This is a genomic window from Pleomorphomonas oryzae DSM 16300 (assembly GCF_000422965.1).
Taxonomy (GTDB): domain Bacteria; phylum Pseudomonadota; class Alphaproteobacteria; order Rhizobiales; family Pleomorphomonadaceae; genus Pleomorphomonas; species Pleomorphomonas oryzae.
Genome location: NZ_AUHB01000001.1, coordinates 454,482 through 511,853, shown reverse-complemented (window position 1 = coordinate 511,853; position 57,372 = coordinate 454,482). Strand labels below are relative to the sequence as shown.

50 protein-coding genes (2 of these 50 running past the window's edge) are annotated in these 57,372 nt (G+C 62.4%); 21 read left to right on the top strand and 29 right to left on the bottom strand.

Translation table 11 applies throughout. The features are described from left to right. The 8 genes from G522_RS25225 to G522_RS25210 all read right to left on the bottom strand — a co-directional run. Positions 1–322, bottom strand: the 5' portion of a protein-coding gene (locus G522_RS25225; RefSeq protein WP_036837625.1) for an N-acetylglucosamine kinase. Its footprint begins 620 nt before the window's first position; 322 of the gene's 942 nt are visible here — the first part of the coding sequence; it begins with the start codon at positions 320–322; the stop codon falls past the left edge of the window. Beyond that, on the bottom strand, positions 319–1,143 hold the full coding sequence (locus tag G522_RS25220) for a DeoR/GlpR family DNA-binding transcription regulator (RefSeq protein WP_084632678.1): 825 nt from the start codon (positions 1,141–1,143) through the stop codon (positions 319–321). Before G522_RS25220 ends, G522_RS25225 begins: the two co-directional genes overlap by 4 nt. Positions 1,144–1,467: 324 nt before the next feature. Further along, positions 1,468–2,217: a phosphodiesterase gene (locus G522_RS25215; protein WP_036837622.1), complete on the bottom strand. Its 750-nt coding sequence runs from the start codon at positions 2,215–2,217 to the stop codon at positions 1,468–1,470. A gap of 9 nt (positions 2,218–2,226) precedes the next feature. Next, on the bottom strand, positions 2,227–3,291 hold the full coding sequence (locus G522_RS0102380; RefSeq protein WP_026789679.1) for a LacI family DNA-binding transcriptional regulator: 1,065 nt from the start codon (positions 3,289–3,291) through the stop codon (positions 2,227–2,229). 9 nt (positions 3,292–3,300) lie between these two features. Further along, a complete protein-coding gene (locus tag G522_RS0102375; protein WP_051228126.1) occupies positions 3,301–4,152 on the bottom strand; it encodes an ABC transporter permease in 852 nt (283 codons plus the stop codon). Next, a complete protein-coding gene (locus tag G522_RS0102370) occupies positions 4,149–4,967 on the bottom strand; it encodes an ABC transporter permease (RefSeq protein WP_026789677.1) in 819 nt (272 codons plus the stop codon). The genes G522_RS0102375 and G522_RS0102370 overlap by 4 nt, the downstream gene beginning before the upstream one ends. A 72-nt stretch (positions 4,968–5,039) precedes the next feature. Then, positions 5,040–6,179 (bottom strand): ABC transporter substrate-binding protein, encoded by a 1,140-nt coding sequence (locus tag G522_RS0102365; protein WP_210162873.1) that lies wholly within the window; start codon positions 6,177–6,179, stop codon positions 5,040–5,042. A 64-nt stretch (positions 6,180–6,243) separates the two neighbouring features. Next, positions 6,244–7,395: an ABC transporter ATP-binding protein gene (locus tag G522_RS25210; RefSeq protein WP_051228123.1), complete on the bottom strand. Its 1,152-nt coding sequence runs from the start codon at positions 7,393–7,395 to the stop codon at positions 6,244–6,246. A gap of 241 nt (positions 7,396–7,636) precedes the next feature. On the opposite strand from G522_RS25210, the gene G522_RS0102355 reads away from it, so the two are divergent. The 4 genes from G522_RS0102355 to G522_RS25195 all read left to right on the top strand — a co-directional run bounded on the left by G522_RS0102355 (position 7,637) and on the right by G522_RS25195 (position 12,627). Next, positions 7,637–8,602, top strand: coding sequence for a glutathione S-transferase family protein (locus G522_RS0102355; protein WP_036837620.1), 966 nt, complete (start codon positions 7,637–7,639; stop codon positions 8,600–8,602). Positions 8,603–8,673: 71 nt separating this feature from the next. Further along, entirely contained in the window at positions 8,674–9,603 is a 930-nt protein-coding gene (locus G522_RS25205; RefSeq protein ID WP_051228120.1) for a DUF72 domain-containing protein, read from the top strand. 56 nt (positions 9,604–9,659) lie between these two features. Continuing rightward, entirely contained in the window at positions 9,660–10,253 is a 594-nt protein-coding gene (locus G522_RS25200) for a UdgX family uracil-DNA binding protein (RefSeq protein WP_051228117.1), read from the top strand. A 148-nt stretch (positions 10,254–10,401) separates the two neighbouring features. Beyond that, positions 10,402–12,627, top strand: coding sequence for a hypothetical protein (locus tag G522_RS25195; protein ID WP_051228114.1), 2,226 nt, complete (start codon positions 10,402–10,404; stop codon positions 12,625–12,627). 281 nt (positions 12,628–12,908) lie between these two features. Here the strand turns inward: G522_RS25195 and G522_RS25190 are convergent, their stop codons facing one another. Continuing rightward, positions 12,909–13,256, bottom strand: a complete 348-nt coding sequence (locus G522_RS25190; protein WP_036837618.1) for a hypothetical protein — start codon at positions 13,254–13,256, stop codon at positions 12,909–12,911. A 470-nt stretch (positions 13,257–13,726) separates the two neighbouring features. Here G522_RS25190 and G522_RS30725 point away from each other — a divergent pair, with 470 nt between their 5' ends. Then, positions 13,727–14,095, top strand: a complete 369-nt coding sequence (locus G522_RS30725) for a con-10 family general stress protein (protein WP_026789674.1) — start codon at positions 13,727–13,729, stop codon at positions 14,093–14,095. A gap of 117 nt (positions 14,096–14,212) precedes the next feature. Here the strand turns inward: G522_RS30725 and G522_RS0102325 are convergent, their stop codons facing one another. The 3 genes from G522_RS0102325 to glgX all read right to left on the bottom strand — a co-directional run bounded on the left by G522_RS0102325 (position 14,213) and on the right by glgX (position 18,757). Further along, positions 14,213–14,569 (bottom strand): response regulator, encoded by a 357-nt coding sequence (locus G522_RS0102325; protein WP_026789673.1) that lies wholly within the window; start codon positions 14,567–14,569, stop codon positions 14,213–14,215. Positions 14,570–14,774: 205 nt separating this feature from the next. After that, on the bottom strand, positions 14,775–16,559 hold the full coding sequence (treZ, locus tag G522_RS25185; RefSeq protein ID WP_156886793.1) for a malto-oligosyltrehalose trehalohydrolase: 1,785 nt from the start codon (positions 16,557–16,559) through the stop codon (positions 14,775–14,777). A 74-nt stretch (positions 16,560–16,633) separates the two neighbouring features. Further along, positions 16,634–18,757 carry a glycogen debranching protein GlgX gene (gene glgX, locus G522_RS25180; protein WP_051228112.1) on the bottom strand — a complete coding sequence of 708 codons (2,124 nt, stop codon included), beginning with the start codon at positions 18,755–18,757 and terminating at the stop codon, positions 16,634–16,636. A gap of 635 nt (positions 18,758–19,392) precedes the next feature. On the opposite strand from glgX, the gene G522_RS0102310 reads away from it, so the two are divergent. The 5 genes from G522_RS0102310 (at position 19,393) to G522_RS0102285 (ending at position 25,944) form a co-directional block, all read left to right on the top strand. Continuing rightward, positions 19,393–20,430 carry an NAD(P)-dependent alcohol dehydrogenase gene (locus G522_RS0102310; protein WP_026789672.1) on the top strand — a complete coding sequence of 346 codons (1,038 nt, stop codon included), beginning with the start codon at positions 19,393–19,395 and terminating at the stop codon, positions 20,428–20,430. 384 nt (positions 20,431–20,814) lie between these two features. Next, positions 20,815–22,305: a xylulokinase gene (xylB, locus tag G522_RS0102300; RefSeq protein ID WP_026789670.1), complete on the top strand. Its 1,491-nt coding sequence runs from the start codon at positions 20,815–20,817 to the stop codon at positions 22,303–22,305. A 55-nt stretch (positions 22,306–22,360) separates the two neighbouring features. Then, a complete protein-coding gene (locus G522_RS0102295; protein WP_026789669.1) occupies positions 22,361–23,863 on the top strand; it encodes a sugar ABC transporter ATP-binding protein in 1,503 nt (500 codons plus the stop codon). Between the two features lie 36 nt (positions 23,864–23,899). Then, on the top strand, positions 23,900–24,907 hold the full coding sequence (locus tag G522_RS0102290) for an ABC transporter permease (protein WP_026789668.1): 1,008 nt from the start codon (positions 23,900–23,902) through the stop codon (positions 24,905–24,907). Between the two features lie 80 nt (positions 24,908–24,987). Further along, a complete protein-coding gene (locus G522_RS0102285) occupies positions 24,988–25,944 on the top strand; it encodes a sugar ABC transporter substrate-binding protein (protein ID WP_210162872.1) in 957 nt (318 codons plus the stop codon). Between the two features lie 61 nt (positions 25,945–26,005). Here G522_RS0102285 and G522_RS25175 read toward each other — a convergent pair whose 3' ends face one another. Further along, positions 26,006–28,441, bottom strand: coding sequence for a heavy metal translocating P-type ATPase (locus G522_RS25175; RefSeq protein ID WP_084632659.1), 2,436 nt, complete (start codon positions 28,439–28,441; stop codon positions 26,006–26,008). A gap of 178 nt (positions 28,442–28,619) precedes the next feature. Here G522_RS25175 and cueR point away from each other — a divergent pair, with 178 nt between their 5' ends. Then, positions 28,620–29,057 (top strand): Cu(I)-responsive transcriptional regulator, encoded by a 438-nt coding sequence (gene cueR, locus G522_RS0102275; RefSeq protein WP_026789666.1) that lies wholly within the window; start codon positions 28,620–28,622, stop codon positions 29,055–29,057. Between the two features lie 6 nt (positions 29,058–29,063). On the opposite strand, the gene G522_RS0102270 is transcribed toward cueR, so the two are convergent. Further along, on the bottom strand, positions 29,064–29,969 hold the full coding sequence (locus G522_RS0102270) for a LysR substrate-binding domain-containing protein (protein ID WP_026789665.1): 906 nt from the start codon (positions 29,967–29,969) through the stop codon (positions 29,064–29,066). 101 nt (positions 29,970–30,070) lie between these two features. On the opposite strand from G522_RS0102270, the gene G522_RS25165 reads away from it, so the two are divergent. From G522_RS25165 to G522_RS0102250, 4 genes are all read left to right on the top strand, one after another. Next, positions 30,071–31,243: an MFS transporter gene (locus G522_RS25165; protein ID WP_051228109.1), complete on the top strand. Its 1,173-nt coding sequence runs from the start codon at positions 30,071–30,073 to the stop codon at positions 31,241–31,243. A gap of 45 nt (positions 31,244–31,288) precedes the next feature. After that, entirely contained in the window at positions 31,289–32,326 is a 1,038-nt protein-coding gene (locus tag G522_RS0102260; protein ID WP_026789664.1) for an aldo/keto reductase, read from the top strand. A gap of 110 nt (positions 32,327–32,436) precedes the next feature. Continuing rightward, positions 32,437–32,853 carry a VOC family protein gene (locus tag G522_RS0102255; RefSeq protein WP_026789663.1) on the top strand — a complete coding sequence of 139 codons (417 nt, stop codon included), beginning with the start codon at positions 32,437–32,439 and terminating at the stop codon, positions 32,851–32,853. 122 nt (positions 32,854–32,975) lie between these two features. Next, complete coding sequence (locus tag G522_RS0102250) at positions 32,976–33,971, top strand: Gfo/Idh/MocA family protein (protein WP_026789662.1); 996 nt, start codon at positions 32,976–32,978, stop codon at positions 33,969–33,971. Between the two features lie 73 nt (positions 33,972–34,044). On the opposite strand, the gene G522_RS0102245 is transcribed toward G522_RS0102250, so the two are convergent. From G522_RS0102245 to G522_RS0102235, 3 genes are all read right to left on the bottom strand, one after another. Continuing rightward, a complete protein-coding gene (locus tag G522_RS0102245; protein ID WP_026789661.1) occupies positions 34,045–35,394 on the bottom strand; it encodes a gluconate:H+ symporter in 1,350 nt (449 codons plus the stop codon). Between the two features lie 216 nt (positions 35,395–35,610). Further along, positions 35,611–37,587 (bottom strand): YjhG/YagF family D-xylonate dehydratase, encoded by a 1,977-nt coding sequence (locus G522_RS0102240; RefSeq protein WP_026789660.1) that lies wholly within the window; start codon positions 37,585–37,587, stop codon positions 35,611–35,613. Between the two features lie 28 nt (positions 37,588–37,615). Further along, entirely contained in the window at positions 37,616–38,524 is a 909-nt protein-coding gene (locus tag G522_RS0102235; RefSeq protein WP_026789659.1) for a dihydrodipicolinate synthase family protein, read from the bottom strand. 343 nt (positions 38,525–38,867) lie between these two features. On the opposite strand from G522_RS0102235, the gene G522_RS0102230 reads away from it, so the two are divergent. Beyond that, positions 38,868–39,620 carry an IclR family transcriptional regulator gene (locus G522_RS0102230; RefSeq protein WP_026789658.1) on the top strand — a complete coding sequence of 251 codons (753 nt, stop codon included), beginning with the start codon at positions 38,868–38,870 and terminating at the stop codon, positions 39,618–39,620. 19 nt (positions 39,621–39,639) lie between these two features. On the opposite strand, the gene G522_RS25160 is transcribed toward G522_RS0102230, so the two are convergent. From G522_RS25160 to G522_RS0102215, 3 genes are all read right to left on the bottom strand, one after another. Beyond that, positions 39,640–40,749 carry an ABC transporter substrate-binding protein gene (locus tag G522_RS25160; protein ID WP_051228106.1) on the bottom strand — a complete coding sequence of 370 codons (1,110 nt, stop codon included), beginning with the start codon at positions 40,747–40,749 and terminating at the stop codon, positions 39,640–39,642. A gap of 27 nt (positions 40,750–40,776) precedes the next feature. Then, entirely contained in the window at positions 40,777–41,241 is a 465-nt protein-coding gene (locus tag G522_RS25155; protein WP_051228103.1) for a nuclear transport factor 2 family protein, read from the bottom strand. 102 nt (positions 41,242–41,343) lie between these two features. Next, positions 41,344–41,937, bottom strand: a complete 594-nt coding sequence (locus G522_RS0102215) for an NADPH-dependent FMN reductase (RefSeq protein ID WP_026789657.1) — start codon at positions 41,935–41,937, stop codon at positions 41,344–41,346. A 244-nt stretch (positions 41,938–42,181) separates the two neighbouring features. On the opposite strand from G522_RS0102215, the gene G522_RS0102210 reads away from it, so the two are divergent. Continuing rightward, positions 42,182–42,508 (top strand): winged helix-turn-helix transcriptional regulator, encoded by a 327-nt coding sequence (locus tag G522_RS0102210; protein ID WP_051228219.1) that lies wholly within the window; start codon positions 42,182–42,184, stop codon positions 42,506–42,508. A gap of 2 nt (positions 42,509–42,510) precedes the next feature. On the opposite strand, the gene G522_RS0102205 is transcribed toward G522_RS0102210, so the two are convergent. The 5 genes from G522_RS0102205 to G522_RS0102185 are packed head-to-tail and all read right to left on the bottom strand — an operon-like array spanning position 42,511 to position 48,681. Further along, a complete protein-coding gene (locus tag G522_RS0102205) occupies positions 42,511–42,891 on the bottom strand; it encodes an ester cyclase (RefSeq protein ID WP_026789655.1) in 381 nt (126 codons plus the stop codon). 40 nt (positions 42,892–42,931) lie between these two features. Further along, positions 42,932–44,752, bottom strand: coding sequence for a phosphogluconate dehydratase (gene edd / locus G522_RS0102200; protein ID WP_026789654.1), 1,821 nt, complete (start codon positions 44,750–44,752; stop codon positions 42,932–42,934). Beyond that, a complete protein-coding gene (locus tag G522_RS0102195) occupies positions 44,749–45,261 on the bottom strand; it encodes a gluconokinase (protein ID WP_026789653.1) in 513 nt (170 codons plus the stop codon). Before G522_RS0102195 ends, edd begins: the two co-directional genes overlap by 4 nt. A gap of 20 nt (positions 45,262–45,281) precedes the next feature. After that, a complete protein-coding gene (locus tag G522_RS0102190; protein ID WP_036837612.1) occupies positions 45,282–47,645 on the bottom strand; it encodes a GH36-type glycosyl hydrolase domain-containing protein in 2,364 nt (787 codons plus the stop codon). A gap of 28 nt (positions 47,646–47,673) precedes the next feature. Continuing rightward, positions 47,674–48,681 carry a LacI family DNA-binding transcriptional regulator gene (locus G522_RS0102185; protein WP_026789651.1) on the bottom strand — a complete coding sequence of 336 codons (1,008 nt, stop codon included), beginning with the start codon at positions 48,679–48,681 and terminating at the stop codon, positions 47,674–47,676. Positions 48,682–48,927: 246 nt separating this feature from the next. On the opposite strand from G522_RS0102185, the gene G522_RS0102180 reads away from it, so the two are divergent. The 4 genes from G522_RS0102180 to G522_RS0102165 all read left to right on the top strand — a co-directional run bounded on the left by G522_RS0102180 (position 48,928) and on the right by G522_RS0102165 (position 53,101). After that, on the top strand, positions 48,928–50,166 hold the full coding sequence (locus G522_RS0102180) for an ABC transporter substrate-binding protein (RefSeq protein ID WP_026789650.1): 1,239 nt from the start codon (positions 48,928–48,930) through the stop codon (positions 50,164–50,166). A gap of 128 nt (positions 50,167–50,294) precedes the next feature. Then, a complete protein-coding gene (locus tag G522_RS0102175; RefSeq protein ID WP_051228217.1) occupies positions 50,295–51,128 on the top strand; it encodes a carbohydrate ABC transporter permease in 834 nt (277 codons plus the stop codon). Further along, on the top strand, positions 51,128–52,018 hold the full coding sequence (locus G522_RS0102170; protein WP_051228100.1) for a carbohydrate ABC transporter permease: 891 nt from the start codon (positions 51,128–51,130) through the stop codon (positions 52,016–52,018). The genes G522_RS0102175 and G522_RS0102170 overlap by 1 nt, the downstream gene beginning before the upstream one ends. A 3-nt stretch (positions 52,019–52,021) precedes the next feature. Continuing rightward, positions 52,022–53,101: an ABC transporter ATP-binding protein gene (locus G522_RS0102165; protein ID WP_026789647.1), complete on the top strand. Its 1,080-nt coding sequence runs from the start codon at positions 52,022–52,024 to the stop codon at positions 53,099–53,101. A gap of 39 nt (positions 53,102–53,140) precedes the next feature. Here G522_RS0102165 and G522_RS0102160 read toward each other — a convergent pair whose 3' ends face one another. The 4 genes in view from G522_RS0102160 to G522_RS0102145 are tightly spaced (at most 35 nt apart) and all read right to left on the bottom strand, a layout consistent with a single transcriptional unit that may run on beyond the window. Continuing rightward, on the bottom strand, positions 53,141–54,202 hold the full coding sequence (locus tag G522_RS0102160; protein ID WP_026789646.1) for an ABC transporter ATP-binding protein: 1,062 nt from the start codon (positions 54,200–54,202) through the stop codon (positions 53,141–53,143). A 22-nt stretch (positions 54,203–54,224) separates the two neighbouring features. Beyond that, the gene (locus tag G522_RS0102155) at positions 54,225–56,333 is read right to left on the bottom strand and encodes an ADP-ribosylglycohydrolase family protein (protein ID WP_026789645.1); all 2,109 of its coding nucleotides are present in this window, start codon (positions 56,331–56,333) and stop codon (positions 54,225–54,227) included. Between the two features lie 35 nt (positions 56,334–56,368). Further along, positions 56,369–57,202, bottom strand: a complete 834-nt coding sequence (locus tag G522_RS0102150; protein WP_026789644.1) for a carbohydrate ABC transporter permease — start codon at positions 57,200–57,202, stop codon at positions 56,369–56,371. Then, positions 57,199–57,372, bottom strand: partial view of a carbohydrate ABC transporter permease gene (locus G522_RS0102145; protein WP_026789643.1) — the final stretch only. Its footprint extends 672 nt past the window's final position; the window shows 174 of its 846 coding nt (coding positions 673–846); its start codon lies beyond the right edge, outside the window — the gene reads right to left on this strand; it ends in the stop codon at positions 57,199–57,201. The genes G522_RS0102150 and G522_RS0102145 overlap by 4 nt, the downstream gene beginning before the upstream one ends.

Here is a 57,372-nt window from a genome sequence, read left to right as displayed (position 1 = left end):
CGCAGGCAAAGGCGCCGTCGAAGGCGATGCGAACGTCATTCTCGACGATGGGCTTCTGCGGAAAATGCAGCCGGACGGCAGCGATCTGCGCCGCGCTGTATTCGTCGACCTCGCCGTGAAACGGCAGGCCGAAGGCCGAGGCCTGAAGGTCGGCGTCGCCGACGGTAGCGGCAAGCGCAGCTATCTCAGCCGCCCAGTCGCCCTCGCCGGTCGGGTCGAGGCTCGGCAGATGCCGTAACGAGGCGATGCTGGCGTCCGGCGCTACCAAGATCGCGACGGTCTTGGTGCCGCCGCTGTCGACGCCGAGGACGAGACCGCTCATGCCGCGTCTCCGTCCAGTTCCGTGGCCTCATCGGCATCGAGGCTGACCGTCCGCGTCCGGCAGCCGGCACGGGCGAGCTTGTCGAGCCACTGAGGGGTAAGGCTATCGTCGGTGATCAGGTCGAGCCGTTCGTCGAGCGGCGTCACCTTGTAGGTGGCGCGCGGACCGAACTTGCTGGCGTCGGCGAGAACGGTGGTCCGCGCCGCCCGGGTGATCATCTTTTCGTTGAGGCGTGCTTCGTCCTCATCCATCGTGTAGGTGCAGCCGTCGTCGCCCACCGTGCTGGCACCGAGAAACAGCTGATCGAACCAAAGTCGTTCCAGCATGCTCTCGGCCAGCGCGCCCAGCACCGAGGCGTTGCGCGAGCGGAGGCGACCGCCGAGCAGCGTCACCTGGACGTCGCGGATGTCGGTCAGCACCTGCGCCACGGCCAGACAGTTGGTGAATACGGAAATCGGCAGCGGATTCATGCGGATACGGCGGGCGACCTGCAGCACCGTGGTGCCGGCATCGAGAAACACCGACATGTCCGGCTGGAGCTCTTCATAGGCAGCAAGGCCGATCGCCCGCTTGGCGGCAATGCAGGTTTGCTCACGGACCTCGAAGGCCGCCTCGATGCCGGCGGAATCGGCAATGCGGGCGCCGCCATGCGTGCGGTGGATCGCGCCCTCCGTTTCGAGCGTGAGCAGATCGCGCCGCACGGTCGGCAGCGACGCGCCAACCGCCTCTGCGATCTCATGGATCGAAGCGGAGGTCTTTTCGAAGAGGTAGTGGCGGATGGCCGACAGGCGGTCGTCCTTCATGCTGTGATCCTTTGTGATCGTACGTCGGATTAGGATCCAGATATCGATCAATGTCAATCAGATTTTTGATAACATATTGATCGTTTCGAATCCGCCGGGATAGCTCAGCCTTTTCAGACCGATATCCAAAGGGAACAAGAGGTCGGAGAGGTCTACGCAGATCACCGGATCGTTCGCGCAGAACCCAAACCGCGCATAAACGCATCCGTCCGCGAAACGGCTCGGGCGTCGCGGTTAGCAGATGCTGCCTTTGAAAAGTCGCGGTCTCGACTATGGCGCGCGATAGATGCCGATGTTTGCCATCATCGCCGCGCCGTGGTCACTTACGGCCACATCGGCCGCTCAGGCGATTTCCTGGGCGTGAACAGTGATGTCTGCCCCATCCGTCAGAATCACATTGTAGGCCGGCGCATCGAAGCCAACGGCAAAGTCCTTGGCACCGAACAGAGGCGCGGTCTGGTGATTGGTGCTGCGTCCGGTGTTGAAGGCGATGCCGTTCCAAGTGCCCGAGCAAAGACGATGAACGTGACCGGCGAAGATATGGCGGACGTTGCCGTGTCGGCGAAGGAGATCGGCAAACACCCGGGGATCGGCGAGCTTCACGCCGTCGAGCGGTGGCATGCCGATATCGAACGGCGGATGGTGCATGAAGACGAGCGCCGGGCCAGTCTTCTCCGCAAGACAGCGATCGAGCCAAGCGAGACGGCGCTCGCAGAGCCGGCCAGCGACGGCGCCCTCGTCCAGCGTGTCGAGGAACACCAACCGATGATCGCCTATGTTCATGACCGATTGGATGAAATCGTCGTCAGCCGGCGCATCCTGAAAAACGCTGCGGAACGCGCTTCGGTCGTCGTGATTGCCGAGCAACAGACGGGCCGGCGGAACCAAGGGGACGATGATCTCGGCGAGCAGGCGATAGGACTGAGGCGAGCCGTCGTCCGACAGATCGCCCGTGATGATGACGAGATCGGCATCGGCATGGTGACGGTTGATGTCGGCGACCGCCGCTGTCAGGCTCTTCGCCGGGTCACGCCCGCAGACCAGTTCGCCACGCCCGCATAAATGGGGATCGGTGAGCTGAATGAGTTTCATGCCGTTTCCTCAAGGATTAGGTCGGTAGGCTTCGGAAATTTGGTCCGCCGGGCGGAAGGTGTCGCGCACCCTCAGCTTTGCAGCCAGGCGCAGGCTCACGGGAGAGGCCGTGGGAACGGACGCCCTTTCCTCGAGAAGCGCCACGGCCCGCTCCGCCATCTCCATCGGATCCTGCCGAAAGGTGGTGAGGCGGTAGCCGAGCCAGGCGGCCTCGGGCAGATCGTCGAAGCCGACCACCGCGACGTCCCAGGGGACACGCAGGCCCAGCCGCGTTTTCAAGTGATCTATCAGCGCGAAGGCTACGAGGTCGTTGACGGCGAAGACGGCGGTCGGCCGTTCGCCGGCGGCAAACAGCTGCGCAGCGGCCTGAAGTCCGCCGGAATAGTCGGTGTCGGGACCACGAGCCACGGCCACCGTGGCGCCGAGAAGGGTGGCTTCATCGACGAAGGCGTGTTCGCGCTCGACAATGGCCGGCGTGCCGCTCTCCGATCCGGCGAGGGCGAGACGGCAGTGTCCGGTCGCGATGAAGGCGGCGGCGATCGTGCGTGCCGCACCAACGTTGTCGGTCTGGACCAGGTCTATTTCCGGCGCCTCGCGGCCGATAGCGACAAGCGGCAGGCCGTTGGATTTGGCGAGTTCGATGAAGGAGGACGGCGGCGATCCAGACAACACGATCACCGCTTCGGCACGATGGCCGAACAGCGTGCGTTGCGCCGCCTCGGTCTCCTCCGCCGTTTCCCCGACATTGATCAGCACCGGCACCGAACCGCGACGGATCAGCACGGCCGCCAGCGCGGCGGTGAGATGGGCGCGGAAGCCGACTTCCGGTTTGGTGGCGACCAGGCCGACGATGCGGCTGCGATTGGCCAGCAACCCGCGGGCGAGATCGTTGACCTGATAGCCGAGACGGGCAGCGGCGGTCATGATCTTGTCGCGCGTTTCCGGTGCCACGGAGGCGCCTGGCGTAAAAGCGCGGGAAACGGCCGATCGCGACACGCCGGCGAGCTCGGCAACGTCGCGGGCGCTCACGAAGCGGGGGGCGGACTGTTGTCTGCCGGTAGCATCTTCTGTCATGGCGGAAACCTACTGTCCCACCTTGGCGAGCACATCGGCGCGCAGGAACTTTTCTACCACCAGCATGAAGGCGATCGACGGAACGAGCAGCAAGAGCGCGGTGATCGAGGCGATCTGATAATTGCCGCCAGAGCCGGCCGAGTAGAGCAAGAGCGGCAACGTCGTCACGTCGGGGGCACCGACGAAATAGCTGCCCGTGAACTCGTCGAGTGACTCCAGGAAGACGAAGATGGCACTCGCCATCAAACCCGGCGCGGCGAGTGGCAACGTCACGTCGACGAAGGCCTTGAGGCCGGAGGCACCGAGATTGCGGGCGGCCAACTCCAGGTCGCGATCGACGGCCGAGAAGGCGGCGGCGGCGATCCACACGGCATAGACGAGGCCATGCGTCACATGCACCAGCACGACGCCGAGGACGGTGCCATTGAGACGGATCTCGTAGAACAGCCGGGCGATGTTGACGTAGACGGGCAGGTTGGGAAAGGCCTGCGGTAGCAGGAAGGCGAGGAGGATCAAGCCCCTCAGCGGCAGCTTCAACCGGGCGAGCGCATAGCCGGCGGGAATGGCGAGCGCCAGCGATCCAGCCACGGTAAAGAAGGCGATGCTGATCGAGGCGACGAGCGATTGCACGGCGTTGCCGCGCGGCGCGAACACCCGGCCCCAATAGCTGAAACCGTAGTCGAGCGGCAGGGTATGCGGGAAATACCAGCGTTCGGCCACCGTCCAGATTAGCATGTTCACGAGCGGGCCGAAGATCACGAAAGCCAGGCCGCCGAGGATGGCGGCACGCGGCAGCCACCAGATGAGGTTGGAGAGTTCTAAATCGCGACGTGGGGCGAGGGAAGCTGAGGGTGCACTCATCGGCCCTGCCTCATGTTGACGCGGAGGTAGAACCAGGCAGCGACGGCGCTGATGGCGAGCGAGATCAGGCCGAGCGCGTTGGCGACGCCATAGTCGCGGTAGGTGCTGAGGCGGAAGGCGATGTCGGCGGTGATCATGGTTGGCGCCTGGGCGTTGATCATCAGCGGCACCGACAGCACGCCCATCATGGTGACGAAGGACAGGACAAGGCCGACCAGCAGCGTGGTCGTCACCTGCGGTACGACGATCTCAACGAGAATGCGCAGACGCGAGGCGCCGAGATTACGGGCTGCCTCGATGGTGCCGCGGTCGAGCGACGCCATGGCTCCTGAGACCATCAAGGCCACAAAAGGCGTCTGCTTCCAGACGAAGGCGACGACGACACCGCGCCAGTCGAGATAGCTGGTGGCGGTCAGCGGGTCGAGCAGGCCGAAGGCGACCAGTGTCGAGTTGAAGAGGCCGCTCTTGGCAAGAAAGGTGCGCAGCACCTGGCCGACGACGATGAATGGAATGAACATCGGCCAGCGATAAAGCCAACGCAGAATGGCGACAGCGGTGGCGTTCTCGCCGAGCGTCAGATAGCCGCCGATGGCGATGGCAAGCAGGCCGGTCAACGCAGTCGACAGGCCGACGATCACCGCCGTGAAGACGATATCCTGCGTATAGAAATCATAGGCCTTGGTGAAGTTGCCGAGGCCGTAAGCGCCTTCCACCTCGAAAGCGCCGATCACCGAGGCGGCGAGCGGTACCATGAAGAGAAGAAGGATGACGATCAGCGCCGGCGAGATCAGCAGTGGGCCGAGAAGACGTGTCATCGGCTTGTCCAGATTTTGCAAGGAAAATGGGACCGCCCGGCAAGGCTGGGCAGTCCCTTATGTTTGGGCCGATCAGTTGGCGACCTTGGCCTCATAGGCCTCAAGGATGGCCGTGTTGTACGGAGCGAGCGGGAACGGCTTGCCCTTCTGGGCGAGGTCGGCCGGGGTGATATCGACGAACAGCTTGTTCCAGGTGGCGTCGTCGAGTTCGGCCTTCACCTTGTCGGCGTCGATGCCCGGATACCAGTTGAACTTCTTGACGATGCCCTCGGCCTGCACCTTCGGCGAGGTGGCCAGCTCGACGAACTTCTCGGCGAGGTCCTTGTTCGGCGCCTTGGCCGGAACGACGTAGTGCATCGGCTGGCCGGGCATGCCGGGGGCGGGCAGCAGCAGCTTCAGGTCGGGCGGCAGACGGCCGTCGGCCTGCCAGGAATAGAACATGTCGACCCACACCGGGCCCAGGGCGATCTCGCCGCGCGACAGCAGGTCGAGCGTGCCGGCATTGCCCGGCGTCAGCGTCGCCGACTTGGTGAATTCCTTCAGGCTCTGAAGGGCGCCGTCCCACTTGGCTTCCTCGGCCTTGTCGAACGGGCCGTACATCAGCTTCTGGGCATCGCTGCCGGAGAAGGCGTAGACCCAGCCCATCACGAAGCTGACGCCCGAGGCACCACCCTTGATGCCATTGTAGCCGAACTGGCCGGGATGGGCCTTCGCCCACTCGGCGATTTCGGCGTAGCTCTTGGGCGGGTTCGGCACCAGCGCCGGGTTGTAGGCAATGGCTGTCTGGCTGTTGAACATCGGCATGACGTAGCCCTTGACCTCGGTGCCCAGGGCGTTGTCGGCGTTGGCACGGGTCACCAGCTTGCCGGTGGCGATCTTGTCGCGATAGGCCTCGAGGTAGCCGGCTTGCACCATCGGACCGGCGAACTTCTCGTGGACGACGGCGACGTCGGTATCCCAGGTGGCGGTGCCGGCCTTGGCCTGCGCATCGAAGCGCTCGAGGATCTTCTGCGAGCCGGCATCGCCCGGGCCGGTACCGACGGCGCGCACCGTGTTGCCCGGATTCTGCTGTTCGAACAGCGGACCGAGGTAGTTGTTGATGTAGTCGACCATGTTCTGGTCGCCGGCGGTGATCACGGTCAGCTCGGCGGCGCCGGCCGGCGAGGCGACGATGGCTAGCGCCATCGCGGAATTGAGCAACAGCTTGTTCATGACGCGTCTCCGATCTCAATGGTCAGATTTTTTGGGTCAGATTTTTTGGGTCAGCTTTTGGTTGTCAGGCGGTCAGTCTGTCCCGAACCGGCGAGCGATCGTCGGCTGCGGATGGCGAGCCGATCGGCAGAGCGGCCGACGCGGCAAACAGGAAAAGGCTGGTCGTTGGTACCCGGACGATCACGTCGGTGTCCGGCGGCAGGGCCTCAGGGCCATCGACGAGCACTGAGCTCTCACCGATGCGGACGGTGTGGCGCCACTCGCCGCCGGGATAGACGACGGCCTCGACGCGGCCGATTAGTTCGATGGCGGTGCCGGTATCGGAAGAGGGAGCCGCGAGGCGTCTCAGTTGCAGTCGCTCGGATCGGAAGCGCGCTTCCAGCTTGCCGCTCGGCGGCGCTGGCCGGTCGAGCGTGAGGCTGGCCGCCTTGTTGAGTGGCCCGGGAGCGATATCGACGCGATGACCCGAACAGGCGCCATCGAGATGCACGACGTTTTCGGCACCCATGAAGGCGGCGACGAAGGCCGACGCTGGTCGGGTGTAGATCGCCTCGGGCGTGCCGAGCTGGGCGATGCGGCCCTTGTCGAGGATGACGATGCGATCGGCCATCACCATGGCTTCCTCGCGATCGTGCGTGACGTGAATGGTGGTGATGCCAAGGCGCTGCTGCAGGGCCCGGATCTCGTGGCGCACCGTCAGGCGAATGCGGGCGTCGAGGTTGGAGAGCGGCTCGTCGAGCAGCAGGATGTCCGGATCGACGGCCAGCGCTCGGCCGAGCGCCACGCGCTGGCGCTGGCCTCCCGACAGTTCCGAGGGCTTGCGACCGCTCAGACCACCGAGGCCGAGCAGCGCTTCCATCTCGGCAACCCGGGTGGCGATCGCCTCGCGCCGCCAGCCCTTGAGGCGCAAGCCGTAGCCGATGTTGCGCGCCGCCGTCATGTGTGGCCAGAGGGCATAGGACTGGAAGACCATGGCCATGCCGCGCTTGTCCGGCGGCAGACGAGTGACGTCGCGATCGCCGACGCGGACGCTGCCGGCACTCGGGAGGGCAAAGCCGGCGATCGTCCGCAGCAACGTCGTCTTGCCGCAGCCCGAAGCGCCGAGCAAGGCGACGAACTCGCCCTTGCCAATCGCAAGGTCAATGTCTTGCAGCACCTGGGTCCGGCCATAGCCGGCACTGATCTTCTGAAGATTGAGATAGGCGTCTGCGCTCATTGTCCCCGCGATGCACAGCTGTGCAAACGCCCCTGTAACTGGTCCTGTCTTGGTCTCTTCCGATAGACGGCGATCGTTACAGGTCGATGACAGGTTAGGCCGCGGCCAAGGCCTAGTCCGTCGGGCGATGCCACGGAACCTTGATTCCAGCGGGTCGTTATCGTCATCATATCGCCGCCGGCTGTGGCGATGGCTCGGTGCGCACGGACTGCGCTCGCGCACCTGGTCAGGGGAGGGCGTCATGCTTGTCGACGGTAAATGGACTGCGGAATGGAAGCCGGTACAGAAGACCGATGAAAAGGGCGGTTTCGTTCGCCAGACGTCGAGTTTCCGCAACTGGGTGACGCCCGACGGCGCAGCCGGGCCGACCGGCGAGGCGGGCTTTGCGGCCGAGGCAGGCCGTTATCACCTTTATGTCGCGCTGATTTGCCCTTGGGCATCGCGCACGCTGATCGGGCGCAAGTTGAAAGGCCTTGAGGAAGTCATCTCGCTGTCGATCGTCGAACCGATGATTTCTGACGAAGGCTGGCGTTTCGGCGACTATCCCGGCTCCACGCCCGACACCGTCAACGGCGCTACCTATCTCCATGAGATCTATACCAAGGCTGACCCGCATTTTACCGGTCGCGCTACCGTGCCGGTGCTCTGGGATAGGCGGCTTGGCACCATCGTCAACAACGAGTCGGCCGATATCCTGAGGATGCTCAACTCCGGCTTCGGCGAGCTTGCGACCTCTGACTTCGATCTTTATCCAGCCGGTCTCGCAGCCGAGATCGACGCGCTCAATGACCGCATCTATCCGCGCCTCAACAACGGTGTCTACCGGGCGGGCTTTGCCATCACGCAGGTAGCCTATGAGGAAGCCTTCGCCGACGTGTTCGACATGCTCGATGAGCTGGAAGCACGGCTCGCCGATGGCCGTTCTTTCCTGCATGGCGAGCGTCTCACCGAGACCGACGTCCGACTGTTCGTCACGCTGATCCGCTTCGACGCCGCCTATCACGGCCTTTTCAAGTGCAACCTCCGCCGCATCGCCGATTATCCAGGGCTCAGCGGCTATTTGAAGCGGGTCCTTGCCATTCCCGACGTTCGGGAGACGGTCAGCATCGATCACATCAAGCACGGCTACTACTCGATGAAGGCCCTCAACCCGCAACGCATCGTGCCGCTTGGCCCCGATCTCAGTGATCTCGGCCTCGGCGATTGAGCCCCCTGCAGAGCCCCTGAGGAACCCGCTTCCGAACCTCGCGTTCTCCCAAGGGTAACTTGGGAGGCGGCATGCGCTCCAACGTCGGCATCATTCGCATCGGCCTGTCGGGCTGGACCTATTCGCCCTGGCGCGGTCACTTCTATCCGAAGGGGCTGCGGCAGAGTCAGGAGCTGGCCTATGCCGCATCGCGCTTTTCGTCGCTGGAAATCAACGGCACCTTCTACGGTTTGCAAAAGCCGCGCACCTTCGACCGTTGGGCTGCCGACACGCCCACCGACTTTCTGTTCGCCGTCAAGGGGCCGCGCTTTATCACGCACGTCAAACGGCTGAAGGATGTCGAAGCGCCGCTAGCCAACTTCTTCGCCTCTGGTCCGTTGCGGCTCGGCACGAAGCTCGGTCCCATCCTCTGGCAGTTTCCTCCCAGTTTTCATTTCGACTTCGAGCGCATCCGGGACTTTCTGGCTCTGCTTCCGAAGGATACAGACGCAGCGACCGATATGGCGATGAGGCACGATGATCACGTCCGCGATCCGGATGCGATACGCCCCGCCAAACAGCCCATGCGATATGCGCTGGAGATCCGCCACAACAGTTTCCGAAACCCGGCCTTCATCGACCTGTTGCGTGAGCACAATGTCGCGCTGGTCTGCGCCGATACGGTGGAATGGCCGCTGCTGATGGATGTGACATCGGACTTCGTCTATTGCCGTCTGCATGGCTCCCGCGATCTCTATAGATCCGGCTACGACGAGGCCGAACGCCAACGCTGGGCGCGGCGCGTCGCCGCCTGGTCGCACGGCGAGCCGATGGATGACGGTGACTTCGTCGGCGACAGAAGGGCGCCGAATCAGCCACGGGACGTCTTCCTGTTCTTCGACAATACCGATGGGCTTCGTGCCCCGGACGACGCGCTGGCAATCATGCGCGAGCTCGGGGTTGAGTGGCATGGTGACACGACCCACCTCGATCCTGAGGGGAACCGTCTCTTGCTACTATGAGTTCACCGAAGCGCCGGCCAGCTATTGGCAAGAGCGGCCGTTCCTGAGGCGCGACGATGACCGAACAGGACTTTGCCTCGATCGAAGAGCTCAACGAAGCCATGCGGCGGGAGTTCCCAGCTGATGCTGGCGTCGGCGCCATCGTGCCGGGCGAGGGGCCTATATCTGCCATCATAGCCTTCGTCGGGGAGCAACCAGGCGATGCCGAAGACCGCGAAGGACGGCCGTTCGTCGGGCCGGCCGGCCGCCTGCTCGATCGCGCCCTCGCCGAGGCGAAGATCGACCGGCGGAAATGCTATATGACCAATGCGGTGAAGCAGTTCCACTTCGTCGAGCGTGGCAAGCGACGGATTCACCGCAAGCCCAGCACGGGCGAGGTCGTTCATCAGCGTTGGTGGCTCTGGCGCGAGATCGATCTGGTCCAGCCTTCCGTGATCGTCGCGCTCGGCGCGACGGCCGGACTTGCCCTCGCCGAACGCTCGGTCGCCGTCATGCGGGAACGCGGGCCAATGGCCTTCGGCAACAGACGTGGCTTCCTGACCGTCCACCCCTCCTATCTCCTGCGTATTCCGGACTCCGAGGCCAAGCACGCTGCCTTCAAGGCCTTCGTGGAAGATCTCAGACAGGCGCGCGCTATCGGCTCGTCGTGATCGAGCATAGACAAAACGGGCGGAACGACGATTGCGCCCGGAGTCGCCAGGAAAAGTCGCGAGCCGGTGAAACATCTCGGAAGCCTGGAACAAGCGCGCCGGGATTCTGTTCTCTCTTTGCCAGGGTCAACGAGTAATGAGGAACAGAATGTCGACACTTGCGCTCAATCCTGATGTCGCCGGCGTGAGCCCCTATGTGCTCGGGGTTCGACAGGCAACCCATGAGGACACCGGCAAGTCCGTTGCCCGCTTTCCTCTGGGAGATCTGGATGTCGAGCTTCGGACCTCCATGGACTCCGTATGGGCTTTCGTCCGCCGCAAGGGGCAGGGCGGGCTTGCATTGCGAGCCGCTTATCTGACCGGCGAGTTTACCTGTACCGAGTTGAAAGCCAAAGCTGACGAGGCGGCAAAGCTAAAGATCCGCAGCTCGCTTGGCGAACACATCGTTACGTTCCGAACCGGCAATGATGGCTTCGAGTATTTGCGGCTGACGGTGCGGTTCACACCCGCCGTGCCAATGCTCTTCCCGTTCGTGCCGCGCGATGTCTATCCTCTCGACAACAACGACGATCCTCTGCGAGTTAAGGGTCATGTGGAGGCCGGCCAGCGCGGCCTCAACAGCGGTCTCTTGTATTTTCACGCCAACGAGCCGCGTTTCGGTTCAGTTCTGTATTTTCAGAACCTGACTGCAATGAACGATTACTTCCGCGCGACGAAAACCAAGCCAGACGGAGCCGTCGGCGGCTTGTGGCCCGAGCTCGGCTATCTCATTCCGACGCCGACCCAGAGCGGAACGCCGCCGACCGATGCATTGGAGGCCGGCGTGGAGGTTACGCTCTCCGACGCCATAGTGGTGTTCTGCCACGATGTTCCGCCGCACGAACGGGAATCCGCTCTGCGGTTCGTCAAGATGCTTGGGGTCGCTTATCGGCTGATTGAACGGCCAGATCCCGCGTACCGTGACTGGATCGAACGCGCTGAACGTACCCTGCTTGACCTTGATGAAGCGCCTGAGGCGACCATCAAGCACTATGGCCATCGATACATTCATCCCTACACGGCCGCCGAATATCCAGACATCATGGTGCAGATGTCGGTCGTCGAGGCGATCCATGAGTGGGGAAAATGGTGCGGTGAAGCGCCCCCACTCGAAGCCGAGTTCAAGGCTGGGCTGGAGAAGTTCTACGATCCCAAGCTCAAATCACTGCGCCGCTATTTGCCGAATGTCGGGGACGACAAGGATGCCGATGCGGTCGACAGCTGGTACCTTTATCACCCTATGCTCAATCTCGGCCTTCTGGCGCTGGACGGCGACGAGCAAGCTCGAGACCTGCTGATGAAGTCCATCGAGTTTGGGATCAACACGGCGCATCACTTCAAGTATAAATGGCCTGTCCAGTACAAGATCACGGACTTCAGCGTCATTACTGAAAGCGCTGGATCCGATGGTCGCGGCCAGACTGACGTTGGCGGAATCTATGCCTGGGTCATGCTGCAGGCCTTCGAGCTCACGGACGACGAGCGTTATCTCAGCGAAGCTCGAGCGGCGATCGACGCCGCAGTCGGGTTGCGTTTCAACATCAATTATCAGGCCAACCTGACCGCCTGGGGAGCGGCGGCGTGCATTAGGCTTTGGCGCCTGACCGACGAACGGGTCTATCTGGAACAGAGCTACGTTTATGTCGCCAGCTTCTTTCACAACGCAGCAATTTGGGAAAGCGAGATCGATCACGCGGCCCATTACCGCAACTTCCTTGGCGTCACCTGCCTGCAAGATGCGCCCTACATGGCGATCTACGAATGTTTCGATTCTCTGTCGGCTTTCGAGCATTATCTCGATGATGGTGGGCGCGACATTGATCCTACCGTGCGCATGCTTATGCTTGAATATTGCAAGTATGCGCTTGACCGCGCCTGGTTTTATTACCCCGATGCCTTGCCGGCCGAAGCCCTCTCTCCCAAGCAGCGCGAAGCCAACGGTCACATCGATCGCAAGCTGTCCTTCCCGCTCGAGGATCTCTACGTCGATGGTCAACCTGCCGGTCAGGTCGGTCAGGAAATCTATGGAGCGGGCGCGGCGTTCATATTCGCGACCCGTGCCAACCATCGCGTCGATGGCGCTCCCTTCCTGATTTTCTGTGATCACCTGCTGCCGACGCTGGAGCGCACTGGCCAACGTGCTGTCACCATCACGCTGCACGACGGTGAGGTCTGCTTGGCCGGTTTGAGCTTCGTGCGGTTGAAGCGCCACCGGCTTGGCAAGATCGAGCTCAAGACGATCGGTGGCGAAGTTCTTCATCCTACGGAAAGTTCGTCCGATCGTGTTACCTATAAATTGCCGGCCAACGGACGATTCTTGCTTACTTGGGAGTAATGGTATGCATGATCGAGTCAATATTGAAGGAAAGCGAATCCTAGTTAGGGGTGGCACGACCGGTATCGGTCGCGCGACCGTTGCCTTGCTCGCACAAGAAGGCGCGCGGGTCCTTACCTTTGGGCGACATCAGTCCGAATTGGAGCCGTGAAGGCTGCTGGTCGGTGGATTGATGCAGGCGAGATGTCGATCCGGGATTGGCATGCCGGGTGTCGCCTTCCTTCTCGTTGCCCAGTAGGCGCCGAATGTCCGGTATTGCCGGGGGGCAGAAGCCGGATCGTTTAGCTCGGGCTGGTTGTTTTCGGCAGAGTGGAGGGCACGCTGATTGATACCGGATCGCTTGCCGGGAAACTGTCTTCAAGCCCTTCGTCGAGCTGTTCTTCAAGCGCGTCACGATCCTGGTTTTCGCGGGCGTCGTTGGCGGTCGGGATTTCTTCGCGAGGCCCCGAGGACATCGCTTCGCACAGCGCTTTGATCGCGTCTTCGGCGCGGCTCGTCGGATCCTGCGCCGCAGGTCCGCCTTCGGCTGCCGGCAGAACAAGGGTAACGGTCACTCCGTCGACCATATTGAACTCGACGCGATGCTGGCCGTCGTCGAGCGGCGTGATCTCTTTCACCTTGATGGTCATAACCGTCTCCGTCAGTTAGTCCTGACCCAATGGATCGCCAGCGCTTGCCTTCGCGGAAGGCTCAACGAACAGGTCACTCTATCCAAACCAACCGAAATCCCCACGGTTCCACAGCTAGCCAAGGAAAAGCCGACGTAGGCGATTTGGCCGGAGCTGGGTGCCGAAAGATCCATCTGATTTAGCGTCCCGACGGGCGGCTTCATGCTATTGATAAGGGAACTGTCAGTTTAGACGGTGCGTATATAAAGAAACGAGACGAGACGGACGGTTTAAATAAAGTATATTTAGTTCCTATATTGGAAAAATTGACGCCACAAGATTCTATTTATCGTTACTGTGTGGTCCGCTTTGGTTGATTTGTTTCATTTGGAAAGATTAAAAAAATTGTCAGATACGGAACAATTGGCCGTCTGGCTGGTTGGAGTCTCGCTACCAACAAGGCAGCAAGATCCCCAATAAGGAGAAAAGCAATGCCTAACCAACAGACCAGCACTGGTGACACCTCCCGCCGCGGTTTTGCCTCGATGGATGTGGGCAAGCAGCGCGAAATCGCGTCCAAGGGTGGCCAGGAATCCGGCGGCAACTTCAAGAACGACCCTGAGCGAGCCGCCGAAGCCGGTCGCAAGGGCGGCCAGGAGTCCGGCGGTAATTTCAAGAACGATCCTGAGCGGGCTGCTGAAGCCGGCCGCAAGGGTGGTCAGGAATCCGGCGGTAACTTCCGGAACGATCCTGAGCGGGCTGCTGAAGCCGGCCGCAAGGGCGGTCAGGAGTCTGGCGGTAACTTCAGGAACGATCCCGAGCGAGCCGCGGAAGCCGGTCGCAAAGGCGGCCAGCATTGAACCACCACTTTCCCAGCCACGGCCCCCTTCCAGGGGGCCGTGGTTGCCTCGTGCCTTCCTTCCTTTATTGATATTTCTGGCGGCGCCACCGGCGCCGCCCTTTTATTATTCGCTCCGTCACGTGCCCTTCGAGCATATCTTTTTGACGGTCGCCAAAAGCGTCCTTTGAGCGACTGGCTTGGGTACGAGTTCGCAGGATGCGAGTTTGGGCGGCAGGTGCTGTCGGCTGTAGCCGCTCAGAAATGCGAAGGGAATGTTTCGCTCTTGCAGGCGTTCGGCCACAGGGAAGCTCATTTCATCCTGCAACTGAATATCCAGCAAGGCAGCGTCGACCGGTTCGGCGTCGACCGCAGCGATGCCCTCCTCTACAGAAGGATATGGCCCCACAATCCGGTATCCTGCTTGATGCAAGGTCGAAGCGTAATCCTCGGCAATCAGCCACTCGTCTTCTACGATCAATATGCTGGCTGACATCAGGTTCTCCCGCTTCCAACGCAAGGCCGCATATTCGCGCTACTTGCTTCAAGCATTCCATCGGCGGGCCACGGCCGGTCGCCGGTTTTGTAGACCTAACCTCTGTTTCTCCCGTAGAAGCTGGAATAATTCGTGTTTTCAGTTCTGAAAATTGCGCCAAATCCGCTGATCTTGATCAGTCTCGCTTGTGGTCGGCGCCTCGACGTCAGCTCAGCCAGAACAGCGCCGTGTAAGACCCCAGGGCATCCTCCGTGAACGAGCCCTCACACCACAAGGGAGCGAGATCGCGCCATTCACCCTTTTGAGGCGTCGCGCCGAGGTTCGCTGCGAGGTTGAGGGTGGAGCCGTCGCCAAGCGTCCAGCGCACCTGAAACGCCTCGGCGCCGAGAACGTCCGAAGCCCCGCTGTGTCCTTCCATACCAACGAGGCGGGGCGTCAGAACCGAAGCCCTCAGTTTCAGAAGGTCCCCATAAAGGTCCAGCATCTCCGCAGAGGCGAGGGAGGAGCGTTCATCCCAATTGAGCTTGCAAATGCGGAAAGCCTCCTCGCTCATGGGATCGATGTGCCTGGCTTTGGACGCCTCTGGAAAATCCTTGAGTTCTTCGAGCCGGCTCTTGCGGATCACCTCGCCTAATTCCTTGATGTCGGAAAAGAAGCAGAAGGGCGTCGAAGCCCCCCATTCCTCGCCCATGAACAGCATCGGGATCTGCGGTGACAGCAGGTAGAGCGCAGCCAGCATCCGCGCCGCCTCGCGTGGCATCAGTTGCCCGAGGCGTTCGCCGGCCGGCCGGTTGCCGGCGTGGTCGTGGTTCTGGATGAAGGAAACGAAGGCGGTGGGCGGCAGGAAAGCGCTCGGCTCGCCGTGCATGCGATTTTCCCGCGCCAGATACTCGCCCTGGAAGGCAAAGCCCTCCGCGAAGGCCTTGGCCACGAGATCGATACGCTTGGCGTAAGGCTGGTAATACCACTGGTCCTCGCCGGTCACCAACGCATGCAGGCTATGATGCAGGTCGTCGTTCCATTGAGCGGTATAGAGCCAGGGGGTACCGTCATCGCGCCGCCTCAGCCAGCTTGCCTGATTGTGAGAGTTCTCGGCGATGAGATGGATGTGCCGGCCGTCGCTGGCGGCGCGGGTCTGTTCGGCCAAGTCCTGGATCAGGTGCTTGGGACCGCTGTCTTCGATGGCGTGCAGCGCATCGAAGCGCAGGCCGTCGAAGCGGTACTCGTTGATCCAGAACCGGGCGTTCGTCAGTACCAGATCCCGCACGACGGCAGCGTTGTCACCGTCGACGTTGAGGCCCGGTCCCCAAGGCGTATCCTTGTCGTTGAGGATCGGCGCATAGAGGGGGATGTAGTTGCCTTTCGGCCCGAAGTGATTGTAGACGACGTCCAGCATCACCATCATGCCGAGCTCATGGGCGCGATTGACCAGCGCTTTCAGGTCCTCAGGATGGCCATAGGACGAGTCGGGTGCAAACAGCGAGACGCCGTCGTAGCCCCAGTTCCACCGGCCCGCGAAGTCGGCGAGCGGCATGATCTGCAAGGCGGTGATACCCAATTCGGCGAGATGCCCGAGCTTTTCCGCCGCCGCTCGGAAAGTGCCTTCCGGTGTGAACGTACCGATATGAACCTCATAGAAGACGCATTCCTCCCAGGGGCGGCCGCGCCAGCCCAGATCTGTCCACTCGAAGGCGAGCGGGTCGATCACCTCGCTGGGGCCGTCGACATCTTCCGGCTGATAGCGTGAGGCGGGGTCCGGCACCTTCTTGCCGTCCGGCAGGCAGAACACATAGCGGCTGCCATGGTTGACGCCGGGAACTTCGACCTCATACCAGCCGCGAACATCCTGCTTCATGGGCAGCGACCATCCGTCGACTTCCAGTTCGACGGACGGCACCAGTGGCGCCCAGAGGCGGAACCGCACTCCGTTCGGGGTCATCTGGGTGCCGAACTTCATTTCCTGTTCGCGGCGGACGGTACGAGTTGCCAAGGCTGGCCTCCATAAGAAAGTGGCGAAGCGGGTTGCGCCGAAGTTGGTCTGAGCGGGCTCAACTGCGCTAGCGCTCAACCGTGATCCACGGCGTCCGCCGGTTGAGTTCCTTCCGCAACGGAGCTGGCCGCGCTTTGTTCCCGCCACTCGGCAAGAACGACCGTTCGGGCTGGCATGGTGAAAGAGGTGTCGCCGCCCAGCCGGGCATCTTCAAAGCCATCATCTGTCGCCAGCACTACTTCCCAGTCTCCCGGCTGCCCCGGCGGGATCTGGAACTCGACGGCGACATGCGAGGCATTCAGCATGATCAGCAGGGGCGCTTCGGTTTCCAGAACTGGAGCGAGGCGCAGGGTGAGGCATCTGGAGTGGGGATTCTCCCAGTCTTCCTCTCGCATCCGCTCGCCGTGGTTGTTGAACCAGACGACGTCGGGCTGCCCCATCTCGTTGCGGGCGCCGGTCAGGAATTCCGGCCGTGACAGGGCGGAGTGGTTCTTTCGGAGGTCGGCGAGCCGCGCCACGAATCTGGGCAGGTCCGGATCGTCATTCGACCAGTTGACCCAGCCGATCTCATTGTCCTGGCAATAGGCGTTGTTATTGCCGCCTTGAGTGTTGGAACATTCATCGCCGGCCAGCACCATCGGTACGCCCTGGCTCAGGAACAGCGTGGTCAGCAGGTTACGCTTCTGCCGCCGACGCAGGGCGTTGATGGCTTCGTCGTCGGTCTCGCCCTCGGCGCCGCAATTCCAGCTCTTGTTGTCGTCGTGGCCGTCCTTGTTGTCCTCCCCGTTGGCCTCGTTGTGCTTGTGGTTGTAGCTGACGAGGTCATGCAGGGTGAAACCGTCGTGCGCGGTAATGAAGTTGACACTCGACCATGGCCGGCGCCGCCCCTCGGCAAAGATGTCCTGTGAGGCGGCGACGCGGGTGGCAAAGCTCGGCAGCAGGCCTTCCTCGCCGCACCAGAAGCCGCGAACCTTATCGCGGTAATCGCCGTTCCACTCCGAGAAGCCTGGCGGAAAGGACCCGAGCTGGTAGCCGCCCGGCCCGATGTCCCAAGGTTCGGCGATCAACTTCAGGCCGCCCAGCAGCGGATCCTGGAGGATGGCGTTGAAGAAGGCATGACCGGGATCGAAGCCGGTGAGGCGCCGGCCCAGCGTCGTGGCGAGATCGAAACGGAAGCCATCGATGCCGTAGACCGAAGCCCACAGGCGCAAGCTGTCCAGGATCATCTGCAGCACGCGCGGATGGTCGGTGTTGAGCGCGTTGCCGGTGCCGGTAAGGTTGTCATAGTAGCGGCGATCGTCCGGCAGGAGGCGATAATAAGATGCGTTGTCTATGCCCTTGAAGGATAAGGTCGGCCCCAGATGGTTGCCTTCGCAGGTATGGTTGTAGACAACGTCAAGGATGATCTCGATGCCGGCCTGATGTAGCAGGTCGACGGCCTCGCCGATGGACTCCAGGCCGCTTTCGCCGAGATAACGCGGCTCGGGGGCGAAAAAGCCGAGAGTATTGTAGCCCCAGTAGTTCGAGAGCCCGTTGTCCACGAGGTGGCGGTCCTGCAGGAAGGACTGCACCGGCAGAAGCTCGAGCGAGGTGATGCCGAGCTGAACCAGATACTCGACGAACTCCGGCTGCCCCAGCGCCGTAAAGGTTCCGCGGATCGTGTTTGGCACGAACGGGTGGAGCATGGTCAGGCCGCGTACATGGCCTTCGTAGATCACCGTCTTTGCCCAGGACACATGCGGGTGTTGGGTGGTGGCCATCGGCGTGCCGGCAACGACCCGCGCCTTCGGCATGAAGGCGGCGTTGTCGCGCTCGTTCATGACGAGGTCGGCATCGTCGCCGGCCCCGATCTCATAACCGTAGAGCGTATCGTTCCAGCGGATATCGCCAACCAGTTGGCGGGCGTAAGGGTCGAGCAGCAGTTTGTTGGGATTGAACCGGTGGCCGGCTTCCGGCGCCCACGGCCCATGAACACGCCAGCCGTAAACCTGACCTCGTCCGACGCCGGGCAGGTAGCAATGCCAGACGCCGTTGGTGCATTCTCTCAGAGGAATGCGTTCCCGTTCGGTCACGCCGGACCGATCGAACAGGCAGAGGGTGACGCCGTTCGCATTGTCGGAGAAAAGAGCAAAATTGGCGCCTTTGTCATCGACCGTCACGCCCAGGGGAAAAGCCGAGCCAGGCAATACTTTACGCATTCAGAGAATCTCCTGGGCGATGATGAAAGGAGAGCTACCCAAGCCTTCCTTGGTTAGGCCGCCAAAAGGACGGTCAAGCGCCGGTTCAGCCGGTGTCGGCGCATGGTTTGGATGCGCGGTGGGATGGCGCAACCGCCTATGGCGATCATCGCGCCCGCCCGATCGTCTTCGAAATTGAAATGCCATTTGGTGAGAAAGCTCAGCGGGATGGGCCGTAGGGACTCAGTCTGGTGTTTGTGAAACCTGCCGCGACAGGAATGGTTCCCCGCAACGTCACGCCGGGGGTCGGCAAGGTGCGACGAACGAAGCCGGTCGACCGGATTGATCGACTGACAGCTCACTTTTCGGCTGGATCGTGGGCTTCTCAGCGAAGCAAAAGGTGTGAGGTCGTGGGACGTGCGGAGGGTCTAAAACGGCGGAAAGGACTCGGCTCTTTGAGGTGGTGCTCTGGGTCATCCACAATCTTTGGGCGGGGATTGGAACTCATCCAGGCTCCAAAATGTAAAATAATGCACATAGATTTGTTGAATTGGCTTAGCGGGATTAGCTTTCGGCGCTCATACTCTCCCCCATCAAGAGCCGTGCAAGCCCATCTGAGAATGGAAGTCCGCAGCTCGGGAGGAAAAGCTATGAAAGTGAAAGCCGTCGTCCTCGAGGGCATTGGAGACATTCGTCTTCGCGATATCGAGGTTCCCGGTACGCTGACGCCCGCGGCCGACGAGGTTCGGGTCGCCATCAAGGCGGTCGGCATTTGCGGCAGCGATGTCCACTATCTGAAGCACGGCCGCATCGGCGACTTTATCGTCAACGAGCCGATGGTGCTCGGCCACGAAGCCTCGGGCGTCGTGACGGCGGTGGGCGCCAAGGTTTCCCACATCAAGGTTGGCGACCGCGTCTGCATGGAGCCGGGCATTCCCGACTTCGGTTCGCGCCAGACCCTGGAAGGCCACTACAACCTCGATCCGGCCGTGCGCTTCTGGGCGACGCCGCCGATCCACGGCTGCCTGACGCCGGAGGTGGTGCATCCTGCGGCGCTGACCTACAAGCTGCCTGACAGCGTGTCGTTTGCCGAAGGCGCCATGGTCGAGCCGCTGGCGATCGGCGTCTATGCCGCCGCCAAGGGCGCCATCCGTCCCGGTGATATTGCCGTGGTGGCCGGTGCCGGCACCATCGGCATGATGGTGGCCTTCGCCGCGCTGGCTTCGGGCTGCTCGGAGGTGATCGTCAGCGACGTCGCCAAGGCCAAGCTCGATATCATCGCCAAGGTGCCCGGCGTTATCGCCGTCGATCTCACCAAACAGAAGCTCGCCGACGTCGTGGCGGCGCGCACCGCCGGCAAGGGTGCGGACCTGTTCTTCGAGGCGAGCGGTAGCCCCAAGGCGTTCGACGACATGCTGGACGTGGTGACGCAGGGCGGCCGGGTGGTTCTGGTCGGCATGCCGCAGGATCGGGTGCCGCTCGACGTGGTGGCACTAGAGGTCAAGGAAATCAGCCTGACCGGCATCTTCCGCTACGCCAACGTCTGGGATCGCACGCTGGCGCTGCTCGGTTCGGGCAAGATCGACCTCAAGCCGCTGATCTCGGCCACCTATCCGTTCGACAAGTCCATCGAAGCCTTCGAACGGGCTGCCCAGCAGAACCCCTCGGACGTCAAGGTCCAGATCACGTTCTGATCGCAAGACCGACGCGGGACGCTACCCGGCGAGAGGCATGCATGACGAATGCAAGTCTCGGTCCGTAAGGCCAACGCCAACGAGCGTTCCGCGTCTCGGTTCAAGACCATGGTCTCGCCCGTTCGTTACGGGAGGAATCTTAATCGTTTGAAGTTGCCGCGCCTCAGGGCGCCCCCGATGGAAGAAGGGAAGGTCGACCGTTCGGGGGAGGGGCTGACCAAACGATCCGGCAAGTTGAATGGCTTTGAGTACGAGGCCCGCTAGTGGCCTTGGAGGGCCTTAGGTCCGCAAAGAGAGATGAGCCAATCGGGGTTCGGGCAGAGGAAGCCCGCCGATCGGACTGTCGCGGGCCAGCCAGACGATGGGCAAGGGGAGGACAGGATAATGTTCATTGGAGTCGACTGCGGAACGCAGGGGACCAAGGCGCTCGTCATCGATGAGAACGGACGGGTGCGCGGCCGCGGTCACGCTTCCCACACCTTGATCGAGCGCGATAGCGGCGCCCGCGAGCAGCATCCGTCAATCTGGGTAGATGCCATGATCGCCGCCGTGCGCATGGCGCTCGGCGAAGCGGCCGTGCCCGCCGATGCGATCCGTTGCCTCGGCGTCTCCGGTCAGCAGCACGGCCTCGCCGTACTCGACAAGGCCGGCGCAGTGATCCGCCCCGCCAAGCTCTGGTGCGACACCGAGACGGCACCCGACAATGAGCGGGTCGTCGCCGCTCTCGGCGGGCCGAGCGCCTGGTTCAAGAAGCTCGGCATCATCCCGCTCACCGGCTACACCATTTCCAAGCTGGCCTTCCTCGCCGACCGCGAGCCCGACAACTTCGCCCGCATCGCTCATATCCTGCTGCCGCACGACTATCTGAACCACTGGCTGACCGGCCGTTTCGTTGCCGAATATGGCGATGCTTCGGGAACGGGCTTCTTCGATGTCCGCAAGCGGGCCTGGGCACCTGAGGCCCTGTCGGTCATCGATCGCGGCGCCGGCCATCTCGCGGCCGCTCTGCCGGACCTCGTCGCGCCGGACGCCATCGTCGGAAAGCTGACGCCGGCTGCGGCCGAAGCGCTGGGCCTCACCACCAACTGCCTGGTGGCGGCCGGCGGTGGTGACAACATGATGGGCGCCATCGGCACCGGAAACGTGCGCGAGGGCGTGGTGACCATCAGCCTCGGCACGTCGGCGACCGTCTTCTCCTATTCCGATACGCCGGTACTCGATCCGAGCGGCGCCGTGGCGCCCTTCTGTTCGTCGACCGGTGGCTGGCTGCCACTCGTCTGCACTATGAACGCCACCAACGTCACCTCCGGCGGAGCCCACCTCCTCGGGCGGGATGTCGGCTTCATCTCCGAAGCGCTCGATGCGACTGCGCCGGGGGCGGGCGGCATCACCATGCTGCCCTTCCTGAATGGCGAGCGGACTCCCGATCTGCCGACGGCGCGGGGCACCATTCTCGGCCTGTCGGCCGTCAACATGACGGCGGAGAACCTGATGCGTGCCATGGTCGAGGGCGTTACCTTCGGCGTACTCGCCGGCCTCCATCGCATCCGTGGCAACAAGGCTGCCGAGCGCGTGTTCATGATCGGCGGCGGCGCCCGCAGCAAGCCTTGGCGCCAGATGGTCGCTGACATGACCGGTGCCGAGATTGTGGTGCCCACCGGCGACGAAGCCGGCTGCCTCGGCGCGGCGATCCAGGCGATCTGGGCTTACGGCCGCTCGACGGGCGCCGGCGAGAACATCGCCGCGATCGCTGATCGCTGCGTCACCCTCGATACCGACAAGACAACGAAACCGGCCGCCGATCGCAAGTCGGCCTACGACGATGCCTTCGGCCTCTACCGGGCCAAGCTCGCCGAGGTTCATGGCGTCAACTGACGAGCACGCCAAGTCGATCCCGCAATTGCTATCCGGCCGATCAAGGACCCGTTCGATGCAGAAAAATCTTCTCGAAGTCAGAAATATAAGCAAGTCGTTTCCGGGCGTGAAAGCGCTCGAGGACGTCTGCTTTTCTGTGAAGGAAGGTTCGGTTCACGTGCTGTGCGGCGAAAACGGCGCCGGCAAATCGACCCTGATGAAAATCATCAACGGGATCTATCAGCCCGATGGTGGCGAGACCCTGATCAAGGGCGAAAAAGTCGAGATCAACTCTCCGATCCGTGCCGGCGAACTCGGCATTTCGATGATCTTTCAGGAACTCAACTACACGCCTGAGATGACAATCGAGGAGAGCCTGTTCGTCGGACGCTGGCCGAAGAAGAAGTTCGGGCAGATCGATTGGAAAACCATCCGGCAAAAGACGCTCCAGCTACTGAAGCAGGAGAACCTCGCCTACGATCCGGAAACCAAGCTCAAGGATCTGTCGATCTCCAACTTGCAGATGCTGGAAATCCTCAAGGCGATTTCGCGTGACGCTGACATCATCATCATGGATGAGCCGACGTCATCGATCACCAACAAGGAAATTGAAGTTCTCTTCGAGAAGATCGCCGACCTTCGCGCCCGTGGCAAAGGCATCGTCTACATCTCGCACAAGATGGACGAAATCTTCCGCATTGCCGACGAAATCTCCATCCTGCGCGACGGCAAGGTGATTGAGACGCGGCCCAAGGATCAGTTCGACATCGACTCGGTGATCGCCCTGATGGTCGGTCGCGCGCTGGGCCAGGGATATCCCAAGGAAGAGGTTCCTGTCGGCGAGGTCGTCCTGGAGGTTGAGAATTTCAGCGGACCGACCGGATTCAGCAATGTCTCTTTCAACCTCAGGAAGGGTGAGATCCTTGGTTTTGCCGGTCTCGTTGGGGCAGGGCGGACGGAAGTGATGCGAGCGCTGTTCGGTCTCGACGAGCGTTTCGGCGGCTCGGTCAAGGTTCACGGCGCCCCCGTCAGGATCCGCAACGTCCAGGACAGCATCAAGAATGGCGTGGTGATGCTCTCCGAAGACCGCCGGCGCTACGGCATCGTTCCGATCCGAGACGTCAAGGAAAACGTGACGTTGGCCTCGATGGACCAGTTCTTCCAGAAGGGACGCCTGAACGCGGCCAAGGAGAGAAGCCGGGTCGAAGAGATCTGCAAGAAGATCAACGTGAAGATGGCATCCATCGATGTGCAGGTCAGCACTCTGAGCGGCGGTAACCAGCAGAAGGTCGTCCTGTCCAAGTGGATGCTGCAAGATCCGGACATCCTTATTCTCGATGAACCGACGCGCGGTATCGATGTCGGTGCGAAATTCGAGATCTACAGGCTGATGACCAACCTCGTGAAAGAGGGCAAGTCGATCATCATGGTGTCCTCTGAGTTGCCCGAGCTGATCGGCATGTGTGACCGCATGTACGTGATGGCCGAGGGTGGGATAACCGGCGAACTCGAAAGAGCCGAGTTCTCTCAAGAAGCAATCATGCGTTACGCGATGAACATGACCAGAAAAGCGGTCTGATCGCTGGCTAGATGACGAGATGTAAAGGGGCGGAAAATGAACAACCTGATGACCAGGGAGAAGTGGCAGACCATCAAGTCGCGATATTCCATTTATTTGGTTCTTATCGCTATGATCATCGTCTGCAATCTACTGAGCCCGAATTTTCTATCCGCAAGAAATATATCGAACATCTCGGTTCAGATTTCCGTCACGACGATTCTGGCCTTTGGTGAAACGATCCTGATCATCGGCGGCCTCCTGGACCTTTCCTGCGGCTCGGTTCTGGCCCTGGCGGGTGTTTTCTCGGTCTACGTCTTCAAGGAAACGGGTTCGCTGTCCCTTGCCTTCGCTGTCGGTCTGATCGTCGGTCTGCTCTGCAACTTCGTCAACGGCATCCTCGTCCGGCGCTTCAGTATTCCGGCGTTCATCGCAACTCTGGCGATGATGACGGTGGCCAGAGGTATCGCCTTGCTCTTCACCAAGGGCCAGAACATCTACCAGATTGGCGATTATGTTTGGTTCGGACAGGGAAGTATTGGGATTATTCCGATCCCCGTCATATTCATGGTCGTTATCGGCGTTCTGACTTGGTACATTCTTGGCCATACCAGCTTCGGTCGCTCGCTCTACGCGGTGGGTGGTAACGAAGAAGCGGCCCGGGCCTCCGGCATCAACATCGGTCGGATCAAGGTCGGCGCCTATCTCATCAACGGCATCTTCGTCGGCCTTGCTGGCATCATCTTGATGGCCCGTACCAATGTCGGCGCCCCCAATTCGGGCCAAGGCTACGAGTTCGAGGCGCTCACGGCCGCGATCATCGGCGGTACCAGCTTCTCCGGCGGCCTCGGAACGGCCGGTGGGACCCTTGCCGGTGCGTTCATCGTCGGCTTCCTCAACAACATCATGAATTTGGCTGGCGTGGACTCGTATCTGCAGCAAGTCATCAAGGGCGCCATCATCGCTCTGGCTGTCGGATACGACATGTGGGCCAAGGTCAATCGCACCAGGAAGACCCTTGGTGCTGCCAAAATCCCGAATGAGCGAAAGGAGGCTAAAGCTTAGGACGTTCGCTTTGGAGGAAACGCGGGGCTCTTATCGATCGATACTTGACCCCTTTGGTAGATATCTTGGAGGAGATAGAAATGAAGTTTATGAAATCGATCCGCACCGTCACCGCTGTGGCCGCTCTTTGTCTGGCTGCGACGACGGTTGCTCAGGCTCAGAACTACAAGATCGCGTTCATCGCCCGTGCCCAGGCCGACTCCTTTGCCGCCTGGCTGGCCAACGGCATCATGGACGAGGTCAAGAAGTACCCGGACATGACGGTCGACGTGATGGACTCCCAGGCCGACGACGCCAAGGAGAACGCGTTCATCGAGAACGCCGTCGCCAACAAGTACGACCTGATCATCGTGCAGCCGAACAACGGCGAAGCTCAGCGTCCTTATGTCGAGCAGGCCGTCAAGGATGGCGTCAAGGTCATCACGACCAATGCCCGCATCAAGAACATCCCCGGCTCGTCGTCGGTCGACGCCGATCCCTATGAGCAGGCCGCTGTGAATGCCCGTCTGGCCCTGAAGCAGATCCCGCAGGGCGCCAATGTTGTCGTGCTGAACGGCCCGTCGGGCAACATGCACGCCGATATGCGCCGTGATGCTTGGCAGAAGGAATTCTTCGACAAGCGCACTGACGTCAAGATCGTCGGCGAGCAGATCGCGCATTGGAACAAAGAAGAAGCCATGCGCTACATGGAAGACTGGGTGCAGGCCAACGACAAGATCGACGCCATCGTGTCCATGAACGATAACATGGCTGCCGGCGCTCTGGAAGTTGTCAAGGACGATCCGAAGTTCGCCAAGATCCTCGCCTACGGCGTCGACGGCACGGCCGAAGCGATGCTGCTGATCCAGTCCGGCAAGATGACGTCCACGGCGCTGCAGAACGCCTATGACCTCGCTGCCAAGAACATCAGCGTTGCCCACGACCTGCTGACCGGCAAGATCACTCAGATCGACACCGACATCGACTGCCCGCTGGTGACCAAGGACAACGTCGCCACGTTCATCGAGATCCACAAGAAGTCGGGCGCCATCAAGTAATTGATGGAATAACCGATGAACTTGGGGCGGGATAATCCCGCCCCTTTTTTGTTCGCATTGTTCAGGGCGCCGTCTGGCGCAGCCGCAACGCGTTGGCGATGACGCTGACCGAAGAAAGTGCCATGGCCGCGGCGGCGACCACCGGTGACAGCATCCATCCGAAGGCCGGATAGAGCACCCCGGCGGCGATCGGAATGCCGGCGATGTTGTAGACAAAGGCCAGCATCAGGTTCTGGCGAATGTTGCGCATGGTGGCTCGGCTCAGCCGTCGCGCCTCGACGATGCCGCCGAGATCGCCGCGCAGCAGCGTTACGCCGGCGCTTTCGATGGCGACGTCCGTACCGGTGCCCATGGCAATGCCGACGTCGGCGGCGGCAAGCGCCGGCGCATCGTTGACACCGTCACCGGCCATGGCGACGATCTTGCCACCCCGGCGCAAGGCCGCGACCACATCGCCCTTTTCGGCCGGTAGAACCTCCGCCTTCACCTCATCGATGCCCAGGCGGCGAGCGACGGCCTCAGCGGTGGCGCGGTTGTCGCCAGTCAGCATGACGATGCGGATGCCGTCAGCTTGCAAGGCGCGGAGCGCTTCCTGCGTCGAAGCCTTTACCGGGTCGGCGATGGCGATGACCCCGGCGGGATGGCCGTCAATGGCGACGAGAATCGCCGTCGCCCCTTCGTTTCGGAGCGTGGCGGCAATGGACTCGGCATCGGCAACTTCAATCCCCGATTCCTCCAGGAGCCGCCGGTTGCCGAGCAGGACGCGCCGGCCATCCACCGTGCCGATGACGCCTTTGCCCGAGGGAGCATCGAAATCGTCGGCCGATTTGAGATGCAGCCCGCGTTCTTCGGCTGCTGCCACGATGGCAGCGGCTAGCGGGTGCTCGCTCGCACGCTCCAGGCTGGCGGCCAGGATTAGCAATTCGCCTTCGTCGGTACCTGACAGCGTCTTGATCGCTGTCACCTTCGGCTTGCCCTCAGTGAGTGTTCCCGTCTTGTCGACGACGAGCACGTCGACCTTCTCCATGCGTTCCAAGGCCTCCGCGTCGCGAATGAGCACACCCTGACTTGCCCCACGTCCCACGCCAACCATGATGGACATCGGTGTTGCAAGGCCGAGCGCGCAAGGGCAGGCGATGATCAGCACGCTGACGGCGGCGACGAGCCCGTAGGAGAGGGACGGCGATGGGCCGAAGAGCGCCCAGGCGGTAAAGGCGAGGATAGCGGCAACCAGAACCGCCGGCACGAACCAGGCGGAGACCTGATCGGCCAGTCGCTGGATCGGTGCGCGGGAGCGCTGCGCCTTTGCCACGGTGTCGACGATTTGCGCCAGCATCGTGTCGGCGCCGACCCGATCGGCCCGCATGACGAAGCTGCCTTGACCGTTGAGTGTGCCGCCGATCACCGTGGCGCCGGTTGTCTTGGCTACCGGCAGAGGCTCGCCGGTGATCATCGACTCGTCGACGTTGGAGCGGCCCTCCAGCACCTCGCCATCGAGCGGCACCTTGTCGCCGGGCCGAACGCGCAGCCGGTCACCGACTTTGATTTCGGCGAGTTCGATCTCCACCTCGCCGCCATCGGCGGCAAGCCGGCGAGCCGTCGCCGGCGCAAGGTTGAGCAGCGCCTTGATCGCACCGGACGTCCGTTCGCGAGCCCTGAGTTCGAGAACCTGTCCGAGCAGCACCAACACCGTGATGACGGCCGCGGCTTCGAAATAGACGGCGACGGTGCCATCCGCCGTCCGAAACGCCGCCGGGAACAGGCTTGGCGCGAAGGTGGCGATGACGCTGTAGACCCAGGCGACGCCGGTGCCCATGGCGATCAGCGTGAACATGTTGAGCGCGCCGGTGACCACCGATTTCCAGCCGCGCACGAAGAACGGCCAACCGGCCCATAGAACCACCGGCGTTGCCAGCAGAAACTGCAGGCTGGCCGAAAGGCGCGGACCGATGAGCATGTCGAGGCCGAGAAAATGCCCGCCCATTTCCAAGATCACAACGGGAACGGCGATGGCTAATCCGATCTTGAACCGACGGGTCATGTCGATCAGTTCGGGGTTTGGCTCATCGTTGGCGGAGGCGACTTCAGGCTCCAGCGCCATGCCGCAAATGGGGCAGGTTCCGGGGCCAATCTGACGGATCTCCGGGTGCATCGGGCAGGTATAGATCGTACCCTTCGGTGCATCATCGTGTGCTTTGGCTGAGACCGGGGCGAGATAACGCTGGGGATCGGCCGTAAATTTCTTGAGGCAACCTTCCGAGCAGAAGTAGTAGGGCTTCCCGCCGTGTTCTGTTCGGTATTTGGCGGTCGCCGGATCGACCGTCATGCCGCAGACAGGATCCTTGACCGTCTGGACGTCAGCTTCGGGCGCAGGGTGATGATGGTGGCCGTGGCAATGGTCACAGCCTTCATGGCCGTGATCTCCGTGATCCGTGGTAGGCGCTCGCTCCTGGCCGTGCGGGGAAGAGCCGTGGGGGTGATCATGTTCGTGCGGCATGGCGCGCTCCGTATCGGTTCGACGCCGTCAAGTCGGACGGCGATGTTGATGTCACCGAGGATCGACCTTCCCATCATGGTAAGGTCAAGCGTATAATTGTCGGCGAACCGAAGGTGCTGTGCGGTCAACCGAGGCGAAGGCTTCGGGTTCCGGTTATCCGTCCATGAAGGATTATCCCATGAACATCGGCGATGCGGCGAAGGCATCCGGCGTCACGGCCAAAATGATCCGTTACTACGAATCCACCGGCCTGCTGCGGCCGGCGGCGCGACGCGACAACGGCTACCGCGATTACGGCGCCGTCGACGTGCACGAGCTGCGGTTCATTCGGCGGGCGCGTGGACTGGGGTTCGACATGGCCGAGATCGCCGAACTCTTGTCGCTCTGGCGCGATCGCGGCAGGGCCAGCCGCGACGTGCATCGGGTGGCGAGCGGACACATCGAGGTTCTTCAGACCCGCATCGCCGAGCTGCAAGGCATGGTCGATAGCCTGTCGACGCTGGTCGCCTGCTGCCACGGCGATGATCGGCCCGACTGCCCAATCCTTTCGGACCTCGGTGGAGGCGTCGTTTCTGGCCAACCGCTCGAGCCAACCAAGCGTCGTCAGCACGCCTGACGGCGGTCAGGAAACCTTCCCCCGTTCTGCGAGGAAGTCCAGCAGAGCGCGGACCCGCGAGGGGAGGGGGCCGCCTTGGCCGGTGTGAATGGCGTGGAATGTTTCCCTGTCGCCGGGGTTGAATGCTTCCAGCACCGGCGCAAGCCGCCCGGCGGCGATATCATCGCGAACCGTGAAAGCGGCGAGACGTGCAAGCCCGGCACCGCCGAGCGCCATCTGCCGTAATGCCTCACCGTCGCTCGCCGTTGCGCGGCCGACGGTGGGGATGACCGTCGTTTCACCCTCTATTTTCAGCGGCCAGCCGTCGAGGGCGCGGACATAACCGAACCCGAGGCGGATATGGTCGTCGAGGTCGACGACCGTTTTCGGCTCGCCGAAACGGGCAAGATAGGCAGGTGCCCCCACGATGACCATGGCGCTGTCGCCGAGCTTTCGCGCGACCAGGCTGGAGCTCTTGAGTGGACCGGCGCGGACCGCCACATCGGTGCGCTCTGCCAGGAGGTCGACGATCATGTCGGTCTGGATCAGGTCGAGCGATACCCCGGGGTGGCGCTGCAAGAACTCCGGCAGGATCGGCGCCAGAACATGGGTCGCGTAGGACGCGCTGGTGTTCAGGCGAATGCGGCCCACCGGCTGCTCGCCGGCGCCGGCAAGGCGCTCGGCATCCTCGATGTCAGCCAGGATACGTGTCGCGCGTTCGTAGAAGGCGCAGCCCTCCGGCGTCAGCTGAAAGGCGCGGGTCGAGCGGTTGACGAGGCGAGTGCCGAGCCGTGTTTCCAACCTGCTCACCAGCTTGCTGACGGCTGAGGGCGTCATCCGACAGGCGCGCGCGGCAGCGGAAAAGCCACCCTGCTCGACGACGCAGACGAAGACCTCCATTTCGCCCGATCGATTGATTTCAGAACGCGCCATTGTTCCTTCAATTCACAAGTGATGTGACAGATGGCATTCTATATCACTTCCTCTGCTGCGTCTATCTTCTGCCCACTGATATCAACCCTGTGGGACAGATCATGCCTTTGGCTCTTTACGCCCTGACTGCCGGTGCCTTCGGCATCGGCGTCACCGAATTCGTCATCATGGGTCTCCTGCTGGAGGTCGGCGCCGATTTCGGCGTGTCGATCGCCACGGCGGGGCTTCTGATTTCCGGCTACGCGCTCGGCGTTGTCGCTGGTGCTCCGGTATTGACCGTTCTGACCAGCCGCTGGCCGCGCAAGACGGTACTGCTCGCGCTGATGGCCGTCTTTATTGCCGGCAACGCCGCCTGCGCCCTGGCGCCGACCTATGGGTTTCTGATGGCCGCGCGGGTGCTGACCGCGCTTGCCCATGGCACTTTCTTTGGCGTCGGTTCGGTGGTGGCGACCAGCCTTGTTCCGGCCGATCGCAAGGCGTCGGCCATCGCCGTGATGTTCACCGGACTGACGGTCGCCAACATTCTTGGCGTGCCGATAGGAACCTGGATCGGCCAGCAGTTCGGATGGCGGGCTACATTCAGCGCCGTCACGCTGGTCGGGCTCGTGGCCTTCGCCGTCATCGCGCTATTCGTGCCCAAGGGTGACCGGCCCGATGATGCCGAGGACTGGCGGGCCGACCTTGCCGCTATCCTCCGGGCGCCCGTGCTGCTCGGACTTGTCACGACGGTTCTCGGCTATGCAGGCGTCTTCGCCGTCTTCACCTATATCGCCCCGATGCTGACCCGTATCAGCGGTTTCGGCGAGCAGGCGGTGTCGCCAATCCTGCTGGTTTTCGGCGGCGGTCTGGTCGTCGGCAATCTGGTCGGTGGCAGGTTGGCAGATCGCGGCGTTCTCGCCGCAGTATTCGGCACGCTGATCGCATTGGCGGTGGTCCTCGCGGCAATGACGCCAGCTCTTGGCTCGCCCACTGCGGCTGTGCTGTTCACCGGGCTGCTCGGCGCCGCCGGTTTTGCCACCGTCGCGCCGCTTCAGATGTGGGTGTTGTCAAAGGCCGAGGGAGCCGGCCAGAATCTCGCGTCTTCCCTGAACATCGCCGCCTTCAACCTGGGCAACGCCATCGGCGCCTGGGCCGGCGGTCTGGTGATCGACCACGGTCCCGGCCTCACCTTCGTGCCGCTGGTAGCCAGCCTGTTTCCAGCGGCGGCAGTCGTGGCCGCGCTTTTCGCCGCAACGACCGGCCATCGCTCGGCCCAGCTCTGCCGCTCAACCTGAATTAGGTCTGACCACAGACTCCAATCCATCTGAAAGGATCAAGCCATGGACTATCGCTTTCTCGGACGTTCCGGCCTCAAGGTTCCGGTCTTGAGCTTTGGCACCGGCACATTTGGCGGCACCGGCCCGTTGTTCGGTGCCTGGGGCAATACTGATGTTGAAGAGGCACGCCGTCTCATCGATATTTGTCTGGAGGCAGGGATCAACCTGTTCGATACCGCCGACGTCTATTCCGCCGGCGCATCCGAGGAGGTGCTGGGAGCCGCCCTCAAGGGGCGCCGTGACGCAGCGCTCATCTCGACCAAGACCAGTCTGCCGATGGGAGATGGCCCGAACGATTCGGGCTCGTCGCGCTTCCGCCTGATCCGCGCCGTCGAGGACGCGTTGAAGCGGCTCGGCACCGACTATATCGACCTCTTGCAACTCCACGCCTTCGACGCGGCGACCCCGATGGAAGAGGTGCTGTCGACCGTCGACACACTCGTGCGGGCCGGCAAGGTCCGTTATGTCGGCGTCTCCAATTTCTCCGGCTGGCAGATCATGAAGGCGCTGGCTGTTGCCGATCGCTACGGCTGGCCGCGCTATGTCGCCAATCAGGTCTATTACTCGCTGCTCGGCCGCGACTACGAGTGGGATCTGATGCCGCTCGGCGTCGACCAGGGGCTCGGCGCGCTGGTGTGGAGTCCGCTCGGCTGGGGCCGACTGACGGGAAAGATCCGGCGCGGTGCGCCCTTGCCCGAGGGAAGCCGTCTGCATGACACGGCTAGCTACGGCCCGCCGGTAGAAGACGAACACCTTTATCGTGTCATCGATGCGCTGGAGGAGGTCGCCACCGAGGTGGGAAAGACCGTGCCGCAGGTCGCCATCAACTGGCTGATCGAACGGCCGACCGTGTCCTCGGTCATTATCGGCGCCCGCAACGAAGATCAGTTGCGCCAAAATCTCGGTGCGATCGGTTGGAGGCTTTCCGCAGAGCAGATCGTCAAACTCGATGCCGCGAGTGCGGTCACCGCGCCCTATCCGCACTTTCCTTATCGACGGCAGGAAGGTTTCGCCCGCCTCAACCCTCCGATCGCCGGATAACGGGTGACAAGGCGCGACTGGTGACGGATGCCGTCAGGATGACGCGGTAGCAATGATCCGAGAGGAAGCGCCTTGCCAAAATCGGCAGGGCGCCATTCAGGGAGTTTCGCATGATTCTGCATCGAGGCCGTCTGATCGACCACGTCCAGCTAAGAGCCAGGGACTTTCCTGCCACGGCGAAATTCTATCGTGCGGTACTTGAGGCGCTCGAAGTCCCCCTTCTGGCGGACGATGACTGGCACATCGCTTGCGACGAACTCTGGATCGACGCGCTGGGAGAGGATGAGAGTGCGGCGACGCGTGTGCATCTGGCTTTCCAGGCGAATGATCGCGAGGCCGTCATGCGGTTCCATCAGGCGGGACTGGCCGCCGGCGGACGGGACAACGGAGGCCCGGGAGAGCGCTCCTATCACCCAGGCTACTACGCGGCCTTTCTGTTCGATCCGGACGGCAACAACGTCGAAGCCGTCTTCCACGGGGCTGCCCCTCGCTCTGCGCCCTCGGTGGAGATCGATATCGGAAATTAGCCCCGCCCTCCTGAGCCTCGACCTTTTGTCAGATAAATGCGAGGCTTACCCCGGACGCGTTCGGTTGGTCGGTTGGCCGGCCTGACCGATCTGCTCTGAAGGGACAAAAGGGGAGGTAGTCTATGGCCAAGTTACGTTGGGGCATTCTGGCGACAGGCTGGATCGCCGATCTCTTTGTCCAGGATCTCCTCGACAACGACATGGAAGTGGTGGCGGTCGGTTCGCGGTCCATCGAGAAGGCTGTAGACTTTGCCACCAAGCATGGCATTCCCCGGTCGCACGGCAGCTATCAGGCACTTGCCGCCGATCCCGAGGTCGACGTCGTCTACATTGCGACGCCACATCCCTTCCATGCAAGCGCGGCCGAACTCTGCATTGCCGAAGGCAAGCACGTCCTCGTCGAAAAGTCTTTCACGCTGACCGGTGCGGAAGCCCGGCATCTCCTTGAGCTGTCGCGCAAGCATGACGTCGTCGTTCTCGAAGCCATGTGGACGCGCTTCCTGCCGCACATGGTCCGGCTGCGTGAGGCGCTGGCCAGCGGCATGATCGGCGAGATCCGCACGCTCCTGGCAACGCATACCCAGGACTTGCCCGACGATCCAAACCACCGCCTCAACGCGCTGGAGCTTGGCGGCGGCGCTTTGCTGGATCTCGGCATCTATCCGATTTCCTTTACCTTCGACATTCTGGGGCGTCCGACCGAGGTGCTCGCGTCGGGCCGCCTGAAGGCAACCGGCGCCGACGCCGAAGTGTCCACGCTGTTCCGCTACGCAAATGGTGCCAGCGCCTTGACGGTGTCGGCCAGCGATGCGCCGGGCGCCAACCGCGCCGAGATCAACGGCACCGAAGGCCATGTCGAGATTGACGGCGTGTGGTATACGCCGACCACCTTCCGGATCTACGACAGCCAGAAAAACCTGATCGAGGAGTTTAGGCCGGCGGCCATGAAGGGGCGTGGCATGCACTTCCAGGCCGTTGAGCTGGAACGGCTGGTCGCCGCCGGTGAGCGGATCAGTCCCATCCTGCCACTTGAGCAAAGCGTGGCGATCATGGAAACGCTCGACGACATCAGACGGCAGATCGGCGTCATCTATCCCAGCGAGAAGACGTCTGGCTGAACCGGAACGCCGCAACAAAAAAGCGGCCGCGACGTTTGTCGCGACCGCCGATATTCTCAGCTTTGGCCCGTCGTCAGCCGACGAAGCCTTCCAGAACCAGAACGCCGATCAGGCCGAGTACCGAGACGATCGTCGAGAGAACCGTCCACGTGCCGAAGGTCTCCTTCATCGACAGGCCGAAATACTCCTTGAACATCCAGAAGCCGGCGTCGTTGACGTGGCTGCAGATCGCCGAACCGGCACCGGTGGCCAGCGTCACCAGGGCGAGGTTGACGTTGTGCGTTGCCAGCATCGGGATGACCAATCCAGCCGTCGAGATGGCGGCCACGGTGGCCGAGCCGAGCGAGATGCGCAGCAACGCGGCGACGCCCCAGGCGAAGATCAGCGGCGAGGCATTCGTACCGGCGAACAGGTCGGCGACGTACTTGCCGACGCCGCCGTCGATCAGCACCTGCTTAAAGGCGCCGCCACCGCCGATGATCAGCAGCATCATGCCGATGTGGCTCGCTGCCGAGGTGCACGAGGCCATGACGTCCTTGACCGGAATGTCGCGTTTGACGCCCATGGTCCACATGGCGAACAGCAGCGACACCACCATCGACACCGAGGCGTCACCAACCAAGCGGATGACGGCGAAACCGGTGTTGTCGGCGATGCCCGCTTCGCTGCGGATCACCGCGATGATGGCGGCGACCGACATCATGATCACCGGCAACATGGCGGTGAGCACGGAGATGCCGAAGGCCGGCGTCTTGTCGAGCTCGAAGGTTTTGAACGAGCCAATGGTGTTGAGGTCGGCCTTCTTGGCAAAGCCCGACGGCACGATCCGCTTGGCGATGGCGTTGTAGATCGGACCGGCGATGATGACCGCCGGGATGGCGATGAGAATGCCATAGACCAGCACCTGGCCGATGTCGGCACCATACTCGCCGGCGATCACCGTCGGGCCGGGGTGCGGCGGCAGGAAGGCGTGAGTGGCCAACAGCGCAGCGCACATCGGCACGCCGAGATGCAGCGGCGACAGCTTCATCTGCTTGGCCATGGTCAGCACGATCGGCACCAGCAGCACCAAGCCGACTTCAAAGAACAGCGCGATGCCGATGATGAACGAGGCGACGACCACCGCCCACTGGACGTTCCGCTCGCCGAACTTCTCGATCAGCGTGACGGCAATGCGCTGGGCGCCACCGGCGTCGGAGATCAGGCGGCCCAGCATGGCGCCGAGGCCGAAGATCAAGGCGATATGGCCGAGCGTGCCGCCGAGGCCGCTCTCGATGGATTTCACCACCTTGTCGAGCGGCAGACCAAGGGCCAGCGCGACGCAGAAGGAGACGATGATCAGCGAAACGAACGTGTTCAGTTTCAGCTTCATGATCAACAGCAGCAGCAGCACGATTCCGGCCACGACGATGACTAAAGGCATTTCCTCTTCCCTCGGTTTGGTTAGCGTTGCCGGCCTGCCGGCGAAGACAACAGACCGCCCACGCCGGATCGGTGGGTGCCGTTCCGGTGCCTATGGCCTGTTGCGCTGTTCGGATGGACGACCGGCCCCCTCGGCCGCCGTGCCCTCCACATGCCAGCTCTGGGCGCCGGCAGTTTTGTTGAAGAAGAGACGTTGCCGCCTCTTCTCCGATATCAATCAGCTCTTTCTTGATGCCAGCGCGGCGCGACCGGCTTCGAGCACCTCGATGATCTTGTCCGCGTCATAGACGCAGCCTCGCCACGTGCCGCCACTTGCGGCCTGCAGAGCCGCCCAGAGACGGGTATCGTCGGGCAGTTCGGCCTGTGGCGCCAAGTCCGGATGCCGCGGTCGGGCAGCCAGGATGGCCGCACCTTCTTCGGCGGTGGCGGGCTTATCCTCGGTGCCAAGGAAGTTCAGCGACCCGGTCAGTTTGCGACAGTCGACGATCATCTCGACCACGTCGCCATCGCGCAGCTTGCCGATGGGGCCGCCGGCCAGGGCTTCCGGGCCGACATGCCCGACGCAGGCGCCGGTCGATACGCCCGAGAAGCGCGCGTCGGTGACCAGAGCCACGTGCTTGCCATAGGACAGGTGCTTCAGGGCGGAAGTGACTTGGTACGTCTCTTCCATGCCGGTGCCGGACGGCCCGGCGCCGATCAACACCATCAGGTCGCCGGCGACGATCTTGCCGGTCTTGATGGCATGAATGGCGTCGACCTCGGAAACGAACACCTTGGCCTTGGCCTTGTGGCGATAGACACCGTCTTCGCCGATGACGGAAGGGTCGATGGCCGTCGACTTGATGACGGAACCTTCCGGGGCGATGTTGCCGATCGGGAAAGTGATGGTGGAGGTGAGGCCGCGCGCTGCTGCCTTGGCTGGCGGCATGATCACGTCATCAGGGCTGACACCATCCTGCTTCTCCAGCATGTCGCGGAAGCGGCGGCGACGCTCGGAGGTCTCCCACCAGTCGAGGTTGGCGCCGAGCGTCTCGCCGGTCACGGTGAGAACGTCGAGGTTGAGAAGGCCCAGCGCCCGGAGGTGCAACATCACTTCGGGCACGCCACCGGCCATGAAGGCACGAACGGTGGGATGATAGATCGGTCCGTTGGGAATGACGCTGACAAGGCGCGGCACGCGCCGGTTCACCGCTGTCCAGTCGTCGACGGTCGGCATGGGCAAGCCGGCGGCATGAGCGATAGCCGGCAGATGCAGCAGCAAGTTGGTCGAACCGCCGAAAGCGGCATGAACCACCATGGCGTTCTCGATGGCCTTCGAGGTCACGATGTCCTTGGTGGTGATGTCGCGCTCTTCGAGCTGGAGCACGGCCCGCGCCGATTGGCGAGCGATTTCGAGCCAAACCGGCTGGCCGGACGGCGACAGGGCCGAGTGCGGCAGAGCGAGGCCGAGGCCTTCCGAAATCACCTGCGAAGTGCCGGCCGTACCGAGGAACTGGCAACCGCCGCCGGCCGAAGCACAGGCGCGGCAGCCGAGCTCGCTCGCTTCGTCCAACGTGAGTTCGCCGTTGGCGAAGCGGGCGCCGATGGTCTGCACCTTGCCAGCATCTTCACCCTTGGTCGGCATCAGCGTGGCGCCGCCGGGCACGAGAATGGTCGGCAAGTCGCGCTGGGCGGCGAGAGCCATCATCAGAGCCGGCAGGCCTTTATCGCAGGCGGCAAGGCCGATGACGGCCTTGCGCACCGGCGTCGAACGGATCAGCCGACGGAAGACGATGGCGGCGTCGTTACGATAGGGCAGGGAGTCGAACATGCCGGTGGTGCCCTGCGTACGTCCGTCGCAGGGATCGCTCACATAAGCGGCGTAGGGAACGCCCCCTGCCTTGGCCACCTCACGCGCCGCCGCCTCGAACTGAAGCGGCGTCTCGTAATGGCCGGTGTGCAGGCCGAGGGCGACTGGCTTGCCATCGGCGCCGCGGATGCCGCCTGTGACGCCGATGATCAGCACTTCCTTGCCGTTGAGCTTTTCCGGTTCCCAACCCATGCCGGCGTTGAGCGTCATGCCGAAGATGTCGCCGCTCGGGCGATTGATCAGCATCTCCGGCGTCAGCGGTAACTTGCCGGCGGGGCCGGGAGCGTTGGTCGCCGCGACATAGACGGCCTCGTTGCTCTCGTCGTAGATTTCCTTGATGGACATGAGGATCCTCCCTCCGAGGGCTGGTTGATTATTTGACGAGACCGGCCTGCTTCAGCAGATCGGCGAGGCGGGCCAGCTTGTCGGCGGCCAGCGGACCGGCGGGCGGCAAGCAGTAGGTGGAGATGTCGAGGCCGGTGAGGCGCATCGCCTCCTTCACCACGTTCACGAAGGGCGTGTCGAGACCGTACATCGACGGAAGGCGGATCAGGCGGCTGTGCAGCTCGACGGCCTTGGCAAAATCGCCGGCGCGGAAGGCCTTGTAGATACCGATGGAGAGTTCCGGCGCGAAGTTGCCGCTGGCTGAGATGGCGCCGGCGCCGCCCAGCATCAGCGTGGTCAGCAGATGATCGTCATAGCCGGCGAGCACCTGGAAATCGGGGCGCACGGCGCCGACAACGTTGATCATCTCTCGGATGTGGCCGATGGAATCCACCGTTTCCTTGATGCCGACCACATTGGAAGCCATCTCGACCACCGACTTCACGAAGGCGGGCGTCAGGTCCTGGCCGGTCAGGAAGGGGATGTTGTAGAGCAGCACCGGCAGCTTGGTGGCGCCGGCGATATCGGTGAAGTACTTGAGAAGGCGGGGCTCGGTGACCTTCCAGTAGGAGGGGTTCACCACGACAATGCCGTCGGCGCCGATGGCTTCCGCATGGACCGCGAGCTCGATGGCTTCGCGCGGGTTGTTGGAGCCGACGCCGATCAGCACCTTGGCGCGGCCAGCTGCCTGCTTCACCGCGAATTCGGCCACCGTCTTCCGCTCGGCGGTGGTCATCTGGGAGAACTCTCCGCCGGTACCGCAGATGAAGAGACCATCAACACCGGCAGTGACCAGCTTCTCGATCACCAGCGCCTGCCCCTTCGGGTCGAAGGCGCCCGCTTCGGTAAAGATGGTCGACACTGGCGGAATGATGCCTTCGAAACGCGTTGCAGCCATCGGAAACTCCTGAACCTTATGTCTAGGCGTTCTACATTATAGAACGATGTTTTATAATGTCGTACGTTAGCCATGACACGAGGCCCGGTAAATCCGGGATGCTGTGTAGGCAAAGACCCGCATCACCAGAGCGCCCCACAAAGAGCTGGGTGAAAGAGACGATGGCTATATCACTGGTAGGAAACAGAAAAATACCCGGCAAGGCGTCGAATGGGGTTCTCGCGTCGCATGCCGCACGCGCGCCATCGCCGTCCTTTCGCTCTTGGATTGCGATCGTTGGCGCACTAATCGAACTGAGATCAAGAATCGCAGGAGCTGATCCTGCCGCCGGAGTTGCCGTGAAATGCCCCTCATTCAGGCTGTGGAGCGCGCCCTTAATATCCTGGAGCTCTTCAACGAGCAGAAGGTCGAGCTCAACCTGGCCGAAATCAGCCAGCTGACGGGGCTGCATAAGAGCACCCTCCACTCGCTCCTGAAGACCCTGCAGGCTCAAGGCTACATCGAGCAGACGGAAGCCAATGCCCCCTATCGTCTCGGTGTGAAGCTGCTGGAGCGCGGCTATCTCGTCCAACGCTCGCGCGATTTCATCGCCGTGGCGCGACCCTACCTGGAAGAACTGTCGGAAAGGACTGGTCAGACGGTCCATCTGGGCGTGCTCGACGGAAAGTCGGGCGTCTACGTCGATAAGGTAGAGGGAACGCGCTCCATCATCGTCTATTCCCGGATTGGCCGGCGCATGCCCATCCACACCACGGCCATCGGCAAGGTGCTGCTCGCCTTCCAGCAACCTGCCGCTATCGGCAAGACCCTTGATGCCTATGACTTCGCAAGTTCTACCGAGAATACCATCACCCGGCGCGACGTCTTCGAAACGGCGCTTGCCAAGGTACGCTCGGACGGCTTTGCCGTCGACGAGCAGGAAAATGTTCGCGGTTGTCGGTGCGCGGCCGTGCCCATCTGGGGGCACGACCGCAAGCTCGTCGCCGCCATTTCCATTTCGACCGTGGTCGAAAATGTGTCGATGGATGAGTTCAAGTCATTCATCGAACAGCTGAAAGTGATCGGTACCCGGGTCTCTCACGAACTGGGTTACTGACCGGCGAGAGGTTGCCCGATCAGCCGGAACCTTCCGGAAAGGCTTCTTCGCCCGACACAGTCGCCACCAGTTCGTAGACATCCCATTCTCTCTGCGACGTCCCAGGCGCTTTCGCTCGCAGCAGGTAGATGTCGTGGAGCATGGTGCCGTCGTTTCGAATGCGCCCGTTCCGGACGTACATGTCACTCAGCGTCGCGCTGCGGAGATGCTGGATGACGGTATTGGCGTCGGTAGTCCCGACAGCGGCGACCGCCTTCAAATATTGAAAAGCAGCCGAATAGTCGGCGGCTTGCAGGGACGAGGGCATTCGTCCCTGGCGGGCGTGGAAGCGTTCGGCCCAGGCGCGCGACTCCGCGTCGCGCGTCCAGAACCAGCTATCGGCGAAATAGAGGCCTTGAGCCCGCTCGAGACCCATGTCGTGGATATCGTCGATGAAGGTCAGCAGGCCGACAAGCTTCATGCTGCTCGCAAGGCCCATCCGGTCCATCGCCGCCATCGCTTTCAGGAGCTCGGCATGGCCATTGGCGAGGCCCAGGATTTCGGCTTGGCTATCGCGGGCAGCTTCGATGTAGGGCGTGAAATCGTCCTCGCCGTGAGGATTGTGGACCGATCCGACGACGGTGCCGCCGGCAGCCCTGATCGCATCGGAACCGTGCGCCTCGAGTTCGAGACCGAAGGGATATTTGGCGGTGATGAAAAACCAGCGCTTCAGACCCTGTCGAGTCAGCGCCAGCCCAGGGACAGTGCCGAGGGCGACCGTGCTATAGGCATATTGAATGATCGCGGGCGCGGCGCGTTGGCGAGTCTGGACCGAAGTACCCGCGCCGACAACGAAAATCGGCTTGCCGTGTTCAGCGGCAACGGCCGTCATGGCGAGGCTGGTATCGGAGTTGACGCCGCTGACCACCATGTCGACGCCGTCCTCGCCGTACCATTGCTGGGCGATCCGAGCCGCCTCGTTCTCATCGTTGCGGTGGTCGCCGAGCAGGAGCTCGACGGAACGACCGGCAACTTCGCCAATCTCTTCGATCGCCATGCGGATGGCATCGGCCCCAGCGGGTCCATCAACGGACTGATAGGGGCCGGTGAGGTCGGTTACGAGACCAATGCGTATGGGTTCGCTGCTCATCGCGTCACTCCTCCAAACGTTGAGGTGTCAGATGGTCGGCCAATGCGGCAAGGGCTTGCCCGCCAGCGCTGCGTCATAGGTCGGGAGATCGAGGAAAGCGGTGGCTTCAATGACCTTTCCGTTCCGCATGCGGAAGAACCAGGCATAGCTGTTGCGGTAGGTCTGGCCGTCCTTCATCTCGGCAGCGCCGTTCCAACGGATGATCACCTCATCGCCGTCGGCATATATGCCGAGTACCTCGGGCTTCATCGGCGTGGCGAACCGATCGGCGATCGGTCCGTATCCGCCCGCCAGAAAAGCGTTGCGATCATGAAAGGTCTGGGCGGACGGGCCGGATCCGGCGATCGTCCATTTGGCCTCGTCATCAAGAATGTCGAAGAAGTCGGTGCCGCCGCTGGCCCATTCTTCAAAGGCGCGGCGGACGATGGCCTTGTTCGTCTCGGCGTCCTCAAGAGGACGACCGCCATCGCTGCTCTGATGGGAAAATACCATGGAGCATGATCCTTTCGCCTGGAACTGATACCGGCGCCCCAGCTTTTCACCGGGGCGCTGGCAATCAACCGACGAACCTCGGTCGAGTTTCTCTACCGGTAATCACACTTGCGTGGTTTTCGCTGCCTTGGTCGCCTTGGCCCACCAGACCAGATCGTCGAGGGCCGCCTTCGCGGAGGGCAGCAGGTTGGCCTCGATATCCTCAATGGGCTTGTTGCCGCCCATGGGAGCAACGGCCATGAAGTCACCGCCGCCGATATGAACCGCGCTACGAGTCGGGACCATCTGCAACTCGACACCGATCAGGCGCAAATGCTCGATGGCGCGCGCGGCGCCCAGGCCGCCGTAGCCGATAGCCGTGAACGGCTTGCGGTTCCACTCGACATAGGCCTGATCGAGAGCATTCTTGAGAGAACCTGTAATCGAGCGATTGTATTCGGCTACGACGAAAATATAGCCGTCGAAACGGGCGATGGTCTGTTGCCAGCGGATCGCCGCCGGATCTTCACTAGGCATCCACAAGTTCGATGCCTTCTCGGCAAAGAACGGCAGGGAAAAGTCGCGCAGGTCGACGAGTTCTACTTCCATGTCATCGCGAGCCTGAGCTTGCTTGAGCATCCACTGTGCAGGTTTGTCGGCGAAGCGGGTCGGTCGTGTGGAACCAATGATAAGGGCGATCCGGGGCTTAAAAGTCATGGTATCCTCATGTATGCTGGTGTTAATAGGTAACTAGAGTACAATTAGTTTGTAGCCTCGCAAGGAGGCACTTTCAGGGCACTAGGGCACCTAATGGAAACTACCCGTTGTGCTGCCCCCGAATAGACGACCTGCCCGGTTGTTCCTGAACAAGCTGTGTCGCAAACGAATGCGTAGATAAGGAGACATTGTGGACGTGCCAGACCAACAGGCGGAAACCAACCGCTGCGTCCTCATCGGCCATATGCTGTCGCAGTTCACCGGCAAGTGGACCGTGCTGGTTGTGCGTGTGCTGGGGCGCGGCCCGCGCCGCTTCAACGCGTTGCGTCGCGACGTGGGCGAGATCAGCCAGAAGGTGCTGACATCCACCTTGAAGGACCTTGAGGAAAGCGGCCTTGTTTCCCGCACCGTGACGCCGAGCAAGCCGCCTCAGGTGGAGTATGCGCTCACCGATCTCGGCCGGGATTTTCTGGTGCCGGTGCGATCGCTCGCGGAATGGGTCGTCGCCAACGCGGCGCGTATCGAGGCGGCCCGCGCGCTCTATGCGGGACAGCCGACGGATAAGGACTGATCTCAGAGCTGCGCTTCGATGGCTGCCTTGTCAATCACCGACTTGACGTCCCAAATCTTGCCGTCGCGATACTCGTAGAAAGCGTGCTCGGCGAAGGCGACCTTTCGGCCATTGATCGGTAGCCCCATGAACACACCTGCCGGCGTACAGTCGAACAGGAGGCGGGCGGCCAGCCGGGAAGGACTGGCAACCAGCATTCCGATGTCGAAACTGAGGTCGGGGATGTCGTGGACGTTAGCCTGGAGCAGTTGCAGATAGCCCGATAGCCCAAGCAAGCGGTCGTTGTGACGGACATCCTCATGCACGAAGCGGCGCAATCCGGGCCAATCCCGGCGGTTCAGGCAGGCGATATAGTCCCGATAGGACTGGGCGATTTCTTCCATAGTCGCCTCCGGTTCGGACCATGAACTGGGTATCTTTCGGTCACCCGAGCGCTGTCGCCCCTTCTTCGGCCGTTCCGACCGCCCGTCGCAATACACCGAACAAGCGACGATCGCTGCCTTCGATACCGGGCTCTACCACCGCCTGACGCCGCTCGTCCCATTCCTCCTGGGATACCAGCACATCGAGGCGGCCGGCCGACACGTCGAGCCTGACGATATCGCCGTCGCGAACGCGACCGATCGGACCGCCGCGCGCGGCTTCCGGGGTCACGTGGATGGCGGCCGGCACCTTGCCGGAGGCGCCGGACATTCGGCCGTCGGTGACCAGCGCCACCTTGCGCCCTCGGTCCTGCAGCAGGCCGAGCGCCGGCGTCAGTTTGTGGAGTTCTGGCATGCCGTTGGCCTGCGGCCCCTGGAAGCGGACGATGGCGACAAAGTCCTCGTCAAGCCCGGCCTTGAAGGCGGCCAGAAATGCCTCCTGCGATGTGAAGACGCGCGCCGGTGCCTCGACCGTCTGGTGCTCGGTCGCGACGGCCGACGATTTGATCACCGCCCGCCCAAGGTTGCCGGTCAGGAGATTGATGCCACCGGTTGGCTGGAATGGAGCATCGATCGAGCGCACCACGGCCTCGTCGGCGCTGGCGGCAGGTGTTTCGGCAAAGATCAATGCGCCGGTGGCGTTGAGCTCAGGCGTCCGCTCATAGGAGGCAAGGCCGGTGCCGAGAATGGTTTGAACGTCGTCGTGGAGGAGACCGGCCCGGCGCAGTTCGCGGACCAGGAAAGGCACGCCGCCGGCATCGCGGAAGCCGTTGACGTCCGCCTTGCCATTGGGGTAGGCGCGCACCAGGAGCGGCGTCGCGGCCGACAACGCGGAAAAGTCGTCCCAATCGATGACGAGGCCGGCGGCGCGGGCCATGGCGATCAGATGAATGGTCAGGTTGGTCGAACCACCGGTGGCGCAGAGGCCGACGATGCCGTTGACGAAGCTGCGGGCGTCGAGCAATTGGCCGATCGGCAGGCTGTTCTCGCCCGTCCCGGCGATGGCAATGGCGCGGGCTACGGCGGCGCGGGTCAGCGCGTCGCGCAGCGGCGTATCCGGCGCCACGAAGGCGGAGCCGGGGAGCATCAGCCCCATGATTTCCATCAGCATCTGATTGGTATTGGCGGTGCCGAAGAAGGTGCATGTGCCGGGTGAATGATAGGATTTCGCCTCGGCCTCCAGAAGGTCGGCGTCGGTGGCCGTACCGGCGGCATAGGCCTGGCGGACGGCGTTCTTCTCAGCATTGCTAAGGCCGGTCGACATCGGGCCGGACGGAATGAACAGGGCCGGCAGATGCCCGAAGGCCAGGGCCCCCATGACGAGGCCGGGAACGATTTTGTCGCAGATGCCCAGCATCACCAGAGCGTCGAACATGTCATGCGACAGGGCGACGCCCGTCGACATGGCGATGACGTCACGCGAGAACAGGCTGAACTCCATGCCCGTCCGCCCCTGCGTGATGCCGTCGCACATGGCGGGCGCGCCGCCAGCCACCTCGGCAACGGCGCCAAGCCGGCGTGCTTCCTCGCGGATCAGCTCGGGATAGCGCTCGTAGGGGCGGTGGGCCGACAGCATGTCGTTGTAGGTGGTGACGATGCCGAGATTGATCGCCTCGGCGCCGGCAAGCCGCTGCTTGTCATCGGCGGGGCAGGCGGCAAATCCGTGAGCCAAGTTGGAACAGGCCAAGCGGTGCCGGGCTGGGCCGGCGGCTCGGATCGCCTCGCGTGCCCGTTCGATGTCAGCGAGATAAGCGCTACGGCTGGACCGGCTGCGTCGCTCGATCCGCTCGGTGACGTCGGAGATGATGGAGCGAACAGTCATATCGGTCTCTTTTCCCGGGTTAGCCCACGCGCGCTGAGCTGGTCGATGATTTCGTCGACGACAGCCGGCGGCGGCGGGGTAATATCGACCACGATAGCATCGGCGGGTTCTTCCAGCGTGGTGAACTGGCTGGTCAGTAAGTTGGGGTTCATGTAGTGGCCCTTGCGGGCCTTCAGCCGCTCGGCGATCGTCTCGGTATCGCCCTTGAGATAGACGAAGACCACGTCGTTTCGCGGCGCGAGGATGTCGCGATAAGCGTCCTTCAGGGCCGAACAGGCAATGATACGGCTCTCGCCGGCCGCCTCCCAATCCTCGATGGCATGCCGCAACGCCCGCAGCCACGGCCAGCGATCATCGTCGGTCAGCGGGGTGCCAGCTCGCATCTTCTCGACGTTGGCGGCAGGATGGAAATCGTCGGCATCGGAGAAGCCGCAGCCCATTCGGTCAGCGAGCAACTCGCCGACCGTGGTCTTTCCCGAACCCGACACCCCCATGACGATAACGATCATCGTGTCCTCCCGACCAGATCTCAGCGAGGGCTTCTCACCCTTACGTCATAGATGCGGCCAGCTTCGACAGCGGCAAGCCTTCCACCTTCAAGGCGGTGACCGTCGACCTCTACCATCTGTTCAGTGAGGCCGTCCTCGCGTGTGAAGGCGACGTTGAATGTCGCGCCGCGCAGACGGCGGGTAAAGGTCAGCTCCTGCCAGGCGGATGGAACCTGCGGCGCAATCACCGCTCCATCGCCTTCACCCCGCAGGCCACAAAGCTGCTCGATGATCGCCCGGTAAACCCAGGCGACTGTGCCTGTGTTGAAGAGATTGCTGGACCGGCCGGCGGTGCGCGGAAACTGTCGATAGGCGCCGCGATAGTAGTTGGGAATATAGAGTGGCAGCTGACCGCGCGCAGCAATGTCCTCTCGGTCGGGGTTGGTCACCATGGCGCGCAGCACGCTGAATCCCCGGTCGGCTTCGCCCACGTGGTAAAGCGAGGCGGCATAGAAGGCCGCGGCGTGATTGTAGACGGCGCCATTCTCCGCGACCCCGGGCCACTTCTGGGTGAGGCGGCCGATGTCGTCGCGCATGGCAGTGAAGGACGGCGCGTGGATTTCCACGCCATAGGGTGTGACCAGCTGTTCGTCGATCGCCTTGAGCATGCGCGCCTTGCGGTCTTCGTCGGCCGCGCCGCAGAGCAGTGCCCAGCTCTGGGCGTTGAGGAAGATGCGGCCTTCCGTGTCGGTCGATATGCCGAACACCACGCCATCATCGGTAATGCCGCGTCCGTACCAGTCGCCATCCCAGAGATGGCGGTTGATGCTGTCGACAAGCGCTGCGGATTCGGCCTTCAGCCAGGCCGAGGTTTCCGCGTCGCCCTCGGCAGCGCAGACGTCTGACCAGAGCAACATGGCATAGCTCGACGCCTCGGCCAGCCAGCCGGAAACGCCCTTGCCCTTGTAGCCGACCATGTTCATGGGGTCGCACCAGTCTCCCTGCTCGATGTAGGGAAGGCCCCGTTCGTCGACTGCGGACGCAAGGAAGCGCAAGGCGCGTGTCACATGCTCGCGAATGCTGGAAGGGGTGGCGTCATCAACCCAGGCTACCGTCTCGTCCAGGATCGAGCGGTCGGCGGTTTCATCGAGATAGGCTTTGACGGCGATCACCAACCAAACGCCATGATCGGTGTGCGGCACCTGGTTGATGAATTTGAGCTCGGCATCGGGCCTCAGCAGGATGCCGTCCGGCATCTTGCCGCTGGCGTGCTGCTGGCTCACGGCGTGGAGGATGACCTCGCGCGTCGTGTCTGGCCGGATGAAGAGTACGCCCAGCGCATCCTGCAGATAATTGCGCGTCTGCGGGTCGGTGGTCAGACGATTGGTGTCGCCGTGATAAAATACCTGACGCGGCAGCCAGTGATTGACGACATGATTGAAGGTCTCGTCGGGCGACTGGATTTCCAGGCAGCTGCGGCCACCCTCGGTCACGTAGGCGTGGGTATCTCGCCGAACCTTTTCGATGTCGCCCTCGATGTATTTTGCCCTGACAGCCGCGATCTCGGCCTTGTCCTTTGCCGGGCCGAATACGAATCGGAATTCCTCGCTTTCGCCGGCGGCGATGGTCAGATCCCACTGCATGACGCAGGCGGGGATCTCGTAATACGCCTCGCCGTCGCGGAGATCGCCACCATCGGCCAGCGCCGAGGGAGCATGCAGCCCGCCTTCGCCTTCGAAGGCCTGTTGGGCCACCTCAAAATGGTCCGGTCGGCGGTCGGCGGCCAGGAAGGTGATGTCCTTGAGGTGCTGGTTTTTGAAATACTGCTCGATCTTCTGGTAGGGCGTGACCGAGGTGCAGACCACCGCATTGAGGGCGGGGTCGAAATGTCCGCCCAGATTCATCCACGACATGAAGCCGACCGGAAAGAACGGGACGAAAGACAGGCTCTTCTTTTCGGCCGAGATGTTGGTGATCTTTGCCGTCCAGAGCTCGGCGACATCATCCACCGGCAGGACAAGGCAAAGCTCGACCCGGACGCCATCTTTTTCGATCAGCCAGCGGATGTCGGACAGACCGGGCTCGAAGGCGAAGCGATCCAGTTGGGCGCGCACCGGCTCGTAAGGCGCTGAAAACAGGGCACCGGTGTCGTTGTCGCGGACGTAGAAGAAACGGCCGGGGTGGTTGGGATAATAGGTCTGCTCCGGCAGCATGAAGGTCTGCGCCGGAATGATTGGCGGGTGGGCATATTTGCGAGGTTCCGGATCCATGTACTGGCTCACCGCGTAGCCGCGGCTGTTCATCTGGATCATCATCCGGCGGTTCCAAAGGTAACCGGCGGAATTGGGAGCGAGCGTCGGGTCGTCCAGGTGGAACCGGGTTCCGTTTTCGATGAAGGAAGGCATCGTTGTCTCTCGGATGGGGAAAGTTCGGCTAGGCGCGGGATGGTCCGGTTGACTGCCGCACGGAAAGCGACGGTTCGAAGTGTTCCTGGTAAGGGAGTTCGAGACCATAGGTGAGGTTGAGAAGCTGGTGGCAGGCCGACTGGCTCATCTCTTCGATCGGGGCATGGACCGTGCTGAGAGCCGGGGCGGTATAGGGCGTAAATTCGACATCGTCATAGCCGATGACCGACACGTCGCCAGGCACGGAGATGCCGCGATGGTGCAGTTCGGCGATCAGCACCATCGCCACCTTGTCGTTGCCGCAGAACACTGCCGAATAGTCGGTGCCCGACGCGAGCAACGCCGCGACGGCCTGTTCACCGCCAGCGTAGGAGAAGGCGCCCTCGATAATGCGCTCCGGCGCCACCGGGTGGCCGAGCCTGACCATCTCATCCAAGAAGGCAACGTGGCGCTGGCGAGCGTCCAACGCCGAAAGCCGGCCGGTGATGGTGGCAACCCTCGCGTGCCCCAGTTCGACGAGATGGCGGGCCGCCAGCCGACCACCGAGGTCGTGATCGATCGAAAAGCAACGCCCCGCCAGCTCTTCGGTGTGATGGTTCATGACGACGAGATTGGCAAACTTCTCGGCATAGCGGGCCAGTTCGAACTCGCTCTGCAACGAGCTTGATATCAGGATGCCGTCGCAGTCGCGGTTGATCAGATAATCGAGATGGGCGAGGCGGTCTTCGTTGGACTGCGCGTCCTCCGCATTGGCGAGGATCATGTGCTTGCCCTGCAAGCGGAGCGCGCTTTCGATCGTCCGGATCATCATGTGGTAGTAGGGACCTTCCAGCGACGGCACCCAGACGCCGATGAGATCGGACCGGCGCGATGACAGCGACCGGGCCATGCTGTTCGGCCGGTAGTTGAGCTGCTCGACGGCGCGGGCGATCTTTTCAGCCGATTTTTTCGAAACGGAACCGGTTCCAGAAATGTATCGCGAAACGGTTCCGGACCCGACGCCGGCCAGCTTTGCCACATCCTTTACGGTCGCCATCTCGCAACTCCGATCACCCAAACAGCCGACAAGATATCATTTATCCTTTTGTTTTTAAAGGACAGAAATCCAATTTCCACCAACTGCGTGTTTCTCCGTTCCCGCTTTTCTCGCAAGGCGCATTGACAAAATCAAGGCTGTTAGGTCAAAAATGGAACCGATCCCACTTTTGGATCGGGAGCCGTTATTCACCCAAGGCTGCGCTGGTCGGAATGCCTTGGCGTTACCTGTTTGGGAGGAACCACGATGGGAATGAAACACATGGTCGCCGTATCGGCGATCGCCCTTGCGGCCGTGACCGGTGTTGCGAAGGCGGAGGAGCCGCTCAAGGCCGAGGTCATTCATTGGTGGACGTCGGGTGGCGAGTCCGCTGCCATCAAGGTCTTCGCCGATGCGTTCAATGCAGCCGGCGGCCAGTGGGTGGACAATGCCGTCGCCGGTGGCTCGGCTGCTCGTAGCGCCGCCATCAATCGCATCGTCGGTGGCGATCCCTCGACGGCTGCGCTGTTCAACACGTCGCGCCAGTATCACGAGATCATCGGTGAGGGCCTCCTCAACGACATCGACGCCGTCGCGGCCAAGAACAACTGGGATAAGGTCCTGCCGGAGCCGATCGCCAAGGCCGTGAAGGTCGATGGCAAGTACTACGCCGCGCCGGTCAACATCCATATGCCCCTGTGGATCTGGTACTCGGTTGCCGCCCTCAACAAGGCTGGCATCGAGAAGCCGCCGGAGACGATCGAGCAGTTCTTCGCCGCTCTCGACAAGCTGAAGGCCGCCGGCATCACCCCGCTCGCCCTCGGCGGTCAGCGCTGGCAGGAGAACTCGCTGTTCTCGGCCGTACTCACCAATGTGGGCGGCGGCAAGCTCTGGAAGTCGGTTTATGGCGACAAGGACGAGGCGGCGATCCGCTCGCCGGAGTTCCGCAAGGTCGTCGAGACCTTCGTCAGCCTGAAGCCCTATGTCGATCAGGCCTCGCCGGGCCGCAACTGGAATGACACCACCGCGCTCCTGATCAAGGACCAGGCTGGCTTCCAGGTGATGGGCGACTGGGCCAAGGGCGAATTCAAGCAGGCCAAGAAGGAAATCGGCAAGGATTACGGCTGCATTCCGGGCCTTCGTGCCGACTCGCCCTATGTCCTTGGTGGCGACGTCTTCGTCTTCCCGAAGACCGACAACGCCGAACAGATCAAGGCTCAGCACCTTCTCGTCGAGATCATGACGAGCCCCGAGGTCCAGGTGAAGTTCAACAACCTCAAGGGCTCGATCCCGATCCGCTCCGACGTCGACGTGTCGAGCCTGGACGCCTGCGCCCAGCTCGGCATGAAGATCATGTCCGATCCGGCTCGCCAAGCGCCGGACGCATCGCAGATGATGGAGGAGTCCATGTACGGCTCCGTTCAGGACATCGTCACCGAGCTCTGGAACACGCCGATGACCGTCGATCAGGCCATCGATCGGTTCGACAAGGCCTTGAAGGGCTGATCCTGCCTCAAAAGTGCGGGAAGACGGTCGTCCGTCTTCCCGTCCATCACATTCGGGAGGAGCCCGTGGGAGCCGAACTTACCCGGCATGTAAAGCGCAACCTGGTTGCCTACATTGCCCTGTTGCCGATGGCCGTCGTCGTCATCTTCGCCTATCTCGGCACCATGGCCTGGTCGGTCCGGCTGTCGTTTTCGAGTTCGAAGCTGCTGCCCAGGAACGACTTCGTCGGCATTGCCCAGTACCTCACCCTGTTCGATACGCCGCGCTGGCTGACCTCGCTCGGCAATCTCGTCATTATCGCCTTCTTCTTCCTGCTGATCTGCTTCGTTCTCGGCACCTTGCTGGCGATCTTCATCGACCAGAACGTGCGCGCCGAAAGCCTGTTCCGCACCGTGTTCCTTTATCCCTACGCCATGTCCTTCGTGGTGGCCGGCCTGATCTGGCAATGGATCCTTAATCCGGATCTTGGCATCCAGCACACCATGCACGGCCTCGGCTTCTCCGGTTTCGTCCTGGATTGGGTGGTCAACTCGAAGATGGTGCTTTACGCCATCATCCTCGCCACAGTCTGGCACGGCTCCGGCCTCGTCATGGCGCTGATCCTTGCCGGTCTGCGTGGGGTCGACACCGAGATCTGGCGGGCGACGCGCATCGACGGCATCCCGACCTGGCGTGTCTATCTTTCGATCGTCCTGCCGATGCTCCGGCCGATGATCATCACCTCGCTCGTTCTCCTGTCGATCAGCATCGTCAAGATGTACGACGTCGTCGTTGCCATGACCAACGGCGGCCCCGGCACGGCCAGCGAAGTGCCGGCCAAGTTCATCATGGACAACCTGTTCGAGCGCGCCAACATCGGCCTCGCCACGGCAGCGTCGACGGTCATGCTCGTCACGGTTCTGCTGGTCATGGCGCCCGTCATCTATTCCCAGTATTTCCGGAAGAGCGGGAGGGCGTCGTGATGCCTCAGGCAAAATCCGCGACCAAGCGCCCGCTCACCTACCAGGAAGTCTGGGGCCGCGTCGGCATCTACGCCTTCCTCGGTGTCCTCGCGCTGTTCTTCCTGCTGCCGCTCTACGTGATGCTTGTCACGTCGTTCAAGAGCATGGACGAAATCCGTCTCGGCCTGATCTTCTCCTTGCCGCAGCAGTTCAGCATCGATGCCTGGATCAAGGCTTGGACGTCCGCCTGCACCGGCCTCGAGTGCACCGGCCTCAGGGTGGGGTTCGGCAACTCGGTGAAGATCCTGGTGCCGAGCGTCATCTTCTCCATCCTGCTCGGCGCCATCAACGGCTATGCCTTGTCCTTCTGGAAGGTAAAGGGCGCCAACGTGCTGTTTGCCTGTCTGCTGCTCGGCTCGTTCGTTCCCTATCAGGTGTTCATTTATCCGCTGGTTCGCTTCTACGCCCAGACCGGCATCTATGGGTCGCTGTCTGCCATCGTGCTGACGCACATAATCTTCGGCATGCCGGTGATGACGCTCCTGTTCCGCAACTACTATTCGGGCCTGCCGGTCGAGCTGTTCAAGGCGGCGCGTATCGACGGCGCCGGCTTCTGGAGGATCTTCATCTCGATCATCCTGCCGATGTCGGTGCCGATCGCCATCGTTGCGGTGATCATGCAGGTGACGGCCATCTGGAATGACTTCCTGCTCGGCCTCGTCTTCGCAGGCCGCGAAAACCTGCCGATGACCGTTCAGCTCAACAACATCGTCAACACCACCACCGGCGAGCGCGCCTACAACGTCAACATGGCGGCAACCGTGCTCACGTCGCTGGTCCCACTCACCGTCTACTTGGTGTCCGGCCGTTGGTTCGTGCGCGGCATCGCCTCCGGTGCCGTGAAGGGTTAAGCCATGAGTTCAGTGTCCCTGCAAAATCTCGAGATCAGCTACGGCAATGTGGCGATCGTCAAGAATCTCGACCTGACCATCCAGGACGGCGAGTTCCTCGTGCTGCTCGGTCCGTCCGGTTGCGGCAAGTCGACGCTTCTGAGCGCCATCGGCGGTCTTGCTGACGTCAGCGGCGGCCGCATCCTCTTCAATGACAAAGACGTCACCTGGACCGATCCGAAGGATCGAGGCATCGGCATGGTGTTTCAGTCCTACGCGCTCTATCCGACCATGAGCGTCGAGCGGAACTTGTCCTTCGGTCTGCGCATTGCCGGCATCGATCGCGCAATCATCGAGAAGAAAGTGAAGTGGGCGTCAGAGCTCCTGCAGATCGACCACCTGCTCGATCGCAAGCCGTCGGCGCTCTCCGGTGGCCAGCGCCAGCGCGTTGCCATCGGCCGAGCGTTGGTGCGTGATGCCGATATCTTCCTGTTCGACGAGCCGCTTTCCAACCTCGATGCCAAGCTCAGGGCCGAGCTGCGTCTCGAGATCAAGAAGCTGCACAAGACGCTGAAGTCGACCATGATCTACGTGACCCACGACCAGATCGAGGCGCTGACACTGGCCGATCGCATCGCGGTCATGAAGGATGGCCTCATCCAGCAGCTCGATACGCCGCTCAACGTCTACAACAAGCCCGCCAACGAGTTCGTCGGTAGCTTCCTGGGCTCGCCGGCCATGAACAAGGTCAAAGGCGAGCTTGTCGCGGAGGGCGATCGCCTCTTCTTCGCCGACGGCGCCTTCCGGCTTGACGTCAGCCGCTATCCCTTTGCGCAGAAGATTGAAAGCGGCCGGAAAGTCGTGCTCGGTCTCAGGCCGGAGCACATCCTTCCCGCCAGGGGAGAGACCCAGGCCATCGAAGGCAAGGTGTCGCTGATCGAGCCGATGGGCAGCAGCATCCTCGCCTGGTCTATTTTCGACGGCATCAGCCTGTCGCATCTCGTGGGGCAGGACGATGGCTGTGAGGCGGATCGCACCTTCCCGGTCACCATCGATATCCAGAAAGCGTCCTTCTTCGACGTCGACACCGGCTGGCGGCTTTAGCGTTTTGCCGGCGGATCGCGTCGACCCGCCGGCATTTTGTCAGCTTGGGAGACGGCGCTTCGTCTCGGCATCGAACAGGTGAAGTGGGCCGTCGTCGAATGACAGGCCCACAGCCTGCTGTTCGCGAAGAGCGACGCGATCGCGAAACAATCCCACCACCTCCACGCCGCCGACGTCGAACACGGCATAGGTCTCCGATCCCGTCGGCTCGACCACCTTGACCGTGGCTGGTAGGCCGCCCGTATCGGTGAGGCGGATGTTTTCGGGCCGTTTGCCGACCAGAAGACCCCTTCCTTCCTCAAGACCCAGGGGGAGGGAAGCGGCGACCGTGCCGCCGTTGTCGAGCACGATGCCGCTTCCCTGACGCCGCCCCGGGAGGGTGTTCATCGAGGGGGAGCCGATGAACTGGGCGACGAAGGTATTTTCCGGATGATCGTAGAGTTCGATCGGTGCGCCGGCCTGTTCGACCCGACCAGCCTGCATGACGACGATGCGGTCGGCCAGCGTCATCGCCTCTACCTGATCGTGCGTCACATAGACCGTGGTGGTGCCGAGCCGCCGGTGCAGCGCCTTGATCTCGGCGCGCATGGAAACGCGCAGCTTGGCGTCGAGGTTGGAAAGCGGCTCGTCGAACAGGAAGACCTGCGGGTTACGGACGATCGACCGGCCCATGGCGACGCGCTGCCGCTGGCCGCCCGAGAGCTGGCGCGGGTACCGATCGAGCAGCGGGGTGAGGCCGAGGATATCAGCCGCCGCCTTGACCTTCTGATCTTTCTCGGCGGCAGGCGCCTTGGCCAGCGTCAATGAGAAGGCCATGTTCTGCGCTACCGTCATGTGTGGGTAGAGCGCGTAGTTCTGGAACACCATGGATATGTCGCGCGCCTTGGGCGGCAGGTCGTTGACCACCCGGCCGCCGATGGAGATGGTGCCGCCCGAGATATCTTCGAGGCCGGCGATCATCCGGAGCAGCGTCGACTTGCCGCAACCGGATGGGCCGACAAGCACTACGAATTCGCCGTCGGCGATGTCGACGGAGACGCCGTGGATGACTTTGGCGGCGCCAAAGTTCTTGACCACGTCGCGGATCGAGACCGAAGCCATTTTCCTATTCTCCTTGTCGGTCTCAAGCGGCCGAAATGGTGACGGAGTCCGTCGACAGCGCACCTTCGTGGATGACGAGGCCGATGCCGCCGTCGGTGAGGGCGGTGTCGCTTTCGTCGTGAGCCTCGAGGCTCGTGCTGCCTGCCACGACGGAGAGCGAGTTGCCGTTTACGCGGACATCCAGGGGAACAGCCTTCTCGAAGGCGAAGTCGAATGGCGCCTCTGCCAGCACCGTCACGGTCTCGTCGCGGACCTTGACGATCTGCAGCCGCCCGTCACGAACCAGCCGGATGCCATAGTAGCGGCGCAGTCCCTGAACGCGGACCGCGAGGCCGCCATAGGAGCCGAGGTGAACCGTCAAGTCGGTCTTCACCGCGTAATCGGTCCACTCACGCGTACCATGGCTGACCATGCCCTCGCCAACCGCCTGCGAAATGCGGAAGCTCGGTGGGAACAGCTTGGAGAAGAAGCTGACGCCGTTGACCCAGGCCATGCGCCAGAAGTCACTCTCCGCCTTGGGCCGGCGCAGCGTGACCTCCGGTGCCCCATCCCAGCGCAGCCAGTCGACCAGAACACGGCCATCGGCCCGTTTGGCCGCAGTGGTGATGGCGACCCCGATCTCACCGATCGGTTGGCCGTCGAATTCCGGCAGGCGCCATTCGAGCACCGCTTCGCTGCCGGGCGTCAGGGTCGTGGGGTGCCCATCGACATCGCGGAGCCGATCCTTTTCGCCGAACACCTTCAGCGTCAGCCGAACGTCGACGGCGCCCGCGTTGTCCTTGGGAGCGATGACGCGGGCACGCACCGTCTGGCCAGGGTAGACCGTCGGCGTCGCCATCAGCTCATAGGTGCGCATCTCCGTGACACCGGGCGGCGCGAAGGTCGGCGTTGTTGCTGCGGCGACCTGACCGGGCGCCAGGGCGGTGTAGGCGATCTCCAGGGCGCGCCCACGCTCGAAGAAGGTATTGCCGACGTGAAGCGCGGGATTGGCCGTCGGCCGCGCGTCCGGGCGGAAACCCTGCACGCTGCCCGGCAGGGAAAAGTGGAAACGGGCGCCGTCTTTCGGGGAGGGCAGCGGCGCTTCGCCGGCCAGTCTCCGTCCGAGGTTGGCCACGTAATAGGCGATGCGAACGGCATCGTTGATGCCATTGCCACCGTCGGCTGAAGAGATCAACAAGCGGTCGGCGATCGGGCCGCGCCAGTCGGGGCCCGCCTCGATGCCGTCGAGACCGAGCATGAGACCGCTGAGGCAGCCGACGTTGCCGGCATTGCAGTCGGTATCCCAGCCGGCCGTGTTGACGATGCGCTGCGCCGCCTGGAAGTCGTGCGGCGCGTAGAGGATCGCCATGATCATCAGCGCATGGTTGGGCACGACATGGCAGTTGCCAGGGAACTTGTCGTAGCCATAGGTGTCCTGGATCAGCTGCCGCGTCGTCAGCCAGTCGGGGTGCTCGGCGTGCCAGCGGCGGATGTCGGCGATCAGCCGGGCGATTAGACAATCCCCGGGAATGACAGAAAGGCCTGTGTCGATCAGATGATCGACATCACTGGAGACGAAGGCTTCCGCCTCCATGGCTGCCCAGAGGGCTGCGGCATGAACGGACTCGCCATCGTGGCTGACCTCACCGGCAGCGCGGGCGAGGCGAGCGGCGAGCTGAGGCTGGCCCGGCGCCACCATGGCCCAACCGTCGATGAAAATCTGGGCGCCGATCTGCTCGGCCACGGTCGCACCATTGACTGCAATGGAGCCTGAGGCTGGCGCAGCAATGCCTCGCTTGAGATTGAGCCAGGCGGTGTGTTCGGTCGAGTTGCCGTTGCCGCCCCACCAGAGGATGGAGCGATGCTCGATCAGGTAGTTGAGCCAGGCCTTGCCGATATCCTCGGACGAGAGATCTGGCGAAACGCCATAATCTTCCAGCGCCCGAAGGAAGGTGAAGGTACCGGCCACGTCGTCGTCGGTGACGACAAGCTGCTGGCCGAGCCGCTCGTGGACGTAATAGTCGATGGGGCCGAGTTTCTCCATGATCTTGGCAAAGGTCCAGCCTTCGAAGGGGCGGCCAAGATAGACGCCGATCAGCTTGCCAAGGACGCCGGCGTAGACGCGCTCGAGATAGTCGGAGGGGAGGGACATCAGGAACTCTCCGGTAGGTGTTGCGGGTACGCGGTTCAGCCTTTGACCGATCCGCCGGCCATGCCTTCGATGAAGCGGCGCTGCAGGGCGATGAACAGGACGATCACCGGCAGCACGATGATGAGCGCTGCGGCCATGATCTCACCCCAGTCGGAGGTGTACTGGCCGGACAGCAGGAAGAAGGAGACGACGGCGGTCAGCCGATCGGTCCGCTGCAGGAACGTCGTGGCAACCAGGAACTCGTTCCAGGAATAGAGACCGATGATCAGCGCCACGGTGAGGATACCCGGCGAAACGATCGGCAGCATCACCTTGGAGAACACTTGCCAGTGGGTGGCGCCATCGATCAGCGCCGCCTCTTCCAGCTCCTTCGGCACGGCGAGGAAATAGGTTCGGAGCAGCATCACCGCGAAGGGCGAATAGATCGCCGTGTAGATCAGCGACACCGCAAAGACGTTGTTGATCAGTCCGAGCTTGGCGAAGCCGAAATAGAGCGGGAACAGGAACAGCTGGATTGGCGCCGTGGTGGTGGCAAGCAGGTAGAAGGTGACGATCTTCCAGCTCTTGATCTTGCGGCGGGCCAGCACATAGGCAGTGAGCGAGCCGGTCGAGCAGACCAGCACGATAGTCAAAGCGGCAAGCATCGCCGAGTTGAGCATGGTGGTGCCGAAGCGGGCATCGTTCCAGGCCCGGACGAAGTTGTCCCAGCGGTAGACTTCCGGCCAGGCCAGCGGGCTCTGGACGATCTGTGTCGCCGGCTTCAGGGAATTTAGGACCAGAAGCGCGATCGGGAACAGCGTGATCAGCAGTAGGATCGCCAGTGCCGTGTAGGTGAGGACGAAGGTCGTCCGGCTTTCGATCAACCTCATTGGTCGAACTCCTTCGCCTGCAGGCGGATGTAGACGGCGGTGGTCGCGAGACCGAACAGGCTGATCACCACGGCAACGGCGGCCGCTTTGCCGACGGCGAGGTCGTAGAAGGCGCTGCGATAGGCGAGGGTCGACAGCACCTCGCTGGAAAAGGCCGGTCCGCCCTGTGT

Bases quoted from the DNA above. Each gene is read 5' to 3' on its own strand.
- G522_RS0102245 (WP_026789661.1), bottom strand. From the start codon at position 35,394: ATGCCTTTAGTCATCGTCGTGGCCGGAATCGTGCTGCTGCTGCTGTTG.
- G522_RS25160 (WP_051228106.1), bottom strand. From the start codon at position 40,749: ATGAGCAGCGAACCCATACGCATTGGTCTCGTAACCGACCTCACCGGC.
- G522_RS0102365 (WP_210162873.1), bottom strand. From the start codon at position 6,179: ATGAACAAGCTGTTGCTCAATTCCGCGATGGCGCTAGCCATCGTCGCC.
- G522_RS0102295 (WP_026789669.1), top strand. From the start codon at position 22,361: ATGCAGAAAAATCTTCTCGAAGTCAGAAATATAAGCAAGTCGTTTCCG.
- G522_RS25210 (WP_051228123.1), bottom strand. From the start codon at position 7,395: ATGAGCGCAGACGCCTATCTCAATCTTCAGAAGATCAGTGCCGGCTAT.
- G522_RS0102215 (WP_026789657.1), bottom strand. From the start codon at position 41,937: ATGACTTTTAAGCCCCGGATCGCCCTTATCATTGGTTCCACACGACCG.
- G522_RS0102285 (WP_210162872.1), top strand. From the start codon at position 24,988: ATGAAGTTTATGAAATCGATCCGCACCGTCACCGCTGTGGCCGCTCTT.
- G522_RS0102240 (WP_026789660.1), bottom strand. From the start codon at position 37,587: ATGTCCATCAAGGAAATCTACGACGAGAGCAACGAGGCCGTCTATGTC.
- G522_RS0102325 (WP_026789673.1), bottom strand. From the start codon at position 14,569: ATGTCAGCCAGCATATTGATCGTAGAAGACGAGTGGCTGATTGCCGAG.
- G522_RS0102380 (WP_026789679.1), bottom strand. From the start codon at position 3,291: ATGACAGAAGATGCTACCGGCAGACAACAGTCCGCCCCCCGCTTCGTG.
- G522_RS0102370 (WP_026789677.1), bottom strand. From the start codon at position 4,967: ATGACACGTCTTCTCGGCCCACTGCTGATCTCGCCGGCGCTGATCGTC.
- G522_RS25175 (WP_084632659.1), bottom strand. From the start codon at position 28,441: ATGCCGCACGAACATGATCACCCCCACGGCTCTTCCCCGCACGGCCAG.
- G522_RS25200 (WP_051228117.1), top strand. From the start codon at position 9,660: ATGACCGAACAGGACTTTGCCTCGATCGAAGAGCTCAACGAAGCCATG.
- G522_RS25155 (WP_051228103.1), bottom strand. From the start codon at position 41,241: ATGGTATTTTCCCATCAGAGCAGCGATGGCGGTCGTCCTCTTGAGGAC.
- G522_RS0102235 (WP_026789659.1), bottom strand. From the start codon at position 38,524: ATGGCTGCAACGCGTTTCGAAGGCATCATTCCGCCAGTGTCGACCATC.
- edd (WP_026789654.1), bottom strand. From the start codon at position 44,752: ATGACTGTTCGCTCCATCATCTCCGACGTCACCGAGCGGATCGAGCGA.
- G522_RS25205 (WP_051228120.1), top strand. From the start codon at position 8,674: ATGCGCTCCAACGTCGGCATCATTCGCATCGGCCTGTCGGGCTGGACC.
- glgX (WP_051228112.1), bottom strand. From the start codon at position 18,757: ATGCGTAAAGTATTGCCTGGCTCGGCTTTTCCCCTGGGCGTGACGGTC.
- G522_RS0102175 (WP_051228217.1), top strand. From the start codon at position 50,295: ATGGCCGTCGTCGTCATCTTCGCCTATCTCGGCACCATGGCCTGGTCG.
- G522_RS25190 (WP_036837618.1), bottom strand. From the start codon at position 13,256: ATGACCATCAAGGTGAAAGAGATCACGCCGCTCGACGACGGCCAGCAT.
- G522_RS0102165 (WP_026789647.1), top strand. From the start codon at position 52,022: ATGAGTTCAGTGTCCCTGCAAAATCTCGAGATCAGCTACGGCAATGTG.
- G522_RS25195 (WP_051228114.1), top strand. From the start codon at position 10,402: ATGTCGACACTTGCGCTCAATCCTGATGTCGCCGGCGTGAGCCCCTAT.
- G522_RS0102155 (WP_026789645.1), bottom strand. From the start codon at position 56,333: ATGTCCCTCCCCTCCGACTATCTCGAGCGCGTCTACGCCGGCGTCCTT.
- G522_RS0102230 (WP_026789658.1), top strand. From the start codon at position 38,868: ATGCCCCTCATTCAGGCTGTGGAGCGCGCCCTTAATATCCTGGAGCTC.
- G522_RS0102270 (WP_026789665.1), bottom strand. From the start codon at position 29,969: ATGGCGCGTTCTGAAATCAATCGATCGGGCGAAATGGAGGTCTTCGTC.
- G522_RS0102205 (WP_026789655.1), bottom strand. From the start codon at position 42,891: ATGGAAGAAATCGCCCAGTCCTATCGGGACTATATCGCCTGCCTGAAC.
- G522_RS0102375 (WP_051228126.1), bottom strand. From the start codon at position 4,152: ATGAGTGCACCCTCAGCTTCCCTCGCCCCACGTCGCGATTTAGAACTC.
- G522_RS30725 (WP_026789674.1), top strand. From the start codon at position 13,727: ATGCCTAACCAACAGACCAGCACTGGTGACACCTCCCGCCGCGGTTTT.
- G522_RS25165 (WP_051228109.1), top strand. From the start codon at position 30,071: ATGCCTTTGGCTCTTTACGCCCTGACTGCCGGTGCCTTCGGCATCGGC.
- G522_RS0102250 (WP_026789662.1), top strand. From the start codon at position 32,976: ATGGCCAAGTTACGTTGGGGCATTCTGGCGACAGGCTGGATCGCCGAT.
- G522_RS0102170 (WP_051228100.1), top strand. From the start codon at position 51,128: ATGCCTCAGGCAAAATCCGCGACCAAGCGCCCGCTCACCTACCAGGAA.
- G522_RS0102210 (WP_051228219.1), top strand. From the start codon at position 42,182: ATGCTGTCGCAGTTCACCGGCAAGTGGACCGTGCTGGTTGTGCGTGTG.
- G522_RS0102150 (WP_026789644.1), bottom strand. From the start codon at position 57,202: ATGAGGTTGATCGAAAGCCGGACGACCTTCGTCCTCACCTACACGGCA.
- G522_RS0102190 (WP_036837612.1), bottom strand. From the start codon at position 47,645: ATGCCTTCCTTCATCGAAAACGGAACCCGGTTCCACCTGGACGACCCG.
- G522_RS0102355 (WP_036837620.1), top strand. From the start codon at position 7,637: ATGCTTGTCGACGGTAAATGGACTGCGGAATGGAAGCCGGTACAGAAG.
- G522_RS0102185 (WP_026789651.1), bottom strand. From the start codon at position 48,681: ATGGCGACCGTAAAGGATGTGGCAAAGCTGGCCGGCGTCGGGTCCGGA.
- G522_RS0102255 (WP_026789663.1), top strand. From the start codon at position 32,437: ATGATTCTGCATCGAGGCCGTCTGATCGACCACGTCCAGCTAAGAGCC.
- G522_RS0102195 (WP_026789653.1), bottom strand. From the start codon at position 45,261: ATGATCGTTATCGTCATGGGGGTGTCGGGTTCGGGAAAGACCACGGTC.
- G522_RS25215 (WP_036837622.1), bottom strand. From the start codon at position 2,217: ATGAAACTCATTCAGCTCACCGATCCCCATTTATGCGGGCGTGGCGAA.
- G522_RS0102160 (WP_026789646.1), bottom strand. From the start codon at position 54,202: ATGGCTTCGGTCTCGATCCGCGACGTGGTCAAGAACTTTGGCGCCGCC.
- G522_RS0102180 (WP_026789650.1), top strand. From the start codon at position 48,928: ATGGGAATGAAACACATGGTCGCCGTATCGGCGATCGCCCTTGCGGCC.
- xylB (WP_026789670.1), top strand. From the start codon at position 20,815: ATGTTCATTGGAGTCGACTGCGGAACGCAGGGGACCAAGGCGCTCGTC.
- G522_RS0102290 (WP_026789668.1), top strand. From the start codon at position 23,900: ATGAACAACCTGATGACCAGGGAGAAGTGGCAGACCATCAAGTCGCGA.
- cueR (WP_026789666.1), top strand. From the start codon at position 28,620: ATGAACATCGGCGATGCGGCGAAGGCATCCGGCGTCACGGCCAAAATG.
- G522_RS0102260 (WP_026789664.1), top strand. From the start codon at position 31,289: ATGGACTATCGCTTTCTCGGACGTTCCGGCCTCAAGGTTCCGGTCTTG.